Here is a 57,671-nt window from a genome sequence, read left to right as displayed (position 1 = left end):
GTGAGTGATTTTATAATAATGAAAAGTACTTATTCTTTTTACACACGCTTTGCAACACTAGCGTTGCTTTTTACAGCACTATTACAAACTTCTTCATCATATGCAAGTGATGGACATAGTGACTCTCACGGTGAGGCTCACATAAAGGAGTACAATCCAGTTGAAACAATTCTTCATCACGTTAAAGATGAACACTATTGGACTCTCTATTCTACTACAGATGAGAGCGGGCATGAGCACCACTATGGTATTAACTTACCTGTGATCTTATATGTACAGGGACAAGGTTTCGAATTTTTGTCTTCAAAAGATTTTCTTCACCATAATGAGGTGAAAGGAAAATTCAGTACTTATGTGAATCATCACGAGCATATTGCATCAGTAGATGAGTCCGTAAAAGTATTAGACTTTTCATTAACTAAAAATGCAGCGTCAACAGGTCTTTCAGTAATCTTGTTGTTAATCATTTTTAGTGCAATTTCAAAAGGTTATAAAAAGAATGAAGGTAAAGCTCCTTCAGGTATCCAATCAGTATTTGAACCTCTTATTCTTTACATGAGAGATGAGGTAATTAAACCAAACTTAGGTAAGAACACTGATAAATTCCTTCCGTACCTATTAACATTATTCTTCTTCATCTTAATAAATAACTTATTAGGATTAGTACCAGGTGGAGCCAATGCTTCAGGTAACATTTCTTTTACAATGTTAATGGCGGTATTCACTTTAATCGTAACAAATATCAATGGTAATAAGCATTATTGGGGACACATTTTTGCCACTCCAGGTGTACCAGGTTGGTTGTTGCCAATTATGATTCCAGTAGAACTTATTGGTATCTTTACTAAGCCAATCGCCTTAATGCTACGTTTGTTTGCCAATATCACAGGTGGTCACATCGTATTATTATCATTCATGTCATTGGTATTTATCCTAGAGGCAGCTTGGGTAGGTGGTGTAGCATCATTTATCATCGTTCCTCTGTTCTTTATGGAGATCTTTGTAGCTTTCTTACAAGCTTACATTTTCACAATGCTTTCAGCATTATTTATCGGGTCTGCAGTATCCGATCATCACTAGAATCTTGTCTTACATGCTGAATTTTAGTTCTTTAACGAGTTGAGCATGGATAAGTGAATATAATGAATGATCTTCGCGCAAGCGAAAGCTTCATATACGTTTCTTTTTTTAAAACTATTTAAACAAAATTCAAAATGTCATTACTTTCGATTTTACTAGAAGTAAGTGGTAGCGTAGGTCAATTAGGTGCAGCAATCGGTGCAGGTCTTGCAGTTTTCGGTGCAGGTCTTGGTATCGGTAAAATTGGTGGTAACGCTGTTGAGGCGATGGCACGTCAGCCAGAGATCGCAGGTAACCTTCAAACTGCAATGATTATCGCAGCAGCCTTGATTGAAGGTGTTGCTCTATTCGCAGTAGTAGTTTGTCTATTGATCGGTTTAGGTTAATCCTAATCCCGCACAAAAGAAACATTTTGTTTGGATATCCATCGCTTAAGGGGTTTGCCCGGCGATGGGTATCTTTCAACAAAGAAACGTCAAAGCTCACACGCAAAAAATAAACGAAAATGGATATCATAACTCCAGGTGTAGGCCTTCTTTTTTGGAATACTTTATTTTTCTTAGTAGTGTTTGTAATTATTGGAATGGGAATCGTTCCAACAATTTCAAAGGCACTAAAAAACAGAGAAGAGTCTATTGATAACGCTCTAAAAAGTGCAGAACAAGCAAAAGCTGATATTGCACAACTTAAGGCAGACAACGAGAAGATGAAAGAGGCTGCTCGTGCTGAGAGAGAAGAAATTATCAATGAAGCAAAAGCAAAAGCAGATGCAATGGTTGCTGAAGCAACAGAAGGTGCTAAAGCTGAAGCAAAAAGAATCATTGATGAAGCTAGAGCTTCTATTGAAGCAGAGAAGAGAGATGCTTTGTCTGAAATCAAAGGTGTTGTAGCAGAGCTTTCTTTAGACATTGCTGAAAAAGTTGTTCGTAAGCAACTTTCAGATGATGCAGCTCAACAACAACTTGTGAAAGAGTTAGTTGCTGAAGCTAAGATCTAAGTTAAACAGGAAATCAAACAAGGTATTCACCTTGTAGTATATAAATCATAACCATGAGTGCAGAATCTAGAGTAGCATCTCGATATGCAAAAGCTTTTGTATCGGTTGCATTAGACGGACAAGATCAAGCAAAATTATACGATGACGCAAATTTTGTTTTGAATACTATCGCTGATAGTAAGGATTTAGCTTTAGCGCTAAATAGTCCTATCATTAAAGCCGAGAAAAAAGCAGCAATTCTGAAAGAAATTTTTTCAGCGAAAGTAAGTGATCTAACCAACAAGTTATTTGACTTGGTGATAGACAAAAACAGAACAAACGCTTTAAAAGAGATTATGGAATCTATTTTAAGTGAGTTTGATGTTGTAAAAAATATTCAAAGAGCTACTGTAGTTACTTCTTCTCCATTAGCAGCTGAAACAAAGGCTGTTTTGGTCGAGAAAGTAGCTAAATCTACTGGTAAAACAGTTGAGTTGGAAGAGAAAGTTGACCCAACTCTCATTGGTGGTTACATCCTGACTGTGGGAGATAAGCAATTAGATTGCTCAGTAAAAACACAGTTACAACAATTAAAGGTTGCTTTTCAGTAAGCTTTAATGCGAAGTGTCCTTTTATGGATGCTTTTTTTTAGAAAAGAATAGTCAAATTCAAATCCAGATACAAAAATGGCTCAAGTTAGACCAGATGAAGTGTCTGCGATCCTGAAGGAACAGCTTACAGGGTTTAAAGCTTCTTCTGAGTTAGAAGAAGTGGGAACTGTTTTAGAAGTAGGTGATGGTGTAGCTCGTATTTATGGCTTGCTTAATGCTGAAGCTGGCGAGTTGATCGAGTTCGAGTCAGGTGTCGTAGGTATGGTATTGAACCTCGAAGAAGATAATGTAGGTGCCGTAATTATGGGTAAATACACAGATATCAAAGAGGGTGATACAGTAAAACGTACAAGACGTATTGCATCTATTAACGTAGGTGAAGGTATGTTTGGACGTGTTGTCGACGCATTAGGTAACCCTATCGATGGCAAGGGCGAGATCGAAGGTGAAACGTATGAAATGCCTATCGAGCGTAAAGCTCCAGGTGTATTGTACCGTCAACCAGTAGATGAGCCAATGCAAACGGGTATCAAGTCTATTGACTCGATGACTCCTATTGGACGTGGCCAACGTGAATTAATCATTGGTGACCGTCAAACAGGTAAAACAGCGGTTGCAATTGATTCAATCATCAACCAAAAAGAGTTCTACGATAAAGGAGAACCTGTATACTGTATTTATGTTGCTGTAGGTCAAAAGGCTTCTACAGTATCATCAATTGTACAAACGCTTGAGAAAGCTGGTGCAATGAAATATACAGTGGTTGTTGCAGCAAACGCTTCTGACCCTGCTCCAATGCAATACTTCGCTCCTTTTACAGGTGCGGCAATTGGTGAATTTATTCGTGATACTGGGCGTCCTGCATTAGCAGTATATGATGACCTTTCAAAACAAGCGGTAGCTTACCGTGAGGTATCACTTCTTCTTCGTCGTCCTCCAGGACGTGAAGCTTATCCAGGTGACGTATTCTACCTTCACTCGCGTTTATTAGAGCGTGCTGCGAAAGTAAACTCATCGGATGAGATCGCAAAGAATATGAACGACCTTCCTGAATCAATCAAGCACTTAGTGAAAGGTGGTGGATCTTTAACAGCTCTTCCATTGATTGAAACTCAGTCAGGTGACGTATCAGCATATATCCCTACAAACGTAATTTCGATTACTGACGGACAGGTATTCTTAGAGACTAACTTATTCAACGCAGGTGTACGTCCAGCGATGAACGTAGGTATCTCAGTATCTCGTGTAGGTGGTAACGCTCAGATCAAGCCAATGAAGAAAATCTCTGGTAAATTGAAGACTGACTTAGCGCAGTTCCGTGAACTAGAGGCTTTCGCGAAGTTTGGTTCTGATCTTGATCCAGTAACTCAGTTAACAATTAGCCGTGGTCGTAAGAATACTGAAATCTTGAAACAAGCTCAGTATACTCCTTACAGAGTAGAAAACCAAGTGGCAATTATCTGGGCAGGTACTAACGGTATCCTTGATCCAGTAGCTGAAGAAAAAGTAAAAGCATTCGAAGCTGAGTACTTAGAAGTACTTAACTCTAAGCATGCTGATACTATGTCTCAAATCGCTTCAGGTAAGTGGGGAGATGACCAAATCAACCTTCTTAAGAAAGTTGGTGAGGAAATCGCTCAAAACCACAAATAATTATATTAGAAATTAGCAACAAGGTATTCTCAATACTCTTGTTGCTAATTCACTTTTATTACTCAAACAGAAAATGGCTAGTCTTAAAGAAGTAAAAGAGAGAATTACCTCTGTAAACTCCACGCAGCAAATCACTAAAGCCATGAAAATGGTTTCAGCAGCAAAGATGCGTAGAGCTCAAGACCGTGTAACAGGTATGCGCCCGTACGCTGATAAGCTTGCGTCTATACTTGAAAACGTTACTGCGGCACTTGGAAACGACTTTTCTAGTCCATTCGTTGAGGCACATGACGAAGTGAATAGCGTTCTTGTTATTGTAGTAACTTCAGACCGTGGTTTAGCAGGTGCTTTTAATGCCAATATCATCAAAGAAGGTTCTAGATTGTTAAATGAAGAGTTCGCAGCTCAACATAAAGCAGGTAGAGTTGAAATCTTAGGTGTTGGTTCAAAAGGTACTGACTTTTTCAAAAAGAGAGGAGTTCAAACAAACTCTGATTATGTTAACTTCTTCCATGAAGTGACTTTTGAAGAAGCTAGAAAAGCTGCTGAATATGCTATGGATGGCTATGTTTCAGGAAAGTTTGACAAGGTAGTAGTTGTTTATAATGAGTTCAAAAATGTTGCAACTCAGATCGTGAGAACGAAACAATTCTTACCTTTTGCCTTAGAAACGGCAGAATCTACTGATGAGAATGACGGTAACGAAGCGGATTACATCTTCGAACCTGAAAAAGAAAAGATTCTTTCAGAATTGATTCCAAAAACGTTGAAGGTGAACTTCTATACGCATTTGCTTGATTCGAATGCGGCAGAACACGGCGCTCGTATGACTGCAATGGATAAAGCAACAGAGAATGCAGGTGAGTTATTAAAAGAGTTGAAATTAGATTACAATAGATCGCGTCAAGCAGCTATTACTAATGAAATTCTTGAAATCGTTGGTGGTGCAAATGCATTGGCTGAAGGTTAATAGCAATTCCTCATTTGAATATATAAAGTCTCAATCTTGTAAAAGGTTGAGACTTTTTTGTTCTATATAGTTTGTAAGTACTGTGACAAAAGTAATTGGTATTTTGAAGGTAAAAAAGTGGTCTGTGTTGTGGTTCAGTGGACGTTGTAGTACAACGTCTCAACAGCCTACTTTCAATTTTTGATAGAATATCATTTATGAAGGATAAGTTGTAGGGATGTTGCATTGCAACGTCCACTGAGCCACCATAAAAACCATTTTACGAACCATAATTCTACATTCTTAATTCTTCATTAAAAAAGTTCCATAACTTTTGTCCTATTACTTAGCGTAGTAGACTACGCCGCTACGAAAAAAATAGCCTTATTGAGTTACATTCAAGTAGATCTCAATAAGGCTGTTTTATTATTTATAACTTAAAACCTTTCTATGCTGCCACAGTTGGTTTTGGTTCTCTCTTCATGATAAAAATATAACCCAAAGCACAAATGCCTAATATAAATGGATAATAGAGGTATTGTATCACACTTAATGGAGATAATGCTTCTGCAGCACCTACGGCTACTAAAATTTGAGCTCCATATGGAATAATACCTTGTGTGAAGCAGGAGAAAGTATCAAGAATACTTGCGGCTCTCTTTGGTTCAATATTGTACTTTGTACTGATTTCTTTAGCAATTGGACCTCCAATGATAATAGCAATAGTGTTATTGGCAGTACACATATCAATAAATGTGATCAATAATGCTATACCTAGCTCGCCACCTTTAGTACTGTTGATTCTTGATGTAATTGCATAGATGATATATTCGATTCCTCCGTTTTTATGAGTAATGGCTACTACACCACCGATCATCAAGCAGAGGATGATAATTTCAGACATTCCCATAAAACCTGCTGAGGTTGCTGATATTAATCCCCAAATATCAAATGACCCAACCGATATACCGATTATACCTGAAAGTACTGTACCTAGCAAAAGAACGATTAAAACATTAATTCCTGATAAGGCACCAACTAATACCACTAAATAAGGAATAACTTTAATAAGAGAATATTCATAGCTGTCTTCTAAGCTAAGTGAGAATCCACTTGTAGTAATAAGGTAAATGATAATGGTAAGTATAGCAGCTGGAAGTGCAATTTTAATATTTGCTTTGAATTTGTCTCTCATTTCTACTCCTTGTGTTCTTGCTGCCGCAATAGTTGTATCAGAGATCATGGAAAGGTTATCTCCAAACATCGCACCGCCAATTACAGCTCCAAGACCAATTCCTATTGGCATCCCCGTTTTTTCAGCAATACCTACAGCAATTGGAGCAATGGCCACAATGGTACCTACAGATGTTCCAACTGAGATAGAGATAAAGCAGGAAATGATAAATAACCCTGTAATTAATAAATTGCTTGGAAGGTAAGTAAGTGCAAGGTTTACTGTGGAGTCAATGGCTCCCATACTTTTACTTACATTGCCGAATGCACCTGCTAACAGAAATATAATACACATCAACATAATGTCGCTGTGGCCCATTCCTTGAGTGTAAGTGCTGATTTTTTCTTTTAAAGTAGCTTTAGAATTCATAGATAATGCTACTACTGATGCCAATAAGAAGGATACAGTAGCGGGCATTTTATAGAAGTCTCCAGTTATAATCGATACCGCTAAATAGCTGACCAGGAATGTTAGTAAAGGTATTAAAGCATAAGGATTCCCTTTCTTTATATTGTTTTCCAAAATGAATAAAATTTGGTTGCCGATAATATCTAGTTTATTGATAAGTAGATTATTATCTCTACTTAACAAACTGCTAAACTACAAAAGATTTCAGATTAGATGAGATAGAGGCCGTTAATTAATACTAATCTGTTATAAATAAAAAAACTGAGGCAAAATGAATTACCTCAGTTTTGGATATATATATAATCTGATTTAAAACTATACTAATCCTGCTTCCACTAAATATTCAGCAATTTGAACAGTGTTTGTCGCCGCACCTTTACGAAGGTTGTCAGCAACGATCCACATGTTTACTGTTTTCTCTTGCGTTTCGTCACGACGGATACGACCTACAAATGTTTCATCTCTGTTATGAGAAGTCAATGGCATAGGATATACGTTGTTTGCAGGATCGTCTTGGATGATGATACCAGGAGCTTCTGCTAAGATCTGACGTAATTCAGCCTCATCAAATTCGTTTTCGAACTCAATGTTTACTGATTCAGAGTGACCACCTACAGTAGGGATACGAACTGTAGTAGCAGTAACTTTTACAGAATCATCTTCTAAGATTTTCTTTGTCTCGTTGATCATCTTCATTTCCTCTTTAGTATATCCATTGTCTTGGAATACATCAATGTGAGGAAGGACGTTCAAGTCGATTTGATGAGGATAAACCATGTTTGCCTCCTTACCAGCTCTTTCGTCGAATAATTGATCAACAGCTGCTTTACCAGAACCAGTTACTGACTGGTACGTAGATACAACAACTCTTTTGATTTTATATTTTTCATGCAAAGGACCAATCGCTACAATCATTTGAATTGTAGAACAGTTAGGGTTTGCGATGATCTTATCTTCTTTTGTTAAAGATTTAGCGTTTACCTCAGGAACAATCAACTTCTTTGATGGATCCATTCTCCATGCTGATGAGTTGTCAATTACAGTACTTCCTGCTTCAGCAAATTTTGGAGCGTACTCTAATGAAGATGCACCACCCGCTGAGAAGATAGCAATATCAGGCTGTTGAGCAATTGCTTCCTCTGCAGTGATAACTGTATACTCTTTACCTTGGTAAGTAACTACTTTACCAGCTGATCTAGCTGATGCAACGAGTAATAATTCATCGAATTTGAAACCTCTTTCTTCGATGACGTTTAGAATTTGCTCGCCAACCAATCCAGTGGCGCCTACAACTGCTAATTTCATAATATTTTGATAGTTGGTTTGTTTGAAAATAACCGCTAAGGCCGTTGAAAATTAATGTTTTGGCCTTCTAGATAGATTACGGTGTAAATGTAGAAAAACAATTTTTAAATTGTTATTTATAAAACTGTTTTATACAATAATAACACATAGTGTTATAAAAAAAACAGCATCAGTATTTTCAAGAGTACTGATGCTGCATTTACAAGAAGTTCTTTTCTTAAAGAATATTTTTACTATTCTTCGCCAAGTCATAAAGTAATTCTCTTGCCCTGTGCAGCTGTGCCTTGATAGTACCTAGAGGTGCTTCAAGTTCTTCAGCAATTTCATCGTAAGATTTCTCTTCAAAATATCTCAATTTTACGAGTCTTTGGTATTTTGGAGGAAGTAGACTTACAAACTCTCTTACAATCTGAATTTTCTGAGCTTTAATAGCCTCTTCCTGAGGGGTAAGGCCAGAATCTTGAATATTCATGCTCATAGTGTCACCGTCTTTATTGGTCACTTCAGCATCGATAGAGTAAGTTTCTAATTTCTTTTTACGAATAAAATCAATTGCATTATTGGACGCGATTCTAAATAACCACGTACTGAATGTGTAGTCTTTTTTAAACTTGGAGAGATTCTTAAATGCTTTAGCGAAAGCTTCAATGGTTAGATCTTCTGCATCATCTACATTTCTAACCATTTTTAATATCGTATGATATACCGATTTACGGTAACGGCCCATCAGCTGTGCGTAAGCCTGCTCATTACCTTCAATCGCTTCGTCTATTAATTCAAAATCTTCAAGCGCCTTTTGGGAAAACTGTCTGTCTAAATCCATGTTTTTCGCTTTGAGATCACAGAGGATACTCCTATTAATATTTGATATGCAATTAGCATTAGGTCCAAAATTGGTATATGCCACCACTTGATTTTCTCACCTACCATTGCTGTAAACCTTTTGAAACATACTATCATCAATAGTGTACGGATCAAGAGTAGTACTGAGAGTTGCAATAAATTTGCCATATCTAGTGGTATCATTAGTAAATATATAAAATATACTGATATGTGCGAAGTACTAAGTGCACCTAAAAGTAATTTATTTGAAAATTTATAATGATAACTGGCACTGACATGTCTTGTTTTTTGTCTAAACCATGCTTTCCAATCTTTTTCGGGAGAACTATAAGTAAGTGCATTACTATTGATGATGGTGATGGTGTTTTTTGTATTAGACATTTGATTCACAAATAAATCGTCATCACCACTGAGTACTTTTTTGTGTTTTTGAAAACCATTCGCCCTTTCATAAACATCTTTATTATATCCAAAGTTCCGTCCTACAGCCATATAGTTTATGCCCATATTACTAAACGAACTGTATTGAATTGCTGTATGAAATGTTTCATACTGTGTTATATTTGAAACCCAATTATTCTGTTTGTTTTCATAAAGCCCAATACCGATGAGGATCTCATAATGATGAAAAAAGGGAGCTATTGTGTTTATCCAGTTATTGTTTTCGACCCAGCAATCCCCATCTATAAAGAGAAAGTTTTTGTACTGTGCTTCTGCAATGCCTTTAGTTAATGCATACTTCTTGGGACTCCAATTGGGGTTGGTTTTCTCTAGTCTTACTTTTTTGATATTACCATATTTTGAGGTAAACTGATTAACAATGAAAGATGTATTGTCTGTAGATCGGTCATCAATAACAATAATTTCAAAGCAGTCATAATCTTGAATAATCAGAGAGTGTAGAAGTTTAGAGATATTCTTTTCCTCATTTCTAGCTGTAATGATTATACTTACAGGTAGTGGATTGGAATCAGAATTTGGATGTGTTCTCTTTTTCCATAAGCTGTAAGGAGCAACCCCTCCCCAAACGAAGTATTGAGGAAGTAAAAGGAGAAAGTAAAGAAGTGTGATTAATGAGCTAGGATCTTCAAGAGAAGAAAGTAGAGCCATATTCTAAGTTTTTTGCTTTTTCTTTTTTGCTGCAGGGAAAAGAATATTGTTTAGAATAAGTCTGTAGCCTGGAGAATTAGGGTGAAGGTTGAGGTCTGTTGGTTCTTCACCTACTAAATGTTGATAATCTTCTGGATCATGACCTCCATAGAATGTCCAAGTCCCTTTTCCGTAAGTGCCATGGATATATCTTACTTCATTTGCTTCGCTTGTTTCACCCAATACGATCACATCAGATTTTACTAGATGTTTTTTGAAAGCCGTAGTTTGTCCCATAAAACCTTTAATATTTTGCTCATGGTTTTGTGTCAACATAGTTGGAATAGGATCCCATTTAGCTGAAAAAGCAAACAATTTAAAGAAGTCATTGCTTTCTGTCAAACCTCTTTCATAGTATTGATTGTCTATGTCTGAGTATTCATATTTATAAGGATCCATATATAACTTGAAATCCTTAAATGCGAAGGTTTTGTCGTAATTTAATTTTGATTGTGCATTAGGATCTGCAGGGTCTCCATCATACATAAAATCACAAATATCGACTCCTTCTGCTGATAAAGCTATATCATAAGTGTCGGTAGCTGAACACATAGCGAAAAGGAATCCACCACCAGCACAGAAATCTCTGATTTTTTTAGCAACACCTAGCTTCAACTGAGAGACCTTACCAAAACCATGTTTATGAGCGGAAGCTTCAAATTTCTTTTGATTGTCAATATACCATTTCTGTCTTCCATATGCTCTGAAGAACTTACCATACTGTCCTGTGAAATCTTCATGGTGAAGGTGTAACCAATCATATTTTGGAAGAAGGTCTGCAATTACTTCATCATCGAAAATTACATCATAAGGTATTTCAGCGTAGGTTAAAACGAGCGTTACAGCATCATCCCAAGGCATTTTTGATGGAGGAGAATAAACGGCAATTTTTGGAGGGACATCCAAACGCATGATGTCCATATTGGATTCAGGATGTTCAATTTCTCTTTTAATACCGACTACTTGAGCATCAGAAATTACTTCATAACTAACGCCTCTTACAATCATTTCGTTTTCAAAATCTTGTGCATACTTGAACAGGAAACTACCACCTCTGAAATTCAATAGCCATTCTGCTTCAATGTCTTTTTGAAGTACCCAATAGGTGATACCGTATGCTTTTAGATGATTGGTTTGGGAGTGATCCATTGGCACCAATATATAATTGGCAAATGCAGGCGAACATATAAACCAAAGCAATCCCAGTAATATAAGTTTAAGTTGTTTTCTCTCTTTCATTAATCTCACTCTCTTCTATCACTTACTCGATTGATAATAATATAATATCATCATTGAACATTGAAAATACAATTCTTTCCTCTATTCTTCACAATTTTATCCAGATTATTATGAAAGTAGAAGTTGATCTATTAAATTTTGATTATTGAAACGATTCAGAAAAGCTTACGATTCTTTTTCTGTATTATGTATAAGAACTAACTATTCATCCAAATTAATGATTCATTTTTATCGAGTCTTCATACTCTATTGCCTTTCAATAGGGATGTTGCAAGGACAAACTATTTATTCTACCACTTCTTTACATAAAATTGGAGCTTCTTCATTAGGACGTACAGATGCAAACTTATTTGTAGCAGATGTTTGGTCATCAGTAAATGCCGTAGCTAATATTTCAAAGGTAAAGGAGACCTCAGCAGGACTTAGTCATCGAATGACGCATCAGGCTTTTGCTTTATCCACATTCAACTTCTCAGCAGTTCTTCCCACAAGAAAACTACACTTTGCAACTTCGTTTCAGAAGTTTGGAGACAGTGACTTCAATGAGCAATCTGTTGCATTTGGTTTGGGGAAGAAAATCGGAATAGTACGTTTAGGAGGAAGTTTGAATTTTTATCAAATAGGTGGCGCAACAATAAGAAGGTTACACGCCATGACTTTCAATTTGGGAGTGAATACCACTTTAAGTGAGCATGTGGAATTATCGTTTCATGGGCAGAATATTTTAAGTGAGGGGTATTCTGTAGATGAATTAGAATTGTCAATCCCATCCATTTTTCGTTTTGGTATTGCCTATAAAGTTGATCAATTTCTTCAACTGAATACAATGATTGAAAAGGAAAGTGATCAGTATCTGACTTCAAGGTCTTCTGTAGAATACCAATTAACAGATCATTTTAGAATTTATACAGGTATAACTTTTCCTTTTTTGAGAATAGGTTTAGGTTCTCAGTTGTATTATAAAAGATGGCTGATTGATTATGCTTTTCAGGTACATCAGGTTTTAGGTTGGACACATGCTTTTTCACTCTGTTATAGTCTTAGAAAATCATGATGAAGCTTTTAATTTTCATTGCATTAATGACCCACACTTTATGCATCAATGCACAATCTAATGATGAAGAATTACTATGGTTACAAAGTATTTTTTCAAAAGATAAAATGGAGCTTTTATCTCCTAAAGAGGTGGATTATTGGCTTGCTTTTCACAGAAATCCAAGAAACTTAAACAAACTGAAAACTTGGGAGTTACAAACTTTATTTGGGTTGACTTATGAAGAAATATCATCCTTCAAGGCATATAAAAAATCTTTTGGGGCATTTGTGAGCACCAATGAATTAAAAAGGGTAGAAGGATGGAATGATGATTTAGTACAGTTGGTAAAATCTTGTACCTATGTTTCAAATTTCAATGAAGAAGGATTAAGTAGAAAAGAGCAATTGAAAGTACCTGATCTTCATTATTCATTAACCAACTTTGGATTTTCTACTCCTGCATCTAAAGGATTTCTTCAGAATCATTATTTAGGTGCTCCTGCTTATTTTCAACAGAAATTACTTTGGTCTAAAAGAAATAATTACAGTTTTGGATTAACGATACAGCAAGATAAAGGAGAGGTTTGGGATTGGAATCCTTCCAAAAGTCATTTTGGATTTGATTTTACTTCTGCTCATATCAATGTTCAAAATGATGGTTTTATAAGGCAATTGCTGATAGGAGATTATCAAATGATTGGAGGACAAGGCTTAGTGTTTGGAGGTGGTTATTTTCTGGGAAAAGGAGGGGATCCAATTTTGAATATTACGCGTGCAGTTTCAGAAGCGAGACCCTATACTTCCGTTACGGAAAGTGGCTTTTTTAGAGGAGGTTTGGTTGCTCTACAACCTTTGAATAATGTGAAGTTAACTTTGGTGGGGAGTTATAAAAAACTGGATGCATATGCATCAGATACCACAAGAGTAGTTAGTAATGGTTTACACAGGACTGCCACAGAAATAGAAAAGCGCAGTCAAATAGCATTAATGAGTGTTGGCGGAAGGGTAGATAGTCATTTTAAAGCATTAAATATTGGATGTAATTTTCTAAGGAATCAGTATTCTAATTATATTGATTTGGGGAGTAGAAAAGATTCACTTTCTGTTTTTGAGGGGAAATATTCCTCGAACTTAAGTCTGGATTTTAATTATTATTGGAGGAATATTTCTTTCTTTTCTGAAGTTGCCCGCTCAAGTTTTGGAGGAACAGCTTTTATCTTTTCCACTTATGTTAGTTTAAAAAAAGGGCTTGATCTAGTCTTTTCTTATAGAGGTTATGATCACAATTACTTGTCACTCTTTGGAAATTCACTTTCTGAAAGTACAAATACAACCAATGAAGAGGGCTTTTATATAGGTCTTAAATGGAAAAAGGGGAAGAAGTTTTTAGTAGAAGGATATTTGGATTTATATTCCTTTCCTTTTCCTACGTATAGAAACGATGTAGGTGTAGAAGGCATTGAATTTAGAAGTCGAAGTAAATTAAAAGTGAATAGTAATACTTCCTTATTTCTAAATATTTCAATGTTTGACCGAGGGAAGTATATCACTCAAGAAGATTATTTTAAGTCTGTTTTAATTCAGGAAACAAGTCAGAAAGCTACTTTTGGAGCACTCATTGAGGAGCATCGTATTACTTTAAAACCTGTAGTTCAAGTTCATTTATATCAAGGGCTAGAAGAAAGTTTTGGTTATCTTCTAGCACAAGATGTAAGTGCTCAACTTTTTGATAACCTTAAAATAGACACCCGTGTTGCTTATTTTTCTACAGATGATTATAACTCTAGGCTATACAGTTATGAAAAGAACCTTCAGTATGTATTTTCATTTCCGCCTTATTATGGAAGAGGATGGAAGAATTATGTATTGTTGAAATATAAGTTATCAAAAAGGTTTCGATTGACAGGTAGATGGTCTTATACTTTTTATCAAGATAGAGAAGAAATTGGAAGTGGGTGGGATGAAATAGATGGAAACTCAAAGCATGATTTTACCTTTCAGCTAAAGGTGAGTTTATAATAGCATGTTTGAAACATCTCTTTTAGTAAAAATTCACCCTTTTAGAACGTGAGTTTATTAATTTCATCAACTATAGAACCACTATTTTCTTTGAAATTAATTTCTTTACAACCTAAAATGGAAAATTTTGACTTCTAAAATATATATTCTAAACATGTTACAAAAAAAGCGATTTTAGGATTGACCTAAAATCGCATTGATCTATTGAAATAATCGAATATTGATTATTCTTCGAAAACACCCATTTGTGAGAATTTCTCAATTCTGTTATTCTTAAGTGTTATTGTATCTAGTTTTTCTAACTCAGCAGTTTCAGAAAGGATTGTTTCTTTCATGATTTTGAACATTTCCTGAGGGTTTGTATGAGCACCCCCAAGTGGTTCAGGGATGATCTTGTCGATCAAACCGAAAGATTCCATATCTTTTGCTGTAAGTTTTAATGCTTCAGCCGCTTGTTCTTTGTAATCCCAGCTTCTCCAAAGGATTGAAGAACAAGATTCAGGAGAAATTACAGAGTACCAAGTGTTTTCAAGCATCATTACTGAATCACCAATAGCAATACCTAAAGCACCGCCAGAAGCACCTTCACCAATTACAATACAGATTACAGGAACTGTTAATTTGAACATTTCCTTCAAGTTCTTTGCAATTGCTTCCGCTTGACCTCTTTCTTCTGCTTCAAGACCAGGGAATGCACCTGGAGTATCAATAAACGTCACAACAGGCTTTTTGAATTTCTCTGCAAGTTTCATCAAGCGAAGCGCTTTTCTGTAACCTTCAGGATTAGCCATACCAAAGTTTCTCATTTGGCGTTGTTTCGTATTTCTACCTTTCTGCTGACCGATCAACATAAAAGTCTTTCCGTCGATAGTACCAAAACCACCTACCATTGCTTTATCATCTCCAAAGGCTCTATCACCATGAAGTTCCACAAAGTCGTCTGTGATTTGATAGATATAGTCTAGAGTGTAGGGTCTGTCAGCATGACGAGAAAGTTGTACTCTTTGCCAACGAGTAAGGTTTTCAAAAGTACTTTTTTTAAGCTCTACAATTTTGTGTTCAAGCTCTTCTATAGCTGTACTTACATCTACGTTGTTTTTAGATGCAAGATCTCTCATGTCTTCAAGTTTCGCCTCAAGCTCAGCGATAGGCTTTTCGAAATCTAGCAGTGTATTCTGATCCATTGCTGCGAAAAATATGATGTTTAATATTCTTTAAAAATCACTCAAGGAATGATTTATTAAAAGATTGAATTCTAAAATTATACTATTCAGAAAGCAAACATACGCAATAAAAAGTTTATAGGAACAAGAAAACCGTTAAATGATATAAAAAAAGCCTCTTCCAGAAAAGGAAGAGGCTTATTTACAGATGGTTATAATTGTATCTTATTCCGCTTCTTCAGAAAATGCCTCTGAAATATTTAGGATATGATCCCCAATTCTTTCCATTGAAGCAAGAAGATCATTGTAAGCTAAAATCTCACCTGTAGAAACACCTTCAGCGTTGATTTCAGAACGGTTTAGATGCTTTTTACGTAATTCTTTTCTCTTTTGGTTGACTGCTTTTTCAGCTTTCTGAGCTGCTTCTAAGTCTACTTTGTCAGCATCAATATTAGATAGCATTACACCAAATGCTGTATCAACAACATCCAGAAACTCATGTAGATCAGCTTGTTGATCGGCAGTTAACCAGATTTTTTCTTCGTACCTTTTCTCGATCGTAAAGGTCATTCCTTTGAAGATATCTCCAATTCTTTCAATCTCATGTGAAGCACGCATTAAGCTTTTTACCTCATCAATTTGAGAAGATGAAAGCAATTGATCTCTTGAGATTTTTGATAGGAAATCTGAAACTTCTTGTTCCATTCTATCTGAATTCTCTTCTACCTTACGGAGTTTTGAGATATAACCTTTTCTCTCTTTTTTATTTTCTTTACCAGAACTGAATAAGTTTCTAGCAGTCGTTGTCTGTTTTGAGATGATTTGAGCAAAACGTTTGATTTCATTTCTTGCTTGCTCTACACCCGCTTCATTGGCAATTGGCCTGCCGTCTGAGATAAACTCAAGGCTGTATTCATCTTGGTCCTCTGTTTCAGGTACCATTTTCACTACAATATTCTTGATCGCATTAACGAAGAAGATCATAATTGAAGTGTTGATGATGTTAAATGATGTATGGAAGATCGATAATGCAATTGGAACTGATTGTGGATCTGTTGTTGGATCACCAAATTCCGTGTAGCCATTCATGAAGAATATAACTCCTTTTAGGAATAATGGGTAAACTAAAAGCATCCAAATCACACCTGTTACGTTGAAAATAAGGTGTGCACGTGCAGATCTTTTAGCATTTGTGTTACCTACTACCGCTGCAAGGTTGGCAGTAATTGTAGTACCGATGTTTTCACCAAGTACCATTGCTGCTGCAATTTCAAATGGAATCACACCTTGGTTACACAACACGAGTGTTAAAGCCATTGCCGCACTTGAAGATTGAACTACGATAGTAATTAAAGTACCAATAACTACAAATGCTGCTGGTGCAAATATTCCTAGGTTTTTGAAAGTTTCTAAGAAAGTTAATTGTTCTGCACTGAATGTTGGTACAGCTTCTTTTAACATCTGTAAACCAATAAACAACACCGCAAAACCAATTAAAGTGTTTCCCCAATCTTTTGTTCTTTTAGAACCTGAAAACATCATCGGGAACGCAATAGCAATAATAGGTAGTGCTAGTTTTGACATTTTCACTTTGAAGCCCAATATTGAGATAATCCAAGCGGTAACAGTAGTACCCACGTTGGCTCCCATAATTACGCCGATAGATTGAGTAAGGGAGAGTAATCCTGCATTCACGAAACTAACAACCATTACTGTTGTAGCTGAAGAGGATTGAATTATAGTAGTAATTAAGAATCCTGTAAAAACACCCGCAAATTTATTGGAGGTCATTGCCGAAAGAATATTTCTCATCTTATCTCCCGCAACGTTCTGGATACCTTCACTCATGACCTTCATCCCATAGATGAATAAACCGAGTGCCCCTACAAGTTTTAGAAACTCAAAAATTCCAAATTCCATATCTAATGTAAATACAACAAAATCAAAACCCTTAAAATATATAGGGATTAGAGATCGCAAAGTAACTCAATTCCTCATTATTCTTTGATGAAATCTGTCTAAATTAATAATTTGTTAATCTAGCTAGACAATAATAAAGATTGAGTATTCTTATTTTAGAAGTTTATTAAAAATACTTGAAAGCAAGATCGTTCTTTTGTAGTAATCAAAATATGTATCTCTTTTTCGGTGCAATATTCTTACATTACTTTTAATAATCATAATATTCCTACTAAATGTTAGGTTAGAAATAAATATTATTTGCAACTCGGAAGGTATTTGCGTGTGCTTCGATGATTGTGCTCAACTTTTTTGAATACCCGCCCCCCATACTTGTTACAACAGGAATTCCATTTTCATGACACTTATGATAGACCATTTCATCTCTGGTTTTACAACCTTGGATGGTGAGTCCCAATTTTCCCAGCTTATCTGTTTCCAGAATATCCACTCCTGATAAGAAAAAAATAAACTGAGGATTTAGTTTTTCAAAAAGGTATTCCAATTGCTCTTTTAATATGGAAAGGTAAGTGGCATCATTGACTTTGTCTTCCAAAGGAATATCCAAATCTGAAATTTCTTTTTTCATAGGATAGTTATTGGCTCCGTGCATGCTGAAAGTAAAAACTTCAGGAGTATTCTGAAATATTTCAGCGGTACCATTTCCTTGGTGTACATCCAAATCTAGAATCAATATGCTTTCATATCCTTTTTTATGAATAAGGTAATTGGCCGCTACTCCAAAATCGTTCAGTATACAAAAACCTTCACCATGTTCCGAATAAGCGTGATGTGTACCTCCGGCAATATTCATAGCAACACCATATTCCAAGGCAAATTCCACACAGTCAATAGTTCCTTGAGTGATGATGAGCTCTCTTAAAATTAAATCATCAGACATGGGAAGTCCTATTTTGCGGGATTCATGATAGGTAAGGTTCTGATTTTTTAATTTCTCCCAATATTCTAAAGTATGAGTAGTAAGAATATCCTCTTCCTTGACAGGACGAGGAGCAAATAGGTTTTCTTCAGTAATTGTACCTTCAAATAAAAGCTGTTCTTTCAGCAAGGGATATTTGTCCATCGGAAAACGATGTCCTTCTTCTACAGGATGACCGTACCGAGGGTGATAAGCTACTTTTAACATTAGTAAGTTTGTGAAGATAACATAACTAGCGTACAAGCCTCTTCTGTAAAAATGCCTGCTTCAGCCGCTTTTTTATAAAACAATGGATTTTCTGTACCAGGATTAAAAATAATTCTTTTAGGCTTTAACGAAATAATATAATCTATCCACTCCTCTTGTCTCTGAGGGCCTACATACATTGTAACAGTATCAACATCTTCAATAACAGGTTTATCATTAATGATCTCAATACCATTTCCGACTTTTCCTTTCTTTATACCTAGTGGTACAATTGGATGTCCTTTTTGAGTTAGACGTTCAGCAGCAAAAAAAGCATATCTAGAAGGATTGGGTGTTGCACCTATAATGACTGTTTTTTTCATAATGTATTAAAGTATCATTCTAATAGAAGCACAAAAATATAAATTTCTTCCTTAGAAAATCTTAGAATATAACAACAAGAAGGTCTGAACTGTTTGATTATTCCTTGGTTTTATGGAACTTTGAGTATTAAAAAATTAAGCAAACTGTGTCTTTAATAAATACTAGAAGCAATAACCTAACTTCAAATTAATGTCATTTTAATGCTTATAAATATTTTATTAAGCGGTGGTTTTTGGTGTGAATTCGAACTATTTTAGGCACTTTTTTAATACTATTACTTATGAACAAAAAACTTAAAGCATTTTTCGTTATTCCTTTTATTGTATTCGGCCTTATTGCACACGCACAGACACCTCCTCAAAAAATGAAAATGGGAAAGGTATCTTCTGAAATGGTGGCATTGACAACTTATGAAAAAGATACATCAGCAGTAGCTTTTGTAATTGGAGATTTTGGGAACCTAGCTTTTGAAGCGGGACAGTCGTTTTTCAGAACAGCTTTAACACGACATGTAAGAATTAAGATCCTTAAACAAGAAGGTTTGGAATATGCAGATGTTCTTCTTAAATATTATGAAGAAAATGGATCTAAAGAATCAATTTCTTCCATTAAAGGCTATGTCTATAATATGGTAGATGGACAAGTGGTCAAAGAGAAGTTGGACAACGACAACATTTTCAAAGAAGAAATTTCAGAGAACATGAAAGCCAAGAAAATTTCTTTCGCCAATGTAAAGGTAGGATCAGTGATTGAATATTCTTATGTTAAAAGATCTGATTTCCTTTATTCACCAGATGATTGGGTGGCACAGAGAAAAATTCCAACGTTGGTTAGTAGCTTCAGTTTTGCAGTTCCTGAATATTTAGAATACAATGTTAAGAATTCAAGATATTATGTTTTAACTGAGACAAAAGGTTCCTCTACCACTCAAACTTTTAAGTTTGTTGATTACAATGACCCATTTTCTCAAACAGTGAGAATTAGAAATTGGAGACAGGAAAATATTCCAGCTTTTAAAGAAGAGCCTTTTATGACATCTCCTCATGATTATTTAGCTCGACTAGAAATGGAGTTGTCATCGGTAAATAATGGGATGAAGCAATATACTTCAAGTTGGGAATCCGTTTTGACAAACCTTAGAAGAAGCGGAAGTTGTGGTGAACTCACAAAGAAAACGAGTTTCATGAAGGACGAATTGAATGCTATTGCGTCGAAGACTGAAGACAAATTGGAAAGAGCTAAGTTAGTGTATGATTTTATTCAAAAAAGAATGACATGGAATGAAGGCTTGGGATGTTATGCAGGTGAAGGAGGTACAAGACGTGCTTATATGCAAAGAAAAGGTAATGTAGCAGAAATCAATTTAATGCTAGTTGCAGCCTTAAAAGAAGTTGGAGTTTCTGCTTTTCCTTTGATGGGTAATGTCAGATCAGGTGGAAAAGTGGTACAATACAACCCTGCTCTGACACAATTAGGATACATTATAGCATACGTAGTGGACGGTGAAAAGAAATATTTTCTTGACGCTACTTCTAAAAAACATCCTTTTGATGTTTTACCTAAAAGAGCATTGAATTATCAAGGTGTAATTATGTCTGATAATGAAAGAGTGAATGGTACTTTTGTTTCTATTGATCCAAAAGTAAAAGATGAAGTTTCAGAAATTCTTGAATTGAATATTGAATCCGATTTATCAATAAAAGGTAGCTACAGAGCAACACACGTTGGTTATGATGCTATAAAATGGAGAAGCAAGTATCACTCTTTTGATGAAGAAGATGAATATTTGGCAGAAATTGAAGATGCTAAAACAGGTTTATTAATCAATGAATATTCGGTAGAAGGAGAAAAGGATGTAGATGTAAAACCTGTTGAAAAATTTGATTTTGAATGGGAAAATGGAATTGAAAAGGCAGGTGATGCTCTTGTGATCAATCCGCTACAGCTGTTGAATATTGAAGAGAACCCTTTCAAACTTGAAAAAAGAAATTATCCTGTAGAGTTCCCATATCCTTTGAAAACTAGATTTATGGTTCAAATCAACCTTCCTGAAGGGTTTAGTGTGAAAGAGTTGCCAAAATCAACAGCGATGAGTTTAGTGGACAAGAAGAGTGGTAATTTAAGATATTTGGTGTCCCAAAGTGGCAATATGATTACAATACTTATTGATTTTAAAGTAAATCGATTAGTGTTTGGTCCTGATGAGTATTCTTCTCTTAAAAGATTTTTTGATGAAGCTTACTCCTTGCAGAATTCTCCAATTGTATTAGTTCAAAATCAATAAAGATGAGAAAACTATTCTTTATTTCACTGCTAACTATGGCAGTGAATTTTTCTTTTGGTCAAGTCGGTTTATTGGATGAGAAAATTCAAAAAAATGCAGATGTAATCATTCTGGAGGCTAGTGAAGAGTTGATAGTGGAGAGTGAAAATAAAATCAAGAAGCATTTTAGTCAGAAGATTTGGGTCCGTAATAAATCAGGGATGGAAAAGGCTACAATGGTTGCCTACTACGATAAAGGATCTACGATCACTAATATGCGTGGTACATTACTTGAAAAAGGCTACAAAAAGCCCAAAAAGTTTAAAGAGGAAGAGATTCATGATTTATCAACGTCACCTAATGCTGGTTATGTTGGAGATGGAAGGGTGAAAGTCATCCAACCAACTATATCAACTTATCCTGCAGTCATCGAATATTCTTACACTACAAATTATAATGGGTTGTTCGTGTATCCAAAATGGTACCCTGTTAGCCATTATAATGAAGCGGTATTATATTCTACTTTTACTCTAAAAGTGCCTGAGGGGACGAAATTAAGAATTAAAGAAAATATAATTGATAACGCTAAAACTAGTAAGGTAGATGGAAAGGACGTTTATCATTGGTCATTAAGGGATTTTTATGCTAAAAAAGAAGAAAGTAAAAGTTTACCAGAGACCATGATTTTTCCTCATGTTTCCGCACAGCCCTATCATTTTACCTATGAAAAAACACAGGGTAGTTTAGAGACTTGGAAAGACTTTGGTGAATATATAGTGGGGTTGAATAAAGGAACGAGAGATCTTTCTCCAGAGGTGATTGCAGAGGTGAAAAAACTAACCAAGGATATAGAATCACCTATTGAAAAAGCTCGAATTGTTTATGAATATGTTCAAAGCAAGACAAGGTATGTGAGTATTCAGTTGGGGATTGGTGGTTTAAAACCTTTTAATTCTAGTATTGTCAATGACAAAGGCTATGGTGATTGTAAAGGGTTGTCCAATTATACATACAACTTGATGCAAGCGGTAGGAATTGATGCAAGATATGTGATTATCAGAGGAGGAAGAGGCTATTCGGTCGTGGATGAAGAGATGGTAAGTTCTCAGTTTAATCATGCTATTTTGTGTTTGCCTAATATAGTGGATCAAGATACCGTTTGGCTGGAATGTACTTCACAGACAACTCCTTTTGGATACATGGGGAGATTTACTGGCAATCGTAAAGCACTCATTGTTGAAGAGGGTAATAGTAAATTGGTAAACACGAAACGTTACACGGCCGAAGATAATCTTCAAGAAAGAAGAACAATAGTGAAATTGAAGCAGGATAAAGGAATCTGGTTACAATCTCATATTGAAGCAAGAGGTTTTCAGTACGGTAATTATGAGCGTTTAGAAAGGGAGTCAGAAGAAGAGCTTAAAAAAGAATTCTTAAAACGTTATGCGTTGAAATCTTCAGAGCTGAAATCTATAGAGGTGAAAAATATAAAATCCTACCCAGACCCTGTTTCCAAAATGAACTTTACTGTAGATGTTCACAACTATGGAAAAGTGATCAATGGCGGTTTGATGTTTCCTCTTTTTCCATTTAAAGATGATTATTCCACGCCTACAAGGTATAGATCTAGAAAAACTGATTTTGTAATTGATTACCCTTATACAGATATTGATACTGTGGATATTTATTTACTAGAGGGGATGAAAGTGGAAACTTTACCAGAGGCAATTGACTTAGAAACAGAATTTGGTTCGTATAAAACGTCTTATCAAAAAAATGAAGATCAATCTATTCGGTTAGTGAGAACATTGATTGTAAAAGGCGGAGTTTATAGTAAAGAACAGTATTCTGATTATTATTCATTTTTAAAAGGTGTGGATAAATATGATGAGTCAAAGTTATGGATTGAATATTCTCCTGATTATAAGAAAGAGGAGGATTTGGAGTAATTTTAATCTTCGTGTAATGAAAACGAGGTCATTTTGAATTCAATCAAAATGACCTCGTTTTTTTATTATGGTTTAATTCTTAAATGTCATCCAAAAGTGCAATAGTAGTACGACGGTTAAGTTGATGCTCTTCTTCTGTCTGAGCATTAAATTCAACAGGAAGAAGCTCTCCGTAACCTTTAGCTTCCAATCGGTTAGCATCAATTCCTCTGCTGACGATATATTCTACAGCAGCTTCAGCTCTTTTTTGTGAGAGTTTCAAGTTGTATTTTTCAGAACCCCTGTCATCGGTATGAGAACCTAATTCAATGCTGATATTTGGATGTTGCTTCAGAAGTGTAACCAATTTATTTAATTCTCTTGCCGCATCCGGTCTGATTCTATAATCGTCAAAGTCATAGAAGATATTGTTCAATGTAATTTCACCTTCCTCTATCAATTCGTCATAGAAATCTTTGGTGAGCTCCACTTCAGATTCTAATGTCCAGCTTACAATTTTCTCTGGAAGATCTTTTACATCTTCTTGATCTACTTCTTTATCAGCAGTAGTACAATAAACGGAATCTTTAAAGTACTTTTCTTTATCACCGATCAAGATGTATTCATCGCCCATTGTAAGCTGTGTTTTGAATTCATAGCGTCCGTCTTTATTGGAAACTACTTTTTCAATCAATTCCATTTCTGGAGTATACAATACAACGTCAACACCTGCTAATAATACTCGAGTGGTATCTTTAGTAGAGAAAGCTGTTCCTGCTAAGAAATAATTGACAGGTTTTAGAATTGGAGTTTTATCAGAGAAGAAGTAAATATGATCTGTTGCAGCTTCTCCACCACCTTCAATTCTGTTGGAAGTGAAGGCTCCAAATCTTTTTTCCATGAATACTAAACCAAAATCATCCGCAGAAGAGTTGAAGGGCTTACCCATGTTCCTGATGTTGATTTTCTTGTTTTTACGTGTTGCCTCAAAAAGATCTAAACCGCCTAAACCAGGGTGTCCGTCTGAAGCGAAATACATTTTACCGGTAGGAGCTACAAATGGGAACATATCATTACCTCTTGAGTTGATTTTTGGTCCCATGTTTCTTGGTTTACCCCATGAACCATTTGTATTTAATTGCGATCTGTAAATGTCTATACCACCATAACCGCCTTTTCTGTTAGAAGCAAAATAGAGCGTTTTTCCGTTGGTTGATAGGGCAGGGCAGGCGTCCCATGATTGAGGACTGCTGATGTTTAATATCTTAGGTTCTGTCCATTTTCCACCTTCCAGTCTAGATTCATAAAGGTCAACTTCTTTGTAGTTTTCTTTGTGATGCCCGCTGTTACTTTTGGCGAAAATCATATACGTACCTTCACGGTTGAAAGTTGCCGAAGCTTCATGGAAGTTAGGATTATTGATTAAGCTGTCGAAGAAAGTAACGGTACCATTACAGCTGTCTGCTTTATCAAAAGTATAGCGATATAAACTTGAATAACCTTCGCCAGTACCATGATAAACGGCATCTTTTGTATCTCTAGTAGAAGCAAAAATCAAATCTCCTTTTAAGAACATTGGAGAATATTCAGAAGCTTCCGTATTGATTGCATCACATTTTGTTACCTCAATAAACGGGTCAACTACCTTTGAAAGGCTGTCTACCATATCAATCTGCTTGATTTCGTCTTTTGCTCTACGGATCAGCTGACGGTCATCTCCTTCTTTAGCATATCTTGAAAATAATTTTCTAGCCTTCTCATAATCTCCTTGCAGCTCCAAGCCATAAGCATAATAATAGTACATATCCATATTTTCATATCCGCTGTCTTTGGCCTTTTTATAATATGGCAAGGCTTCAATAAGACGGTTCGATAAACGGTATGCTTCTGCTATTCTGAAGTAAGCTTCAGGTTTCTCCTTTTTGTATTTATCTGAGGATACAATGTTTTCATATTTATGTATAGCAGGTTGATATTCACCATTGTCAAAGTGCTTTTCTGCTACTGAAAGTGGAGAGGAACAGCTTCCGAAGAGGCTTGCGATTGATATTGCTATAAGGAGACGCTTCATATTTATTTATGCGTGCAATGGTTTGCTGAGGTTAGTAAAAAAAGACTACTGTATAGAAGTTAGGAGTTTGTTTACTTTTGTCCAAATATTGAGGAATAAAAATAGCCTTTATCTAGATAAAATTCTTGGATAAAGGCTATTTTTTCAAAAGAGAGATTTCACTTAATCACTCATTTATGCATCAATCTTTCCTTCAAATACAGGAGTAGCTGGCCCTGAAAGAATGATGTTGTTGTATTTTTTATCTTCTACTTTGTTAAATCCAACGGCAAGATTACCACCTTTCACTTTTACGGCAATTGGTGAAGACATTCCTTTTTCAATATTGGCAGCAATTGCACAAGCTGTTACACCTGTACCACATGCTAAGGTTTCATCTTCTACACCTCTTTCGAAAGTGTAAACTGTCAATGCTTGGTCACCTGTCACCTCTGCAAAGTTGACATTAGTACCTTCCTCATTGAAACGCTCATTATGACGGATTGCTTTTCCTTCTACCACCGTATCGAAGTTTTCCAAAGTTTCTTCAAAACGTACATAATGAGGTGAACCTGTATCCATAAAATAGTGATCAGGGTTGATTTCAATCTCACCAGGAGGGTTCATTTTCAAATGTACTGTATTGGATTCGTCCAACTCTGCTTCATGTTCACCATCCGCAGCCCAGAACTTTGTCTTTGTTTCAAACAAGCCTAAAGTATGTGCAAAACGTACCGCACAGCGACCGCCGTTGCCACACATAGAGCCAAGGTGTCCATCTGCATTAAAATAAACCATATCAAAATCATATCCTTCCTTCAAGCGGATAAGGATAAGGCCGTCGCCACCAATACCGAATCTTCTATCGCATAAGAAAGCCACCTTTTTATAATCATTAATGTCAAATTTATTGTCTCTGTCATCAATCATTACAAAGTCATTTCCTGCGCCTTGGTATTTCCAGAAGTTTATCATTTTGTTATCAGATTCTATGATTTATTATAAATTATCGAAAGGATGGGTGTGATTTTAAATTTATTCACAAGTATAGTTCCTTTACACTACAAAAATATTGAGATAATTATTGAAAAAAAAGCAAATAATTGTAGATGTGTGCGTTTACTGACAAGAATTCAAACCGTAAGGGTGTTACTTTGATGTTTAATCCGTAACTTTCGTGACAAAACAAACAGATAGAACTATGCATAGAATTGATGAATTATTTCAGAGAAAGAAAGAAGACGTCTTAAACATTTATTTTACAGCAGGTTTTCCAAAATTAGAAGATACAAGAGTAATTCTTAAAGCACTTCAAGACTCAGGTGTAGACTTGATTGAGATTGGAATTCCCTTTTCAGATCCTGTAGCGGATGGCCCTACAATCCAAGACAGTAATCAAGTGGCTTTGGATGGCGGTATGACTATGCATAAGTTATTTGAACAGTTAGAGGGTTTTAGAGAAGAAGTTCAAGTGCCAGTGGTTGTAATGGGCTACTTTAACCCAATTATGCAATACGGTTTAGAGAACTTCTGTAGAGATGCTCAAAGAGTAGGTATTGACGGTATTATTGTACCTGATTTGCCAATGATCGAATATCAAATGAACTTGAAAAAGATGTTTGATGAGCACGGTATCAGAAACACATTCTTGATCTCACCTCAAACTTCTGAAGAGCGTATCCGCGAGATTGACGAAAATACTGAAGGATTTATCTACATGGTATCTTCTGCAAGTGTTACAGGTGCAAAAACAGGTATTTCTGATGCACAGATTGATTACTTCAAAAGAATTGAAGACATGAACTTGAAAAACCCAAGATTGATCGGTTTTGGTATTTCAGACAATCAGTCATTCAAGCAAGCATCATCTTACGCAAACGGAGCTATCATCGGTTCAGCTTTCGTAAAATTGATCAAGGAGTCAAACGACTTGCCTGCTGATATTAATACTTTTGTAAAAGGAATTAGAGGAGAATAGTTTTCTCTTTTTATGATATAAAAATGCTATTGGGTTTTAGGCTTGATAGCATTTTTTGTTTTGAAAAATCTTAATCTCATTCAATGAAAATCTTACCTTTATTTTTTAGCATACTATTGCTCTCTTGTTCATTTGAAAAGAAAGAAGTTCAGCATGAAGAGGCTACTTCTTTTCCACAATATGCCTTTAAGGATTCTACTTTTGCCCCCTTTTATAATCAATTTATTTCAGATTCAGCTTTTCAAATCACTCATACTAAATTTCCAATATCAGGAAGTTATAATAGTTATGAAGAGGAACGAAAGTGGTCAAAAGAACAATGGCCAATGATGCGTTGGGATTTAAGAAATGAATTGGAAAATATGAAGGAGTCATATACTATTGCCGATCAAGATAGTATTGTTCTAAATGAGGAGAATGGAAAATTATTTTTTGGTATTTACTGCCTAAACTGTGGGTTCTCATTTGAGATGGAATTTGAAAAAATAGCAGAAGAGTGGTATTTGATTTATCGCCAAGAGAATAATTTTTAATGCAAAATAGGTGGTTTGTCCATTTATCAAATTTGATATTTAGTTCTATTTCTCAAAGTCCTGAAAATGCTTTTTGAGATAATAATGTAATTCGCTTACCCCATGACTATCCGAGTGGTCAAAAATATCTAACTTCTCCTCTTTGAAATATAATACCACTCGATTGTAATTTACTCTATATGTATTTGATAGATCCTCCCATCTGATCAACTCATCAATTTTATAAATCTTTGAGCTAAAGAACTTCTTTACGTGTAGCGTTTTATCTTTTCTATTTAAATCCACTTTTACATAAATTTTAATTACTCTTATCAATAGATATAGAAAAAATAAAGTGAAAAAAATAGTAAGATATTGAGTGGTTTCATCTGTATCAGAGATCCAAATATTTGCGGAAAGAAGTAAACTAAAAACAAACAGTAAACTGCTTATCAAAAATAAAAAAGAATAATTCATTAGTTTAAACTCTAGTTCAATTAACCCTTTCCTACAAAGATCCCCTCCTCTTCATCAAAAATGGAACCTTCACACTCTCCAGCTTCTTATTGATAATCTGAAGTGCGGCAATTTTTCCCATATCTCTAAAAGATGCTGTAATCACAGTGATACCATCACCGCCAACCACTTCTTTCAATGGAGAATCATTATAAGAGATGATCCCTACATCTTTGCTCAATACAAAATTATTGGCCTTACAATCTTTGACAATGTTGGTAAGGTCTTGATCATCTGTGCTTATGTATAAGGTGTCTTTTACTATTTCCCCCACATTAAATTGAGAAGTGACTGTGTAGGGAATATTAAAGTGGATGCAAAAACGGACAAAGCCAGACCAAATATCTCTTAAAGCACGAGTGCTGTCTTTTGCGATAACCAAGTGCAGTTTCTCGAAATTTAAAATAGGTTTGATGTTTTGCTGAAGTGTATTGAAAATGTCTTCTGAAAAATCTTCATAAACACTAGGTATAACTTTACTGAGGTTGTTTTCTGCTCTTCCTAAAAGTAAAAGTTGGTGGGAGGGTAAAAGTTGGAGAACCTTTTCTACATCAATATCATCCACTTGATTGAAAATGGGGATGATACCAAAGTAATGGTAATTGTTTTTCTGATCTGAGATAATTTTTTTCAGATGTGATAAACTGCCGTTGTGTAAAAGGAGGTCTGTTTCCAGATGGTTTTCAGAAGTTTTGACAAAAGACTCATAAAGCTTTTTTTTGGAACTACTCATTTTATTGAAGATGAGCAATACTTTCGCTTTTCCCAGAGAAGAATTACTCATGACAAAAGTACCCTTGCCTCTAACACTGATAATGTAATGTTCTTCCTTCAGAATTTTATAAGCTTTCTCTATCGTATCTTTTGATACATCTAAATTAAAGATCAACTCATTGAAAGAAGGCATGCGGTCCTCTGATTGCAGGACGCCAAGCTTGATTAGGTTTTTGAACGTATTACTTAATTGAACATACTTGGGTACATTCTGTTTACTTTCTTCTTGAAAAACGGTATATAACTGTTCAATGTAATCAGCCATTATTTATTCGGTAGGTGTTTATTGATAGTTGAGTGTTCCAACTCCATTTCGTTATGCTATGAAGTTAAGTAGAAATTTTCAAAAAGAAATAGAAAATAATATTCGGAGTATAAAATGTACGATTTTTTATACTTCGAATATTATTTTATCAAAATTATGCTAGAATCGTATCATCTTGAGGTACAAAATTGGTAAAACTATATTGATAATTGGATCTAATAGTCTCAGCAGTTTCGTCAAATAAGAAGAAAGAAGCACCTAATACGGTTGTTTCTTTTTCTTGAATGGTTTGGATCTTCAAATTAGTCTGATTGGACTTCAATTGATTCCAATAATCGTTTTTGGCACCACCACCTACAACGGTGATTTGCTCTACTTTGAAGTTGCCCACTTCTTCCAATATGCTTACTGCTTTTTTCAATTGCTTACTTAAGCTTTGCATACATGACTTAAAGATGTCTCCACGATTAGAAGAAAGCTCCAATGAAGAAATATTGATCGTTTGATCCGGCTGTAACTTTGGTTGATAAACGTCAGTTTCCAAATCAGATTTCATGGCTTCTGAGATCATCGTTTGGTATACCACATCATCAGCAAGGTCTGCAAAGAAAGTATTTTTTACCCATTCGATATTGGCAGATGCCATCCACTGAAGACCGATGTTGTATTGTCCTTTGGCAGGGTCAAACTCAACTGTGATTCCGTGTTTTGCTAATTCTGGTTTTAGGTTCACTTCTTTGGCTTGTACCATTAAGATTTCCCATGTACCCGAACTTAATACAGCGTTTGTAAGATCAACACCTGCACCGAATAAAGCAAACTGTGTATCGTGACCAATACTCTTTACAGGAATTCCTTCAGGAAGACCCAATAACTGAGCACCACTTTGATTTAATTCACCCACTTTTTCTCCTGCATATTTCATTTCAGGGAAAAGGTCGCGGTCTAAACCAATTTTATCTAAAATCTCTTGATCGAAATCTTGAGACACTAAATTACATAACTGAGCAGTACCGGCCATGGTGTGATCTGTATAGAACTGATCTGTCAATTTATATCCAATCAAAGAAGAAATAAACAACCAGTGCTTCGCTTCCAAAATCGTTTCCGCTTGGTTTTCCTTGTACCAGATCATTTTATTGATGGTATTAAAACTGAATGCTCCCACACCTGTTTTCATCAATAAATCTTCTTTAGAAAAATACTTATCTATAGTATCAAGTACTGGAATGGTACGCTGACATTTCCATGAAATTACTGGGCTTAATAACTGTCCATCTTCTCCCACAAAAGCACCATCTACACCGAATGTACTGATACCTATGCTTGCAATTCTTTTATGGTCTACTAATTCAATGACTTTTTGAGAACAGTAGCTTAGCTTGTCCATAATTTCCTCAATGTCCCAGATCGTATAATTTTCGTTCGAAGGATCAGGTCTAGAGTTATTATTCACAGCATATTTTGCAACTACGTGTCCTTCTTTATCAAGGATAATGGCTCTGATATTTGTTGCTCCACAATCCAGAACAACGGCTAAATCTTTAGTCATAATAGAATAAAATTTTGAATGAAAAAAGGCTACCAAAATTGATAGCCTTTAGTGATGATAGTCTTCCTATTTATATAAAGGCCCGTAATTAGAGCAAGCTCTGTAATCGGCCCCTTCAGCATCCATTCCATGACCAGCCCATGAGCTAGGTCTGAAAACGTTGTTCGTATCCACGTTGTGCATACAAACTGGAATTCTAAGCATTGACGCTAAAGTGATTAATTCTTCGCCATAGTGACCGTAAGAGAATGCACCGTGATTTGCACCCCAGTTCGCCATTACTGAATAAACGTCTTTGAACGCACCTTCACCTGTTAATCTTGGAACGAACCAAGTAGTAGGCCAAGTTTCGTTAGTTCTTTGGTCTAATGCTTTGTGTACATGGTCAGGAAGATCAACACTCCATCCTTCAGCCAACTGAAGTACAGGACCGATACCTTTGATGATGTTGATTCTCGCCATTGTTACAGGCATTCCACCTTTCGTTAAGAACTGAGAAGAATAGCCACCGCCACGGAAGTATTCGTGAATGGCGGCAGGCCATTTCGTATTCAGCAAGCATTTTTCTTTTTCCTCTTCTGTAATATCCCAGAACGGTTTCATTACTGGGTTGCCTTCTGCATCTGATTGCTGACCAGTACCGTCTAAAGTAGCAGAACCTGAGTTGATCAAGTGGATCACACCATTACCTGCCAAACCTTCTAAACGCTCGCCAGTTACTCTTTCGATAGAGTCCGCAGACCAGAACGTTCTAACGTCACAGAATACTTGTGCTTGGTTGGTTAATAGGTATCCGAATAGCATAGAAACACCGTTTAATGCGTCATTTTCCGTAGCCATCATGTATGGATTTCTAATACCATTCCAGTCGAACGAAGAGTTTAAGATCGCTTCCATAAAGTCACCGTTTGGTTGGAAGTCAGTCCATTGTCTTTGTCCTTGGAAACCAGCCGCAATGGCATTGTGACCTAAAGCCTCTTCACCAAATCCTGCCTCTTTTAATTTATCGTTGCCTTGCATTAAATCTTTACAGATCAAAGTCATTTTCACAACTTTCTCCCAGATTTTCGCTTTTTCAGCATCTGTTCTCTTAACACCGTCTTCGTTTAAGTCAACACCTTCCTCACAGTATTCTTTTGTCCAAGCCAATGCTTTTTCATATTCTGCTTGATCGAAAATGTTTTCTTCGATACGTCTTGAGATCTCAGACATATCTACATATTCGTTTCTCATGCCAAGGTATTCTTGGAAGAAAGTCTCATCCACGATTGATCCAGCGATACCCATTGATACCGAACCAATAGAAAGATACGACTTACCTTTCATGATAGAAACTGCTAAACCTGACTTCGCAAACTTTAATAATTTCGCTTGAACGTCAGAAGGAATATTTGTATCACCAGCTTCTTGTACTTCATGAGAGTAAATACTGAATGCTGGAACACCTTTTTGTGAGTGACCCGCTAATGCCGCCGCTAAGTACACAGCACCTGGTCTTTCTGTACCATTGAATCCCCAAATTGCTTTAGGAATGTGTGGTGTCATATCAATTGTTTCACTACCATAGCACCAGCATGGCGTTACAGTGATAGACACACCCACGTTTTCTTTTGCGAATTTTTCAGCACATTCTGCTGCTTCTCTTACTCTACCAATTGTCGAATCTGCAATTACACATTGTACAGCTTCACCTGTTGGGTATTTTAGGTTTTCTTCTAAGAACTTCTGAACGGTTTTCGCCATTGCCATTGTTTGTTCTTCAAGGCTTTCACGAACGCCTCCTAGTCTGCCGTCAATTGTAGGACGGATACCAATCTTTGGTAAGTTAGATGCTGTTAAGATCATAATTGTATTTATATATGCAGTACCAAGGCAAAATCATGAAATCCTTTTGACTTAGTACTAAGTTCCGATGTCCTCCTCAAAAACTTAGTATATGTTTTATACATATGCATTTGATCAACATTTCATTTCAGATTTTTGAAGAGTTACCTATTGTTGTTTGTTTCGTGTTGATGATACAATTATAGAGGGCTGAAAATGAAAAGACAATGCAAACGTTTGCATTTTTACGCTCCAAAACGTATCATTGAGTATCAAAATCTATTCATAACAGATGAAAAAATCTAGAAAATCTACACTGACAGACTTAGCCAAAGCGATAGGAATGAACGTGTCTACTGTCTCAAGGGCACTAAATGACCATCCTAAAATCAGCAGTAAGACCAAAGCAAAAGTGAAAGCGTTGGCGGAAGAGATGGGCTATAAACCTAATCCATTGGCGCAAGGGCTCAAGAAACAGGATACTAAGACCATCGGTGTGATTTTCCCAACTTTCGATACCAACTTCTTTTTTAGAGTATTAAAAGGGATAGAAAAAGTGATGCATGACAAAGGGTATCAGATTATTATCTCTACAGCGGGTAACTCTGCTACACAAGAAAAAGAAGCCTGTCAAGCTTTATCTTCTTATCATGTAGGTGGTATTATTATCTTTCTTTCGTATGATCATGATGATCCATCTTTTTTGATTGATATTCAAGATGAAGGTATTCCACTGCTGTTTATGGATCGTATTTATGAGGAGATTGATGCTAACTATGTTGTAAGTGATGACTTTAAAGGAATGTATGAAACGGTATCCGACTTTATTGATAAAGGGTGTAAGAATATTGTACATATCAAAGGAAGTGAAGAAGTGTCGACATCATTTAGTCGACTGCAAGGATATCAGGAAGCATTAAAAGAAAAAGGAATAGAAGTCAACCAAGATTTTATCATTAAGTGTGAGCACGAATCTGAAGTGAAATCCGGTCTAAGAAAATTACTTTCAAAATACAGCATTGAAGATATTGATCTTATCACTTGCTTCAATGATTATTATGCATTCCAAGCCTTAGAACTTTTAAAAGAAAAAAATATTAGTGTTCCTGATGATGTATCTTTATTAGGGTTTGCCAATGATCCTTTATCAACTTATACTTCACCAAAACTCTCGACCATCAATCAACCAGCGGAACATATGGGTGTTCAAGCTTCTTATTTATTATTGGATGAAATTGACAAAAATAGAAAAGGAGAAAATTATCAATATCAAACAAGCATGGTCAATACTTTTTATTTGAAGAGGGAGAGTACACTTTAAAAATGAAAGAAGAAAGATTGGGCTTTCTACAGAAAAATACTTTAAGTATAAAAAGGCAAAATATTGAAAGATTTGAGATGATGAAAGTAGCTGTATAGCAGGAAACCCAAGGAAACTTTCCTGTGAAACAAGTTCTAGCTTTGTCCTATTGAATTATTTTAAAATCTATTCTGGAAACTTACGCACTTTAGAAATGAATGAATTATTGACCGATCACGTAGAAACTCAAGAGAGTTTTGAACAGAAGATTACACCCGAGAAAGAGCAGGTGGTAGAGAAAAAATACCTTGTGCCTTTCATTCTGATATCAAGTTTATTTGCCCTTTGGGGATTTGCGAATGATATCACAAACCCTATGGTTTCGGCTTTCCAGACAGTAATGGAAATCACAACCTTTAAAGCATCATTAGTACAGTTTGCTTTTTATGGCGGATATTTCACAATGGCATTGCCGGCGGCGATTCTGATCAAAAAATATTCATATAAATCTGTAATTCTAATAGGCTTAGGATTGTATGCTACAGGATGTTTATTATTTATTCCGGCGGCACAATTTCAGCTATTTGGCTTCTTTTTAATTTCCCTTTACATCCTGACTTTTGGTTTGGCATTTTTAGAGACCACTGCCAATCCACTGATCTTATCACTGGGAACGAAATCGACATCAACTAGAAGATTAAACCTTGCACAGTCTTTCAACCCTATCGGGTCAATCACGGGTATGTTTGTGGCACAGCAGTTTATCTTATCACAATTACAGTCAGCCGAAAAAGCAGCAGACGGGTCGTTGATTTATACGACGTTAGGTGTAGCTGAGAAACAAGCTATTAAGATGCACGATTTAATGGTCATCAGAGACCCTTACGCATTATTGGGTATCGTAGTAATTGTGATGACGATTGTAATTGCGATCACAAAAATTCCAAATAATAAGGAAGATGAGCAATTTAACTTAAAGGCAACTTTAAAGCGATTAGCTAGCAATAGTATTTATAGAGAAGGAGTTTTAGCACAGGTGTTTTATGTAGGTGCGCAGATTATGTGCTGGACATTTATCATTCAATATGCTGAAAACATCGGATACACAAAAGCAGATGCGCAAAGCTTGAATATCGTAGCAATGGTAACATTCTTACTTTGTAGATTTGTAGCCACTGCCATGATGAAATATGTAAATTCAGCTTTACTGCTTGCCGTTTTTGCACTAGGTGGTATGACAACCATAGGTATTACAGTATTTGTAGGAGGACAAACAGGACTTTACGCTTTAGTAGCTACTTCAGCATTTATGTCATTGATGTTCCCTACCATTTACGGAATTACTTTAGAAAATTTAGAACACGATAAAGAGTTTGGTGCGGCAGGTTTAGTAATGGCCATTGTAGGCGGTGCATTAATGCCTCCTATGCAGGGAGCGTTGATTGATCAGGACAAAATTATGGGGTTAGACGGTGTGAACTTCTCCTTCCTAATTCCATTTGTATGTTTCTGTATGATCGCTTTATTTGGTTATAGAAGATTTGCCAATAAATAAAATTTAGGGAAGAGGTAAGAATGAAGAGGGATGATTTACGTGCTTCAATACGAACTGCCTTACCTCTTACCTCTTACTTCATCCCTCTTAACTCATTCAAACCCATTAGTAATTTTTTAATTTTTATGAAAACAAAATATACTATCCTTCTTGCCTTGACTTATTTCATGGTTTTGACATCATGTCAAAAAGTGAGTCAGCAGGAAGAGACAACAAACAAACCGAACGTGATTATTGTAATCACAGATGATCAAGGATATGGTGATATGGGAAATACTGGAAATAAAATCATCCAGACTCCTGCAATTGATAACTTTTCAACGCAGGCCATCAACCTTACCAATTACCATGTATCGACTACTTGTGCACCCACAAGAGGTGCAATGATGACCGGGAGAAATCCTAACAGAAATGGTGTGTGGCATACAATCAAGGGTGCTTCTATGCTCAACGGTGATGAGCTGGCAATGCCAGAGGTTTTCAAACAGAATGGTTATAGTACCGCAATGTTTGGTAAATGGCATTTGGGAGACAACCACCCTTTCAGACCGCATGATAAAGGTTTTGATGTGGCCTTCTATCATGGTGGTGGAGGTGTAGGGCAAACGCCTGACTACTGGAATAATGACTACTTTGATGACACTTATTTTAGAAACGGAGTACCAGAAAAGCAAGAAGGCTATTGTACAGACGTATGGTTTAGCGAAGCCATCAAATTTATTGAAGACAATAAAGACAAGCCGTTTTTCACTTACTTAAGTTTAAACGCCCCTCATGGCCCTTACAATGTGCCTGATGAGTACTATCAAAAGTATGCAGACGAGAAAAAATTACTAGAACCTCAAAAAAGGTTTTATGGTATGATCTCTAATATTGATGACAACTTCAAAGTACTATTAGCAAAGTTAGATGAATTGAAAATTGCTGATAATACAATCGTCATCTTCACTTCAGACAATGGTACTGCGGCAGGGTATAAGCAAAACAGAAAGACAAAAGAATATTACGGTTATAATGCCGGTATGAGAGGTACAAAGGCAAGTCACTATGATGGTGGACACAGAGTTCCATTTATCATCCGATGGCCAAACGGTAAACTTACAGGAGGTAAACAATTGAATGAGTTGATTGCTCACGTGGATTTATTACCTACGCTGACAACTTTTGCAGGTATTGATTTCAAACCTGTAAAAGAAATGGACGGTTTAGATGTGAGTACTTACCTTCAAAAAGAAGAAAAGCCAGAAGATCGTATGTTGGTGGTAGATACACAGCGTATCCCATGGCCAAGAAAAGGAAAGCAAAGCTGTGTGATGCAAGGTGACTGGAGATTGATCGATGGAAAAGCATTGTACAATATTTTAGAAGATCCAGGACAGACTAATAATATCGCCGCACAATATCCTGATAGAGTAGCAGCAATGGATGAATTTTATAACACTTGGTGGGATAACATGATTAAGGAAACAAAATACTCTATCATCAATTTAGGTGTAGACTCTGTAGATGTTTTGACTTGTCATGATGCTCATACAGAATTAGGAGTTAATCCAGCATGGAATCAAAGTTTGATCCGTAAAGGAGATACAATGAAGCCTGCAAAACTTTTAGTCAACTTTACAAAAGACGGAGCTTATAAATTTGATTTAAGCAGATGGCCTGAGGAAAGTGGATTGGCGTTAGGTGCTTCAATCGAAGATGCTTATCCGGCTACAAAATCAAAAGATAAACGAATAAATGGAAAAGCAATCCAATTTAAAAAAGCACACCTTAAAGTAGGTGAAAAGATATATTCAGTTGATGTTGATAATACATTGCCATCTGCAACAATAGAAGCTAAAATGACAAAGGGTAATGCTGAGTTGACCACATGGTTTACAACCGAAGACGGAACAGAAACGAACGCATTCTATATTTATGTGGAAGGGAAAACGGAAACTATATAATCGCAGTAAATTTCTATTAATTAGTATAACACACCTTATTTAGTTTTGCCAACATTAAATGAAGGTGTTTTGAAAAAGTGTTTTAGACTACCACATTTTTGTGTGGTAGTCTTTTTTGCTTAGGTGTGATTGCTTAATGGGAAAATAGATTATTTAGTCTAGGTTTAATTCTCTTTTTCTATTTCTTAGAAGGTCAGCCACATCAATCTCATCCCCATTATTGATATTGTTATCTACGGTGAGAAGATTGTAATTTCGACCTTTAACTCTAAAAAGAATTTCTTGCCCCATCTTCAAATCCACACCACTTTTAGAAAAGGGGGAAAGGTTGGGGTTCATTACTGTGGGGATAATCAAAGGAATGGATTGTGCACTTTTATTTTTCAAAGTAAAGCTCACATATTCTCCTTCTTTTTGGAAAACGGCTCTACTTTCTTTAGTGATTTGTAATTTGACACTCACAGGATGATCGAGTTCATTTTTGATGGTCAATTTGTTTTCTCTTTCTACCATCACATCAGCATTGGCTCTCGGTGCCAGGCCAAAACCTCTAATTTGCTGTTCTGTAGATTTGGATAATACGGCAATCCCTACATCATCGCCACCATTTTTGATGCTGGCTCTAAAGACATCCATAGAAGGGTAATCAATTTCAATACTGTTGTTAGGAGGTACTACAAGTGCCGTTTTTGTAGTTGTGCATGAGGAGATAAGGAATAAGGCAATGAGTTGTAAAACGATAGTTTTCATCAGATTAGACTTTTAGTTAGAAAAGAGTAGTTGCGATGTGAGCATTCCACAAGAGAACTGAAATGGATTGTGATTGTTTATGAAATAATGGATTATTTATAAATGATATGTCTATTATGCTATTTTATAAGGGTTTTGTTTAAAAGTGTAATCTGCTACGCAAAAAACACCAAGAGCAGAAGATTTAAAAGAATAAAAGGAGAGTGTTTGTAAAGAAAAAACAAACTACCTCTCCTCATTATTCTATCCTTAAAATTTATGATACCCCGTAGTCACGTAGCCTGCTACGTGCCGTATTAAACCTCGATTCAGTTCATGATAAAGGTTACTGCTATTTCTTCATCGATATCTAAGTTTTGAAGGTTTGCGTAACAGGCTACGCTTCTACATTCCTCAAGAGTATCCATCATTTTCCAAAATGACTACTTACATCAAGGTGTTAAGTTATCGTTTAAATTTACGGTCCCCGTAGCCACGTAGCCTGCTACGTGCCGTATTAAACCTCGATTCAGTCATGATAAAGGTTACTGCTATTTCTTCACCAATATCTGATTTTTAAAGTTTGCGTAGCAGGCTACGCTTCTACATTCCTCAAGAGTATCCATCATTTTCCTAAAAGACTACTTACATCAAGGTGTTAAGCTATCGTTTAAATTTACGGTCTCTGTAGCTACGTAGCCTGCTACGTGCCGTATTAAACCTCGATTTAGTCATGATAAAGGTTACTGCTATTTCTTCATCAATATCTAAGTTTTGAAGGTTTGCGTAGCAGGCTACGCTTCTACAGAAAATTACAATTTCGCTTTAAACCAATCACTTCCTTTAGCAACAGCTAATTCTACTTCTTCTTCTTGATCATAGAAATTAAATTGCTGAATAGGTGATTCCAATTCAGTATTTACCCAGATCAATTCTTTATCATCAGTGCCAATTTTCTCAAAGAAATTTTTGGTGTATTGTGGAAGAACACAACCATCAGAGTGAATCATAAGTGTAGATGCATTAAGTTTTGGAGCATAAGGCATTGGGTCCAAAGTCAACCAATCTTCCCAGCTCATCACGGCAAATTTGTCATTGCTCCATTCTTTTACACCACCTCTTTCTGGATTCAAATAGTAGTCATAATTACCATACATTGCGGCGCCTGTATTGGTTGTTGAAATAGTTTCGATGTACTCAACAACACCTTCTTTTGCAAACGTTTCTTTTGCTTTTCTAGCAAGTTCAATTTTAGAGTTTACTCCTTCTTCACCACCATAAAATAACTTCACAGCTTCAGCGTCTTGCAACCATGATGCTGCAGTGACAACAGCTTTAATTCTACTGTCTTCTGAAGCGGCCATTAAAGTATACATGGAACCTGCACAAACGGCAAAAGCACCAATTCTATTGCTGTCCACTTCAGAAAGTCCCTGAAGGTAAGAAACAGCATTTTTGATGTCAGTCACTTTCATATCAGGGTTTTCCCAGAATCTAGGTTCTCCTTCGCTTTCCCCATAGTTTCTAAAATCAAATGCTAAAGTAATAAAACCTGCTTGAGCAAATTTTTCAGCATACAAACCAGCCATTTGTTCTTTGACAGTAGTCCAGCTTCCTGATACTACAATGGCAGGGTATTGTGTTCCTTCTTTGAAATCTGCAGGGAAAAATAAATGACCTGCTAAATTGAATCCTTCGCTTTTAAAATTAATCTTTTTCATATTTATATCTGTTGTTGTTTTTTGTAATTATTTAATTTGATCAAGTAGGCCAAAACCTTTAGCAGCTACTATGGGATTGAAAATTTCTACATATTCAGTAATGAGACCTTCTTCATTGAATTTGAAAGTGGAGTAGTAGTCATTTTCATACCACCCAGCATTATCTTTCAACTCAATTCTCCCTTTGAATTTCACGAAAGTCATTCTTGATGCTTCCATCACATGAAGTTCTTCAATAGGAAAAAGCATCTGTTCAAAGTTTGGAAAAACAGGTTCCCAATATGCTTTGATTGCTTCACGCCCTTTTGCTCCTTCAGGAAATAAACCGGAGTGATAAGGATTAGAATGTACACCATCTTCCGCAAATAGAGCTACTACTTTTGAGACATCTTTTTCTTCGAGTGCTTTTAAAAAAGCAATTGTATTTTCTTTCATTTCTTGATAGATAATTTATTGAGTTACTTTTTCTATGGCTTTTTGTGGAAGAGAAGTATTCCCATCCTGATATTTAAAATTGAATTTCATTTTCGTCACTTTCCATGCTTCCTCTTTCAATTCTAACTCAAAATCATACGTACCGACAACAGTCCATACATTCCCGCCTTCATCTTCTAAGTAATGCGTGGCAGTACCGTAACAGAAAACTTCAGCAGTTCCACCTTCAATAGTAGAAATCATATTTCCTAATTGATGATGTGTATGTGAGAAACCAGGAAGAATTCCTTTCCATGCATCTGTAATAGCCTGAGGAGTTAAAGTTGTGGCAGGATTTCCGTTCATACTCGAATAATCAAGAACTACTTGATCATCAAATATCTTTTCGATTTTATCCCAATCCTGTTGATCTGTAGCGATAAAGAGTTGTGTAACAGCTTTTTCAGCGAAATTCATAAGTGACGACATTTAAGGTTGTTGTTTTATCTTTTGAACAATGCAAATGTCGTAATCAATGTTAGGAATGAGTTTTTCGTTTCAAAGCAAGAAGTATAAATTTCAAAGATTACTTACTTTTTCTATAAGCACCAGGTGTCATTTGGGTATTTTTCTTGAAGAAAGCACTGAAATTATTCGGAGATTCAAAGTGAAGACCGTAAGCAATTTCCTTCACATTTTTCTCTGTTTGAAGTAATTCTGCCTTGGCGAGTTTCAAAATATGATTGTGGATATGGTTCAATGCCGTTTTCCCTGTGATGGATTTCACCACGGCATTCAAGTGATTAGGGTGAATATTGAGTAATCCCGCATAATAGGAAGGTGAATGCAAGTTGGCAAAGGTTTCCAGTTTTGCATCAGGGTAGAAGCTTGTTTTGATTAATTTCTGAAAGCGTGAAAGCAATTTCAAGTCAGCAGAGCGGATTTGCTCATCAGCATCTTTAGTATTGACATTTTTTTGAAACAGTCTTTTGATCTGATTCAAAAGTTGCAATACATACACCTGTATAAATTGAAATTTATCTTCATGATCACTATAATATTCCTTATGAATTCGTTCATAGATGCCTAATATTTCAGGTAGATCTGTTTCATCAATCTCAAAGGGAATAGACTCATCAATTTTCAAAAATGGGAAATCATCCAATAAGCGATCAAAATAGTGAGAGGAAGCTAAAAAATCTTGAGAAAGAATAATATAATACCCCGTCCAATCCGGCACTATTTCCCATGAAAGAATCTGAAAGGGAGAATTAAAAAAGACCGTTACTCCATTTGGAAAATCAGCGTGATGCCCTGAAATAGCTTTACCACCACCATCCGCCTTTATGGCAATAGAATAAAATTCATGGCGGAAAGGAGGCATACTTTCGATGACTTTTCCCATGTTATCCTCAAAATTACGGATGTCGAAATGAGGGTGTTTTGGAGTAGCTACTTGTATAGCTTGGCAATATTCTGAGATGGTTTTGAAGTGGTTCAAGGAATTTATATATGATGTTTATATCAAGAACAGATTTTTTGAAAGCAATACCTCCTGTAGTAGCGTAGCCTGCTACGCTTTCCACGAAATAGAGAATACTCTTTCTAATAAAGTATTAGCATAGCAGGCTACGCTACTACATAAACGATCTATAATTTTACAAAAACTAATTTATAAAAACCAAAAAAGCCCAACTCCAAAAATTAGAGTTGAGCTAAAAATCCGACGTGAAATTCTTTATATTTTCTACTGCTTAAGAGCATGTTTGGAATATATATTTTAGGAGTAAAAATTTTCCATTTTAGGTTGTGAGGAAATTAATTTCAGAGAAAATAGTGGTTCTATAGTTGATGAAATTAATAAACTCACGTTCTGAAAGGGTGAATTTTTACTAAAAAAGATGTTTCAAACATGCTCTAAATTTTCAGACCCTCAAGATCTGATTTAAACAGTTTCAAACTGATCTTATTTAAATCTTCTTTATTTCCTTCGAAATGATAAGTTACATGATGATGAATTACAGACTCATTTACTTCCAATGCTTTTGCCGGAGAAGAAGATTCTAACTCATAGAAAGGACCCATTTGATCGCCATTTTCCAGCGGACCATCATTGTAAGTATTGACAGCATCCCCAGCGTAAGGTTCGTCTTGAAGTTCCCACAATGAGTTCACATAATCTTTATCATTATTGAAGCTGAATTGTACCACAGTCAATACTTCTTTTTCAGCATCATAACTACCCAAAAGGGGAACAGTATTTTCAGGTCTCAAACCGATTTTTCCTCTGTGTGTACCATCTCCTTTGAATAAGATCAGCTCATCATTTACCTTCAATTTATCTGAAGGAATAGCACCAAAATAGCTTTGGTAAGCAGGTGCGGATTTGAAAGGTACCATAATCACTGTTTCATCAGAAGGCATAAACATCCCTAAAATCCAAACAGATAGCAGGCCTGTTTCCTTATTCCATGCTTGCTTACCTATATTTTTGATTTTATTGACCGATTCAAAACCTACAAAATCAACATCCATATCTGAGAAATCGAGGGCTAATTTTTGCTCAATTTCTGCTTTCTCAAAGATGCTTACTTCACGGTTGACCAAGATGTGGAATGGAAAACCCGAGTAATTCGTAAGGTTCATTTCCTTTTCAAATACTGCTTTTGATGAAGTTTGAGAGATCACTTCAAAACCCTCTGTGTCAATTTCTTTTGGCGTACGCCAGTTGTCAAATGTAAATTCCGTTTTTGGGTCGAAGAAAATAGAATACTGACCACCTTCAGGACCTAACCAAAAACGGTCTTCACCTCCATAGATATTAATTTTATCTTGAAGCTGATCTGAAGCAATTGCCTCATAATTCAACCAACCATAACTGTTACCTTGACTTCCTTGAGCAGAACTCGACATAATGCGTCCTTGGTAAGCCGGAACAATAGCCACCTGACTTTTCCCAGTGCTATTTTCTAATACAATGGTAGATTGATGTTGCTCTAAAAATGCGACATCATACCCAAAAGATCCTTCTTGCAATTTCTCCTCTTTGTCGCAACCTAATGAAGCTGTTAAACTCATAATAAATATAATTTTCTTAAAATAATTCATTTGTTTTCAGTGTTTAATGTGAGCTATTTCCATATCTTTTTTAAAAAGAGAAAAAACTCTATCATAAGAGATGAAGAGTTTTAATGTTATATATTCGTGTGTAAATTTGATACTTGTTTGTTAGTGTTAGTGTGAAAAGCACAAGCTTGTGTGAAACTTAGTACTTCCCGTTTCCTTCATAAGAAAGAAGATTATTTTTCGGTGAAGACCAATGAAGAAAATTCAGCATTATTGTTTTCAATTTCCCATTTGATCATTTGTGTTTTTAGCCATTTTGATGCCTTGAGCCACTTTTTCTTTTTTAAATCATTTTGAAGTATTGATTTAATGATCTCTTGCTCGTCGATGTTTTTTTGGATTGAAAGTGTCATAATAGTATTATTTATCAGTTAAAAAAATAGGGTAAAGAGTTTGAAGTAAGTACAAATTCAAAAATAAATCATAGTTAATTCTAATTTATTTTTTGTGAGTACAACGCTAAAAAACGTATTAATAGAGGTTCTATTAAAAGTTTTTTGAAGGAAGTAATCGCAAAACAATAAATAGAATTAGTATTAGATAATTTTGAATTTGTACTTATGCCCTAAGGCATACCCCAAACGCTTTATCAAAACTAATTTTGTTGGATATACATTACTTTAGTTTGTAAGTACTCCTCTAAACCATGCTTACCGTCAGCTCCACCAATACCAGATTTTCTAAATCCAGCGTGGAATCCTTGGATTGCCTCAAAGTTTTCACGGTTTACATACGTTTCACCGAACAACAATTCTTTTGTTGCGCGAAGAATTTTATTAATGTCGTTTGTATAAATTGAAGAAGTCAATCCATACTCACTGTCGTTTGCAAAGTCGATTGCTTGGTCGAATGAAGAAACTTTCATTACTGGAAGTACCGGACCAAATGTTTCATTTTGCATCACGTCATGGTCTTGCTCTACATTTGTAATCACCGTTGGCTCGTAGTAGTAACCTTTATCGAATCTAGATGAAATTCTACCACCTAATAATACTTCACCACCTTGTTCTTTTGCTCTCTTCACCATCTCGTCAATTTTCAACAATTGTGTTTTGTTGATTTGAGCACTCATATCCGCCTTATCATCAGTGCGGGCATCACCTACACGTACAGCTTTCATGGCAGGAAGTAATTTTGTCATGAATTCCTCATATACTTCTTCCTCCACATATACTCGTTCAGCACAGTTACAAACTTGGCCACTGAAGATCACCCTAGAAGCAACAATTGCTTTCACAGCAAGATCCAAGTCAGCATCTTTACATACAATAGCAGGCGCTTTACCACCTAATTCTAATGATACTTTTGTAATATTTTTAGCAGCTGCTTCCATCACTTTCTGACCTGCTCCTACAGAACCTGTCAAACTGATAATACCAACATCAGGGTTTTCAGAAAGCGCTTGTCCTACTTCATGACCGTATCCTGTGATAATACTTAAAATACCGTTTGGTAAACCGATGTTCTCGATTAAACGGGCAAATTCTAAACAAACCATTGGAGTTTCCTCACTGATCTTCACCACACACGCATTACCTGTCAATAAAGAAGGAGCAATTTTACGTGCCATTACGAAGAATGGGAAGTTCCAAGGACAAATACCTACAGCAACACCGATAGGTAATTTATGTAACATCATTTGCTCGTTTGGACGGTCACTTTGGATAATTTCACCCTCATAAGATCTCGATAAACCAGCATAGTAATCAAAATAAATGGCCGTTACGTCAATCTCAACCTGTGCTAACCCCATTACCTTCGCTTGCTCAGTCGCTAAAGTTTCCGCTAAAAATACACGGTTATCTCTGATCACCTGTGCCATTTTCTTTAAATACTCAGCTCTTGTTGGTGCTGGCAATAATCCCCATTTTGGTTGAGCGGCCTTTGCTGCAGCTACAGCTTTATCTGCATCTTCTCTAGTGCCTCTTGGAGCAAGTGCAATTACTTCCTCATTACAAGGGTTTAAAACTTCGATATGGTCTGCTGTAGAGAAAAATGATCCCGCGATATATTGTTGGTAAGTTTTTACGTCTGTCCCAACGTCATAAGAGTAGTTTGACATAGTGTTTATTGTCTAAAAATATGTGTAATAATTCAATGTTTGGATGTCCAGTGTTCCTGAACTTACTGCTAGTTACGACTATATTTTATGATAAATGTCCTGCACTTTCCTGCTTTTTGTGCAGGAAACCCAAGGATAGTTTCCTGTTTTAATCCCGTTAAGTTTGGGTATAATTTAAAAACAGACAACGAAACAATTGAAGAAATGAATGCAGTTGCACCAATAAAGAAAGTAAAGAAGTCAAAGAAAGATATACAAGAAGGAAGTAACTGGAAAATCACTCCAGAACTACCTCAATTAGAATATAACTGGGAGAAAGGAAATGACCCTATCACTAGAGAAGAGGTAGAGTTATTCTTTAACTCAAAGCCGATCAAGAAACTGAAGAAGGAAATCTGTTTCGCAGGTAAGCGTTTATGGCAAAAAGGTTATGTAGATGGTAACGGTGGTAATATCACTGTTAGAGTTGGAGATAACTTAGTGTTGTGTACGCCAACTTTAATCTCTAAAGGAGTAATGAAGCCAAAAGATATCTGCCTAGTAGATATGGACGGTAACCAAAAAGCAGGTCTTCGTCCAAGAACAAGTGAAGTAATGACGCACTTAGCAATCATGAGAAGAATGCCTACAGCTAAAGCGTGTGTGCATGCTCATCCTCCTCACGGTACTTCCTTTGCTATTGCTTCTATTGTACCTCCTACAGGTGTGATTCCAGAGGCTGATATTTTCTTAGGTCAAATGGGATTAGCGAAATATGAAACGCCAGGTTCACCAGAAAACGCTGAAGTAATCGGTGAAACAGCGATCGATCACCAAGCAGTATTGATGGAGAATCACGGTGTGATTGTATGGGGTAGTCATATTGAAGATGCTTACTGGAAAATGGAAAACGTAGAAGCAATCTGTCAAACAGTGGCAGTAGCGACTACAGTTTCTCCTGAAATTTCTTGTGTAGGTATTGAAAAAGCACGTGATATGATCGCCATCAGAGAGAAATTAGGAATGTACGATAAGCGTTCTAATTGGTCTGATGATGAGTTGCTTCAAAATGATTTCTATAAGAAAGCAAAAGTGATTAACAGAAGATAATTTTAGTGTGTGCTAGTTAATAGTGTGACTCATTTTTTTAATTACATTATTCAACTTTTTAGGCTACAAAAACAGGTACATGTTAAGTAGGAATTGAGGAAGTAGTATCAATTTTTTCAAATTATTACTCAAGGAAAATTAGCTTAACAGAATGACTAAAAGTATTGCTTGTTTAAACGCAGGCAATACTTTTTCAAAACACTTTTAGGCAGGCTTATTCTGCTTATAAAATTATGAAATGGAATGTCTCAGGACATTTTTAGAATAGAAATTCAGAATTGAAATTTTTCTATTTTAGGGTTGTGAGGTTGTTGATTTTTAATAAAAATACAGTGATTGAAAATTAAAACCCCACCTTCTGGAATTATAGATTTTTTTCAGACAAGCTCTTGACTATCAAAAGATAGAAACAACAATTCGACACTTGATTAAACTTACACCCTAACCTTTAGTTCAACAGTTATGGAAATTGGATTATTCATACCTTGTTATATAAATCAGTTCTATCCTGAAGTTGCAAAAGCGACACTCAAGCTATTGCAGAAATACGGAAACGTAACCTACCCATTGAGTCAAACATGCTGTGGTCAGCCAATGGCCAATTCAGGATGTGAAAAAGACGGAGTGGAAGCACTCAAAGTCTTCTATGACAATTTTAAAGATTTTGATTACGTTGTTGGGCCTTCAGCAAGTTGTGTCTTACACGTAAGAGAGCATGGAGCACATTTATATCCTATAATGGAACCGATGATTGATAAAGTTTTCGATCTGACAGAGTTCATTTATGATGTAATGAAAGAAAAAGAGCTTCAAGCTGAGTTTCCTCATAAAGTGGCCATTCATAAAAGTTGCCATGGTTTGAGAGGAATGCGTTTAGGTCAGTGTTCAGAGCGAGTGACTTGTGATGTTTCTAAGCAAGATGTGCTTGTGAAACAAGTGAGTGGAGTGACATTGATTCAACCGAAAAGAGCGGATGAATGCTGTGGTTTTGGTGGTACTTTTAGTGTATCAGAGCCAGACATTTCAGTACGTATGGGTACAGATAGATTAAAAGATTATATCGAATCAGGAGCGGAATATATCACTTCTGGAGATATGTCATGTTTGATGCATCTTGATGGAATTATTCAGCGTGAAAAGTTACCTATCAAAGTGATTCATTTGGCTGAAATATTAGCCGCAGAAGTAAAATCAACCACTACTGATAAAGAAAAAGCTTATGTCAACGCAGTATAAAAATCATCCATCAGGGGCGAAAGCATTCAACAAAAACCCTGAAAGAGTTTCTTGGCACGACAAAGCACTATGGTTTGTTCGTGAAAAAAGAGACAAAGCCACACACGGTATTCCAGAATGGGAAGAGCTGAGAGAAATTGCTTCTCAAATCAAAGCACATACCTTATCCCATTTAGATAAATATTTATTACAATTTGAAGAGCAAGCTAAAGCCAACGGCATTCATGTTCACTGGGCCAAAGATGCCAAGGAACACAATGAAATTGTATTGTCTATTCTTCAAAAACACAATGTGAAAAACGTTGTGAAAAGTAAGTCCATGCTAACGGAGGAATGTGGTTTGAATCCTCACCTCAACAAGTATGATATTGATGTAGTAGATACTGATTTGGGAGAGCGAATTGTGCAATTAGCCAAAGAGCATCCAAGTCATATTGTACTGCCTGCCATCCATAAGAAAAAAGAGGAAGTAGGAGAGCTGTTTCATGAGCATTTGAATACTGAAAAGGGAGCTACAGATCCTACTTACTTGACAAGGGCAGCAAGAGAACACTTGAGAGATAAGTTTTTGAAAGCAGATGCCGCTATTACTGGTGTCAACTTTGCAGTCGCTGAATCAGGTGGTTTTGTGGTTTGTACCAATGAAGGAAATGTGGATATGGGAGCCAACTTGGCACCAGTTCATATTGCTTGTATGGGTATTGAAAAAGTAATTCCTAAAGTAGAGCATCTTGGTATTTTCTTAAGATTGTTAGCAAGAAGTGCTACGGGTCAGGCCATCACGACGTACAGCTCACATTTCCATAAGCCAAAAGATGGCAAGGAAATGCACATTGTATTAGTAGATAATGGAAGATCAGAACAGTTGGGAAGAGATGACTTTAGGAAGTCGCTGAATTGTATCCGTTGTGGTGCTTGTATGAACACTTGCCCAATCTACAGAAGAAGTGGCGGTCATAGTTATACTTACACTATTCCTGGACCAATCGGTTCTATTTTATCTCCAGGAAAAGATTTAAAGAAGCACAGTTCATTACCGTTTGCCTCCACTCTTTGTGGGTCTTGCAGTGATGTTTGTCCTGTGAAAATCGATATACATACACAGCTTTATAAGTGGCGACAGATCATTATGGAAGAAACCAATTATGATCCAGCCAAAAAGATGAGTATGAAAATGGCCGGGAAAGCCATGGGTAATCCTAAGTTGTTTAAGATGATCACTAAAGTAGGCAATACCTTCTTGAAAGGGCCACGAGTACTGATTTATAATCCATTGAACACTTGGGGATTGAAAAGGGAACTACCTGTTCCTACACAGACATTTGATGATTGGTACAAGAAAAACAATTCATAAAATGACAGCAAAAGAAAAAATCTTAGGTAATATAAAAGAACTTCAGCTTCCTTCTAAAGCCATGCCTATGGTCCCTATTTTTGAAGGATTGTCTGATGATAAACATAGCTTCTTCTTTGAAACATTAGAGACATTAGGGGTTGAAGTGATTATCAGTGAGGATAAAACGGAGTTATCAAAATTAGTAGCATCCAGAGAAGAGGAAGGACCGGTTTATTCCTCCATCCAAGAACTGGGTTATACAGATACGTTGGAAAACACTGAAATGGCCGACCTCAACCTTTCTGTCATTGAAGGGGAATTGGGTGTGGCAGAAAATGGAGCTATCTGGGTGGAAGGTGATGCTTTAACACAAAGAGCACTGACAGCAATTGCTTCCCATTTGATCATTGTTTTGCCTTATCAAAAAGTCGTTTGGAACATGCATGAGGCCTACACTTATGTGGAACCAAGACAAAGCGGATATGGGGTATTTATCTCAGGTCCATCAAAAACAGCAGATATTGAGCAGTCATTGGTAAAAGGTGCCCACGGTGCCAAGTCATTGACAGTATTCATACAAAAATAATAAGGGTAGGCGGATTGTCTCATGATATTTTATAGAAACTTATAAAAGAATTAAAGGACGAAATACTGAGTACATGTCTTTAGTCATAGTGCGGGATTTTTTGCTCAAATATAAAAAAGCCTTCAGGTGTAAACCTGAAGGCTTTGTAGTAATTCGCAGTTACTTCGTATTCAATAAATGTCTGTGTGATTAACGACGAGACATTTTCAAGACTTTCTTCTGAACTTTAGCAACATCGTCTCCAGCAAGCATTCCTGCTAAGATCGCTTTGTTGTAAGCTTCGATTGCCATATCTTTTGCACCGTTCAATGCTAAGTAATCCCCTTTGATCTCTAAGTTCTCAGCATTTTCGTTGATAGCGATAGATTTCTCTATCCAAACATAAGCCTCGCTTAAGTTCGCTTTCAATTCGATACATCTTTCAGCAGCGTCTGAATAAACAGCCCAGTCAGTAGCTGTAGCGTTTTCAACCGCAGCACGTAATTTTGTAATCTCATTGTCTTCATTGTCAGTAGGATTAGCGAATGAAGCAGAAACAGAGATGATTGAAACTAACGCGATAACTAAAAGTTGTTTTAAAGATTTCATGGCTATATATATTTTTTGTTTTTTGATTCGTTTAAATACACTTTACCTTATACTAAAGGCTTGCCAAAAATTAATAAAAATCTGTAAATCAATTAGTTGTGTGTCAATTTTAGGTTTTTAAGTGTAAATCATACATAGTTTTTATTACATATTTGAACAACTTGTCCATAAACGGTCACTTTTTATGGAATTTTTCAAAATATAATTCTGAAATAGAATATTTATTTACATTTATTTAGAATTATATTTTTTAATTCATATTAAACACGTTGATTTTATTCTGTAAAGGGTGTCTTATTAGCCATCCTGTTTAAAGTCTTTTAAAGGAGAATAGATGTTATTTATTATTTTCGTAAAAAATCACTGCGTAAATTTATAATACTGTAAAAATTCATCGTTTTTTAAGTTTATATTTTAGATATTATTAAATGCATGCCAGCTTCATATAAAATTAACGTAAGGTGTACGTTTTTGAGAAATGATGGAAATAGGGTGTTCATTATACTGACTTATTAAGTATTTATGTTAGTCAGAAACCGGGAGATTTCTGTTGATCTTTTAAGTACGAATGATGTTATCACTTAACATTCCATCAAGTGAGGAAAAATGTTTCGTTTTTTGGTTCGTGAGACGCAAGGCATTGCGTCTCTACAGGGGTAATCTTTCAATTTAATGAATTACTTAATTGAAAGGTTATCGTTTTTTGTAGAGCCACAATGCCTTGTGGCTTCAGAACCACTAAAAAAAATTAGGAGATAAAAAATGCCCAATCCCAAACCTAAATAAAGTTTGAAATTGAGCATAGAATCGTTGAGCAGACAAACCCATGATTGTTAAAATCTATTGCTTAATAAACACCTTGTGGTCTTCTCTTTCATCCGTTACAATTTTGAAAACATAAACACCTTTCGGCAAGCTTTCAATATTGATACTTTCACTTTTAGAAAGAGGAGACTGTTGCATTAATTTGCCATTCATATCATAAATGAAAAATTGAGCATTAGCAGGATTGAACATGTCCTCAATGGCGTAGTTCAACTTTGATTGAGCAGGGTTAGGGTATAGTTTCCAGTTGATATTTTTAAATTGATCATCAATACTAGTCACATCACCTCTTTTATTTTCAAAATAGAGTACTATATCTTCATTTGAGTTTATTTCATTGATTTCGATGTAAAACTTGCCAGAGTTACTCGCCGTAACATCCACTCTGTCTTTTTCTTCATAAGTGTAGGCATTGTAGACATAGAAAGTGTATTCATCACGAGGAAGGCCATCAATTTGGAAAGTGATGTTTCTGAGTCTTTGTCCCTTTCCATGAATAAAGGCATAGCCATGTCTGTTTCTGAGCACCATTCCTTGTCCTTCAAGGTCTTCACTGTTGACTAATGATAGCTCTGCAATTTCGCTGTCACTCTTTGTCGTCATTTTCTCCGTAAATTCAGCTAAGAATTCAAACTTGTCGTAAGCATTCCAAACCTCATAGTTTTCCCACCACCATGTCATAGGAATGATTGATGTTTTTTCAAACATGCCCAACCACATTGTTTTCTGTAAATCTTTAATCCACTTGGCTTCATCATTATTATTAGGAGGCATAAAGTCCAAGCCCATTTCACCGACTACATAAGGTTTTTGATGCTTATTGGTTAGCTCTTGAATTTTTTGAGCCATACCGCCTACAGAACCATAAAGGTGAGACTGAATTAGGTCTAATTCCTGAACATCAAAAAGACCATTCACGGTATTATGACTGATACTTGTCGTAACAATATGCTCATGATAATCGATCGATTTCAAATACTTACTCATGATATCATGCCATTCTACTACATCAGCAGGATTTACATTTTGACCATCATAGATAATTGTGTTATCGACTTCATTGAAAAATTCAATAGCACCTACCGAAGTAGAGTACCCCCAACGTGCTACGATGTATCTTAATCTGTTTTTATAAAGTCTTCTTGCTTCTTCAAAAGTGAAAAAGTCGTTAGGATTTACACATCCAGCTAATTGTTGGTAAGGGTGATCTTTCCATACATTATTTCCCCATCCGTCATTATTATTGACCCAAAGTGCACCATGGAAATCCATCGCCAGCATTAAATACAGATCATTTTTTTCGGCTTCATCGATCATGTATTCAATACGTGCCAAACCTTCAGGGTGGTAGCCCACGCCATTATAATCATTGTATCGGTCTGAACCGACTTTGTTCCATTCAATCGGTAAGTTCCAAGGTACATTCAACCAAGTTCTTACAAAGTTGATTTGATGTGATGCTAATAAATCAAACCAGAAGTCATAAGTATACTTTGGGTTTTCGCTGTTTCTAGCTTCCCAACCCATATTCAAACCAAAACCTCTGAAACCATCACCATTATCAAAAACCAAGTTGTTGTAGTTTTTGTCAACAGTATGAAGGAAACCTGGATTCTCACTTTCTGTGGCATTAAAAGTGAAAGAAGTGGATGTTGTACTTTGCTCATCGGTTACAACAGTAATAGTATAAGTATATTCTCCTGAAGTTCTAGGAGCGATTCTTAATCCCCAAGTAGAGTTATCACTATCACCTTCTAAAAAGAAAAGAGGATAATTAATAGTGCTCGCATCAGGTAATGTGATCGATGCACTTACATCTATATGTTGAGGATCGTAAGGATTTTCAAAGTCTGCCTTTACTTTTACAAGTGCTTCAAACTTATCAAAAGTATTAATAGTAGTGTTTTCAGTGTTGACCTCTAAAATTTCAGGCTGAACAGTAGAAGCAAATATGTGAAGCTGAAGTGCTAAGAATAAAAAAATGAATAGCTGTAAAAATTTCATATATCATACTCATTAAATGAAAGATTAAGTACCCGTACAAAAAGTAATGTTTGTTTTGCATTAGTACGGTTGTAAAGGTAGATAGGAGATAGGGTCTGCACTACTACTTTTGTGTTACAACATGATACTTTTTTGAATATTGCACGAATTTATATCATCAATAGATACTTTTTAGAGCATATTGCAATGTATTTATATTAACAATTTCAAAAAAGTATCATTATTGCGTTTTATCCTATAAGATTGCATCATCTCCCCCCTCTACATTTGTATTCATGTCGTCGTCAATCTTTTTTATATCTGAACAGATGATGAAATGAAATGAATAAGATTTACTTGAAGTTTTATTTCTTCAACTGTATAAGCTCTTAAACCTAAAGAAACATGAAGCTTACAAAATTTGAAGGAAATCCAATTTTATCTCCACATGCATCTAACGAGTGGGAAAACTTAGTGGTTTGTAACCCAGGTGCATGGTATGAAGAGGGGAAATTTTACATGATGTATCGTGCTGCAGGAGATGATTTTGACCATAAGATCTATTTTGGTCTTGCTGAAAGTGAAGATGGTTTCAACTTCAAAAGAGTGCAAGATCAACCGGTTTTTTCTCCTTCAGAAGATGGACCTGACTCAGGATGTGTGGAAGATCCAAGGATTGTGAAATTTGGTGATACTTTCTATATCACTTATGCGTACAGAGCATTTCCTCCAGGACAATATTGGAAATACAGTTATGATGCTGTTGTGGCTCCTGAAATGGATGAATTCCATCCGGAACTATTAAAGAAAAACATTGCCAATACGGGCTTAGCAATTTCTAAAGACTTAAAGAATTTCCGTAGGGTAGGAAGAATCACAAAACCTGAATTGGATGACCGTGATGTGATTATTTTCCCTGAAAAAATCAATGACAAATACTATATGCTACACCGCCCGAAAGAGTGGATCGGTGAGGAGTATGGTACGGAATACCCTGCAATCTGGATTCAATCTTCTGATGATATGGTCAATTGGAAGCATGAATCTGACTTACTATTAAAAGGTGAAGAATGGTGGGAAGTGAAAGTAGGTGGCAACACTCCTCCTGTGAAAACGGACGAAGGATGGGTGATGCTTTATCATGGTGTGGACAAGGATAACTGCTATAGAGTTGGAGCTTGCCTGTTGGACTTAGAAGATCCTACAAAGATCTTGTACAGAACCAAAGATTTCATCATGGAACCTGAAGAAGACTGGGAAAAAAGCGGTCTTTATAAGTGGGGCGTGGTCTTCCCAACTGGAAATGTTTTAGTTGATGACACACTGTACATTTATTATGGCGGTAGTGATCAATATTGTGGTGTAGCGACTTGCGATATCCATGAGCTAGTAGCTTTCATTAAGGATAATACGAAAGAAACTACTTTGGTAATGGATTAATGTGTTAATTAGGGTCCCGTTTCAACTGGGGCCTTAATTTTTTTAAGAAATGATTTTTTTATGATTTCTATATCGTAAGTGTTAAGTCGGAAGACATCACTAAAGTTCAGTTTCAGGTGATACTATTCCTTAATTAGATTGTGAACCAAGAATGGTATTTAGAAATCGGGAGATTTCTGATGATCTATAGGTCACGAATGACGCTTACGCTTAACATTCGCGCCATTGGAAGACTACCCTAATCGTTTGGTAGTGCTCTCCCGGCCTTGAAGGGAAAAGCGTTAAGAATTTTATGGATTGAGCCGTTAAAAATGATTTTACTGTTTGAGCTTTAGCGAGTTTAAAATCATTTAGGCGAAAGGAATGAAATTTAGCTTTTGACTTCTAAGCCTTGAATTTTTTGCTTCGTTTTTGTTTCAAGACAAAAATGAAGAAGAAGGAAGCTTGGAAGTGAATCAAAGAAAGCTTGTAGAAATGTCCACTGAACGATCCTAAAACCACAACTACTTTTGCCAAGGTAAAAATGACCGTGCCTTGCTAATTATATGAAATGAAATATACAGATTTAAATTAAAACTTATGGACTTCCAAATGAGCAACATAGACTTATGCTTTGTTGTTGTTTATATCGTAATCATACTTTTCTGGGCTTTCAAAAATGCAAATAATTCGGATTCAGAATCTTATTTTCTTGCAGGAAGAAATATGTCATGGAAAGCAGTGGGCTTATCTTTGTTTGCCGCTTCGGTTTCGTCCACTACATTAATCGGCCAATCCGCCGAAGGCTTTAAAACAGGGTTAGCCGTTTTCAATTACCAATGGGTTTCCATTTTGGTAATGATCTTTTTTGCCATGTTCTTTCTTCCTTTTTATATCAAGTCAGGAGTGTATACCATGCCTGAATTTTTGGAAAAAAGATACGACAAAAGACCGAAGACCTTCTTCTCTATCATCACCATTATTGGTAATGTATTTTTAGATGCCGCCGCCGCATTATATTCGGGAGCATTGATTATCCGATTGATTTTCCCAGAAGCAGATCTTTCTACAGTCATTTATATCATGGCCATTATTGCAGGCTCGTATACCATTTTTGGAGGATTATCTTCAGCCATCAATGCCGAATTAGTACAAGCCGTTATTTTGATCATCGGTTCTGTTATCCTTTCATATTTAGCCTTTGCAGAAATTGGCGGTTGGGATGTACTGATGGACCGCTTCAGTGATGGAATGTGGTTACATTTAGTTCGACCAATGGACGATGCCACCACCCCTTGGTTAGGTATTATTTTAGGTATTCCAATACTCGGTTTTTATTTCTGGGGAAACAATCAAGTGATGGTACAAAGAGTGCTATCTGCAAAATCAATTGAAGACGGACGTAAAGGCGTTTTATTTGTAGGTTTCCTCTATATCTTTACATTATTCATCTTCATTTTCCCAGGCTTGTGCGCTCGTTTGATGAATCTTTTTGAAGTAGAAGTTCCCCTATCCATGTTTGGTAATGAAGTCACAAACCTAGTAGACGTCAATGAGATTTATCCAAGACTGATCATGAGTTTAATGCCCGTAGGCTTGATGGGAATTATCATGGCCGCTATGATTTCAGCATTGACTTCTACCTTATCTGCTTCCATCAATTCGGCCTCTACCTTATTGACAATGGACTTTTACTCCAATGCATTCCCTAACACCTCAAAAGAAAAGCTAGTAAAAGTAGGACAAGTAATTTCGGTAACCATCTTGATCATTGCCGCAGTATGGGCACCAAATATCCAGAAGTTCGGCTCACTAGTAGATTACTATCAAGAAATGGCCTCTTACTTGGCACCTCCAATTGTGACCATTTTCTTCTTGGGCTTATTCTGGAAGCGTGCCAATGCCAACGGAGCCTTTGCTACATTATTAGTAGGAGCCATTACAGCTGTAGGTTTATTACTTTTCAAAGACAAAACATTCTTAGCAGACGTCCACTTCTTATTGATGGTACCGATTCTAGTATCTATCAGTGTGGCAGTTTGTGTGATCGCTTCCGTAAGTACCAAAGCCCCTTCTACATTACAATTAAAAGGCAACCTATGGACAACAGAAATATGGCATGAAGAGACCAAAGAATTGAAAAATAGCAAATGGTATCATAACTTTAGAGTGCAAGCCATAATTTTAGCAATCTTAGCTATTCTTTCTTTTGTCATATTTATTTAGATTAGAATAAAGTAAACAACAATATAGCTCATGAAGGTTTTTCCAGAAATAACACCGGTAAGTGACGAAAATCTATTTGTCTTACAACATCATTTGAATGCAGACTTTGATTACCCTATTCACCTGCATGATGATTTTGAACTGACCCTAGTGGAAGGTTGTAACGGACGAAGGATTGTAGGCAATTCCGTGGAAAATTATGAGCAGGAAGATTTAGTGTTTTTAGGCCCCAACATTCAGCATAAATGGATGAAAGAAGAGGGATCTACAGACAAACCATGTGTGACTACTTTACAGTTTAAAAGAAGTATTATTTCAGATTCTTTATTAAAGAAAAATGAATTTGAAAGTATCAGAACCCTCTTTTCCAACTCAGGTAAAGGCGTCGTTTTTGAAGGAACAGACCGCTATAGAATCAAGCTGATATTAAAAGACCTCGTGATCAGTTCGGGCTTCGAAAGAGTAATATTATTCTTCAACCTTTTACATCAACTCGGTATTAGTCAAGAAACAAGATCACTAGCTTCTGATGGTTTCATCGGCGTGCATCCACAAGAGACAAGCCGAAGAATCAACAAGGTTTTGGAGTTTATATTTGAAAACTACCACCGCCCAATTGACGTCAAAGAGGCAGCGCTTTTGATCAATATGAGTGATTCCGCTTTCAGTCATTTCTTCAAAAAAAGAACAGGCAAAAGCTTTATCAAATTCCTTAACGATATCCGATTAGGCAAA

The 57,671-nt window shown here is 36.1% G+C and carries 47 protein-coding genes (1 of these 47 cut by a window edge); 22 read left to right on the top strand and 25 right to left on the bottom strand.

Annotated elements, in window-relative coordinates; genetic code table 11:
- The first annotated feature begins 18 nt into the window (after positions 1-18).
- The 6 genes from atpB to atpG all read left to right on the top strand — a co-directional run bounded on the left by atpB (position 19) and on the right by atpG (position 5,290).
- Complete coding sequence (gene atpB / locus AVL50_RS21440) at positions 19-1,080, top strand: F0F1 ATP synthase subunit A (RefSeq protein ID WP_062618529.1); 1,062 nt, start codon at positions 19-21, stop codon at positions 1,078-1,080.
- A gap of 134 nt (positions 1,081-1,214) precedes the next feature.
- Complete coding sequence (gene atpE, locus AVL50_RS21435; protein ID WP_044203144.1) at positions 1,215-1,466, top strand: ATP synthase F0 subunit C; 252 nt, start codon at positions 1,215-1,217, stop codon at positions 1,464-1,466.
- A 119-nt stretch (positions 1,467-1,585) separates the two neighbouring features.
- Entirely contained in the window at positions 1,586-2,077 is a 492-nt protein-coding gene (gene atpF / locus AVL50_RS21430; RefSeq protein WP_062618528.1) for a F0F1 ATP synthase subunit B, read from the top strand.
- Positions 2,078-2,130: 53 nt separating this feature from the next.
- A complete protein-coding gene (atpH, locus tag AVL50_RS21425) occupies positions 2,131-2,667 on the top strand; it encodes an ATP synthase F1 subunit delta (RefSeq protein ID WP_062618527.1) in 537 nt (178 codons plus the stop codon).
- A 75-nt stretch (positions 2,668-2,742) separates the two neighbouring features.
- A complete protein-coding gene (gene atpA / locus AVL50_RS21420) occupies positions 2,743-4,320 on the top strand; it encodes a F0F1 ATP synthase subunit alpha (RefSeq protein ID WP_062618526.1) in 1,578 nt (525 codons plus the stop codon).
- 73 nt (positions 4,321-4,393) lie between these two features.
- Positions 4,394-5,290: an ATP synthase F1 subunit gamma gene (gene atpG / locus AVL50_RS21415; RefSeq protein WP_062618525.1), complete on the top strand. Its 897-nt coding sequence runs from the start codon at positions 4,394-4,396 to the stop codon at positions 5,288-5,290.
- A gap of 427 nt (positions 5,291-5,717) precedes the next feature.
- Here the strand turns inward: atpG and AVL50_RS21410 are convergent, their stop codons facing one another.
- From AVL50_RS21410 to AVL50_RS21390, 5 genes are all read right to left on the bottom strand, one after another.
- Entirely contained in the window at positions 5,718-7,025 is a 1,308-nt protein-coding gene (locus tag AVL50_RS21410) for a Na+/H+ antiporter NhaC family protein (RefSeq protein ID WP_062619149.1), read from the bottom strand.
- Between the two features lie 201 nt (positions 7,026-7,226).
- Positions 7,227-8,216, bottom strand: a complete 990-nt coding sequence (locus tag AVL50_RS21405; RefSeq protein WP_044203155.1) for an aspartate-semialdehyde dehydrogenase — start codon at positions 8,214-8,216, stop codon at positions 7,227-7,229.
- A 217-nt stretch (positions 8,217-8,433) separates the two neighbouring features.
- Positions 8,434-9,039: an RNA polymerase sigma factor gene (locus AVL50_RS21400; protein WP_062618524.1), complete on the bottom strand. Its 606-nt coding sequence runs from the start codon at positions 9,037-9,039 to the stop codon at positions 8,434-8,436.
- Complete coding sequence (locus AVL50_RS21395; protein WP_062618523.1) at positions 9,030-10,169, bottom strand: glycosyltransferase; 1,140 nt, start codon at positions 10,167-10,169, stop codon at positions 9,030-9,032. The genes AVL50_RS21400 and AVL50_RS21395 overlap by 10 nt, the downstream gene beginning before the upstream one ends.
- 3 nt (positions 10,170-10,172) lie before the next feature.
- Positions 10,173-11,447 carry a hypothetical protein gene (locus AVL50_RS21390; RefSeq protein ID WP_062618522.1) on the bottom strand — a complete coding sequence of 425 codons (1,275 nt, stop codon included), beginning with the start codon at positions 11,445-11,447 and terminating at the stop codon, positions 10,173-10,175.
- Positions 11,448-11,712: 265 nt separating this feature from the next.
- On the opposite strand from AVL50_RS21390, the gene AVL50_RS21385 reads away from it, so the two are divergent.
- Together AVL50_RS21385 and AVL50_RS21380 are read left to right on the top strand one after the other, a co-directional pair.
- On the top strand, positions 11,713-12,501 hold the full coding sequence (locus tag AVL50_RS21385; protein WP_062618521.1) for a hypothetical protein: 789 nt from the start codon (positions 11,713-11,715) through the stop codon (positions 12,499-12,501).
- A complete protein-coding gene (locus AVL50_RS21380) occupies positions 12,498-14,501 on the top strand; it encodes a hypothetical protein (protein WP_062618520.1) in 2,004 nt (667 codons plus the stop codon). Before AVL50_RS21385 ends, AVL50_RS21380 begins: the two co-directional genes overlap by 4 nt.
- A gap of 224 nt (positions 14,502-14,725) precedes the next feature.
- On the opposite strand, the gene AVL50_RS21375 is transcribed toward AVL50_RS21380, so the two are convergent.
- The 4 genes from AVL50_RS21375 to AVL50_RS21360 all read right to left on the bottom strand — a co-directional run bounded on the left by AVL50_RS21375 (position 14,726) and on the right by AVL50_RS21360 (position 19,132).
- Positions 14,726-15,685 carry an acetyl-CoA carboxylase carboxyltransferase subunit alpha gene (locus AVL50_RS21375; protein ID WP_062618519.1) on the bottom strand — a complete coding sequence of 320 codons (960 nt, stop codon included), beginning with the start codon at positions 15,683-15,685 and terminating at the stop codon, positions 14,726-14,728.
- A gap of 204 nt (positions 15,686-15,889) precedes the next feature.
- Positions 15,890-17,584, bottom strand: coding sequence for a Na/Pi cotransporter family protein (locus AVL50_RS21370; RefSeq protein ID WP_062618518.1), 1,695 nt, complete (start codon positions 17,582-17,584; stop codon positions 15,890-15,892).
- A gap of 283 nt (positions 17,585-17,867) precedes the next feature.
- The gene (locus AVL50_RS21365) at positions 17,868-18,770 is read right to left on the bottom strand and encodes a histone deacetylase (RefSeq protein WP_062618517.1); all 903 of its coding nucleotides are present in this window, start codon (positions 18,768-18,770) and stop codon (positions 17,868-17,870) included.
- Entirely contained in the window at positions 18,770-19,132 is a 363-nt protein-coding gene (locus AVL50_RS21360) for a CoA-binding protein (RefSeq protein ID WP_062618516.1), read from the bottom strand. Before AVL50_RS21360 ends, AVL50_RS21365 begins: the two co-directional genes overlap by 1 nt.
- 281 nt (positions 19,133-19,413) lie before the next feature.
- On the opposite strand from AVL50_RS21360, the gene AVL50_RS21355 reads away from it, so the two are divergent.
- Both AVL50_RS21355 and AVL50_RS21350 read left to right on the top strand, forming a co-directional pair.
- Complete coding sequence (locus tag AVL50_RS21355; protein WP_062618515.1) at positions 19,414-21,417, top strand: DUF3857 domain-containing protein; 2,004 nt, start codon at positions 19,414-19,416, stop codon at positions 21,415-21,417.
- Positions 21,418-21,419: 2 nt separating this feature from the next.
- Complete coding sequence (locus tag AVL50_RS21350; protein ID WP_062618514.1) at positions 21,420-23,345, top strand: DUF3857 domain-containing protein; 1,926 nt, start codon at positions 21,420-21,422, stop codon at positions 23,343-23,345.
- A 79-nt stretch (positions 23,346-23,424) separates the two neighbouring features.
- Here AVL50_RS21350 and AVL50_RS21345 read toward each other — a convergent pair whose 3' ends face one another.
- Both AVL50_RS21345 and dapF read right to left on the bottom strand, forming a co-directional pair.
- Positions 23,425-25,395, bottom strand: a complete 1,971-nt coding sequence (locus AVL50_RS21345; protein ID WP_062618513.1) for an OmpA family protein — start codon at positions 25,393-25,395, stop codon at positions 23,425-23,427.
- Positions 25,396-25,569: 174 nt separating this feature from the next.
- Positions 25,570-26,349, bottom strand: a complete 780-nt coding sequence (gene dapF / locus AVL50_RS21340; protein WP_062618512.1) for a diaminopimelate epimerase — start codon at positions 26,347-26,349, stop codon at positions 25,570-25,572.
- 226 nt (positions 26,350-26,575) lie between these two features.
- Between dapF and trpA the strand changes: the two genes are divergently transcribed.
- Both trpA and AVL50_RS21330 read left to right on the top strand, forming a co-directional pair.
- Complete coding sequence (gene trpA, locus AVL50_RS21335) at positions 26,576-27,352, top strand: tryptophan synthase subunit alpha (RefSeq protein ID WP_062618511.1); 777 nt, start codon at positions 26,576-26,578, stop codon at positions 27,350-27,352.
- 83 nt (positions 27,353-27,435) lie between these two features.
- On the top strand, positions 27,436-27,885 hold the full coding sequence (locus AVL50_RS21330) for a hypothetical protein (RefSeq protein WP_062618510.1): 450 nt from the start codon (positions 27,436-27,438) through the stop codon (positions 27,883-27,885).
- 45 nt (positions 27,886-27,930) lie between these two features.
- Here the strand turns inward: AVL50_RS21330 and AVL50_RS33100 are convergent, their stop codons facing one another.
- From AVL50_RS33100 to AVL50_RS21310, 4 genes are all read right to left on the bottom strand, one after another.
- Complete coding sequence (locus tag AVL50_RS33100) at positions 27,931-28,170, bottom strand: hypothetical protein (RefSeq protein WP_157491480.1); 240 nt, start codon at positions 28,168-28,170, stop codon at positions 27,931-27,933.
- Positions 28,171-28,372: 202 nt separating this feature from the next.
- Positions 28,373-29,419: a GntR family transcriptional regulator gene (locus AVL50_RS21320; RefSeq protein WP_062618508.1), complete on the bottom strand. Its 1,047-nt coding sequence runs from the start codon at positions 29,417-29,419 to the stop codon at positions 28,373-28,375.
- A 154-nt stretch (positions 29,420-29,573) separates the two neighbouring features.
- Positions 29,574-30,971 carry an L-fuculokinase gene (fucK, locus tag AVL50_RS21315; RefSeq protein WP_062618507.1) on the bottom strand — a complete coding sequence of 466 codons (1,398 nt, stop codon included), beginning with the start codon at positions 30,969-30,971 and terminating at the stop codon, positions 29,574-29,576.
- Between the two features lie 66 nt (positions 30,972-31,037).
- Positions 31,038-32,816, bottom strand: a complete 1,779-nt coding sequence (locus AVL50_RS21310; protein ID WP_062618506.1) for an L-fucose isomerase — start codon at positions 32,814-32,816, stop codon at positions 31,038-31,040.
- Between the two features lie 271 nt (positions 32,817-33,087).
- Between AVL50_RS21310 and AVL50_RS21305 the strand changes: the two genes are divergently transcribed.
- The 3 genes from AVL50_RS21305 to AVL50_RS21295 all read left to right on the top strand — a co-directional run bounded on the left by AVL50_RS21305 (position 33,088) and on the right by AVL50_RS21295 (position 37,596).
- Entirely contained in the window at positions 33,088-34,116 is a 1,029-nt protein-coding gene (locus tag AVL50_RS21305) for a LacI family DNA-binding transcriptional regulator (RefSeq protein WP_062618505.1), read from the top strand.
- A 193-nt stretch (positions 34,117-34,309) separates the two neighbouring features.
- Positions 34,310-35,650, top strand: coding sequence for an L-fucose:H+ symporter permease (gene fucP / locus AVL50_RS21300; RefSeq protein ID WP_082795952.1), 1,341 nt, complete (start codon positions 34,310-34,312; stop codon positions 35,648-35,650).
- A gap of 125 nt (positions 35,651-35,775) precedes the next feature.
- Positions 35,776-37,596: an arylsulfatase gene (locus AVL50_RS21295; RefSeq protein WP_063850864.1), complete on the top strand. Its 1,821-nt coding sequence runs from the start codon at positions 35,776-35,778 to the stop codon at positions 37,594-37,596.
- Positions 37,597-37,749: 153 nt separating this feature from the next.
- On the opposite strand, the gene AVL50_RS21290 is transcribed toward AVL50_RS21295, so the two are convergent.
- The 8 genes from AVL50_RS21290 to aldA all read right to left on the bottom strand — a co-directional run bounded on the left by AVL50_RS21290 (position 37,750) and on the right by aldA (position 45,648).
- Entirely contained in the window at positions 37,750-38,346 is a 597-nt protein-coding gene (locus tag AVL50_RS21290) for a hypothetical protein (protein ID WP_062618503.1), read from the bottom strand.
- A 791-nt stretch (positions 38,347-39,137) separates the two neighbouring features.
- Positions 39,138-40,046 carry an alpha/beta hydrolase gene (locus AVL50_RS21285; RefSeq protein ID WP_062618502.1) on the bottom strand — a complete coding sequence of 303 codons (909 nt, stop codon included), beginning with the start codon at positions 40,044-40,046 and terminating at the stop codon, positions 39,138-39,140.
- 27 nt (positions 40,047-40,073) lie between these two features.
- The gene (locus tag AVL50_RS33095; protein ID WP_062618501.1) at positions 40,074-40,481 is read right to left on the bottom strand and encodes a nuclear transport factor 2 family protein; all 408 of its coding nucleotides are present in this window, start codon (positions 40,479-40,481) and stop codon (positions 40,074-40,076) included.
- A gap of 15 nt (positions 40,482-40,496) precedes the next feature.
- Positions 40,497-40,937 (bottom strand): nuclear transport factor 2 family protein, encoded by a 441-nt coding sequence (locus tag AVL50_RS21275; RefSeq protein WP_172826896.1) that lies wholly within the window; start codon positions 40,935-40,937, stop codon positions 40,497-40,499.
- Between the two features lie 109 nt (positions 40,938-41,046).
- Positions 41,047-41,961, bottom strand: a complete 915-nt coding sequence (locus AVL50_RS21270) for an AraC family transcriptional regulator (protein ID WP_062618499.1) — start codon at positions 41,959-41,961, stop codon at positions 41,047-41,049.
- Between the two features lie 416 nt (positions 41,962-42,377).
- On the bottom strand, positions 42,378-43,538 hold the full coding sequence (locus AVL50_RS21265) for a DUF6786 family protein (protein ID WP_157491479.1): 1,161 nt from the start codon (positions 43,536-43,538) through the stop codon (positions 42,378-42,380).
- Positions 43,539-43,759: 221 nt separating this feature from the next.
- Positions 43,760-43,939 carry a hypothetical protein gene (locus AVL50_RS21260; protein WP_062618497.1) on the bottom strand — a complete coding sequence of 60 codons (180 nt, stop codon included), beginning with the start codon at positions 43,937-43,939 and terminating at the stop codon, positions 43,760-43,762.
- Positions 43,940-44,181: 242 nt separating this feature from the next.
- The gene (gene aldA, locus AVL50_RS21255; protein ID WP_062618496.1) at positions 44,182-45,648 is read right to left on the bottom strand and encodes an aldehyde dehydrogenase; all 1,467 of its coding nucleotides are present in this window, start codon (positions 45,646-45,648) and stop codon (positions 44,182-44,184) included.
- A gap of 87 nt (positions 45,649-45,735) precedes the next feature.
- Between aldA and AVL50_RS21250 the strand changes: the two genes are divergently transcribed.
- The 4 genes from AVL50_RS21250 to AVL50_RS21235 all read left to right on the top strand — a co-directional run bounded on the left by AVL50_RS21250 (position 45,736) and on the right by AVL50_RS21235 (position 49,895).
- Positions 45,736-46,737 carry a class II aldolase/adducin family protein gene (locus AVL50_RS21250; protein ID WP_216639076.1) on the top strand — a complete coding sequence of 334 codons (1,002 nt, stop codon included), beginning with the start codon at positions 45,736-45,738 and terminating at the stop codon, positions 46,735-46,737.
- A gap of 462 nt (positions 46,738-47,199) precedes the next feature.
- Positions 47,200-47,973 carry a (Fe-S)-binding protein gene (locus AVL50_RS21245; RefSeq protein ID WP_062618495.1) on the top strand — a complete coding sequence of 258 codons (774 nt, stop codon included), beginning with the start codon at positions 47,200-47,202 and terminating at the stop codon, positions 47,971-47,973.
- Complete coding sequence (locus AVL50_RS21240) at positions 47,957-49,327, top strand: LutB/LldF family L-lactate oxidation iron-sulfur protein (RefSeq protein WP_062618494.1); 1,371 nt, start codon at positions 47,957-47,959, stop codon at positions 49,325-49,327. The genes AVL50_RS21245 and AVL50_RS21240 overlap by 17 nt, the downstream gene beginning before the upstream one ends.
- A gap of 1 nt (position 49,328) precedes the next feature.
- The gene (locus tag AVL50_RS21235) at positions 49,329-49,895 is read left to right on the top strand and encodes an LUD domain-containing protein (RefSeq protein ID WP_063850858.1); all 567 of its coding nucleotides are present in this window, start codon (positions 49,329-49,331) and stop codon (positions 49,893-49,895) included.
- A gap of 189 nt (positions 49,896-50,084) precedes the next feature.
- Here the strand turns inward: AVL50_RS21235 and AVL50_RS21230 are convergent, their stop codons facing one another.
- Positions 50,085-50,483: a hypothetical protein gene (locus AVL50_RS21230; protein ID WP_062618492.1), complete on the bottom strand. Its 399-nt coding sequence runs from the start codon at positions 50,481-50,483 to the stop codon at positions 50,085-50,087.
- A gap of 840 nt (positions 50,484-51,323) precedes the next feature.
- Positions 51,324-53,312 (bottom strand): T9SS type A sorting domain-containing protein, encoded by a 1,989-nt coding sequence (locus tag AVL50_RS21225; protein ID WP_062618491.1) that lies wholly within the window; start codon positions 53,310-53,312, stop codon positions 51,324-51,326.
- A gap of 384 nt (positions 53,313-53,696) precedes the next feature.
- Here AVL50_RS21225 and AVL50_RS21220 point away from each other — a divergent pair, with 384 nt between their 5' ends.
- From AVL50_RS21220 to AVL50_RS21210, 3 genes are all read left to right on the top strand, one after another.
- Positions 53,697-54,731, top strand: coding sequence for a glycosidase (locus AVL50_RS21220; RefSeq protein WP_062618490.1), 1,035 nt, complete (start codon positions 53,697-53,699; stop codon positions 54,729-54,731).
- A gap of 591 nt (positions 54,732-55,322) precedes the next feature.
- Positions 55,323-56,936: a sodium:solute symporter gene (locus tag AVL50_RS21215; protein ID WP_062619144.1), complete on the top strand. Its 1,614-nt coding sequence runs from the start codon at positions 55,323-55,325 to the stop codon at positions 56,934-56,936.
- Positions 56,937-56,966: 30 nt separating this feature from the next.
- A protein-coding gene (locus tag AVL50_RS21210; protein WP_062618489.1) for an AraC family transcriptional regulator crosses the window boundary here: on the top strand, positions 56,967-57,671 show its 5' portion. The gene runs 159 nt beyond the window's last position; 705 of the gene's 864 nt are visible here — the first part of the coding sequence; the start codon lies at positions 56,967-56,969; the stop codon falls past the right edge of the window.

Origin of the sequence: Flammeovirga sp. SJP92, assembly GCF_001583495.1 — a bacterium.
Classification (GTDB): Bacteria; Bacteroidota; Bacteroidia; order Cytophagales; family Flammeovirgaceae; genus Flammeovirga.
The sequence above is the reverse complement of the archived record's forward strand: the minus strand, read 5'-3'. Positions and strand labels throughout refer to the sequence as shown.

What these genes read in the sequence shown, in the direction of transcription:
- atpB (WP_062618529.1), top strand. Translation starts at nt 19, where the DNA reads ATGAAAAGTACTTATTCTTTTTACACACGCTTTGCAACACTAGCGTTG.
- atpE (WP_044203144.1), top strand. Translation starts at nt 1,215, where the DNA reads ATGTCATTACTTTCGATTTTACTAGAAGTAAGTGGTAGCGTAGGTCAA.
- atpF (WP_062618528.1), top strand. Translation starts at nt 1,586, where the DNA reads ATGGATATCATAACTCCAGGTGTAGGCCTTCTTTTTTGGAATACTTTA.
- atpH (WP_062618527.1), top strand. Translation starts at nt 2,131, where the DNA reads ATGAGTGCAGAATCTAGAGTAGCATCTCGATATGCAAAAGCTTTTGTA.
- atpA (WP_062618526.1), top strand. Translation starts at nt 2,743, where the DNA reads ATGGCTCAAGTTAGACCAGATGAAGTGTCTGCGATCCTGAAGGAACAG.
- atpG (WP_062618525.1), top strand. Translation starts at nt 4,394, where the DNA reads ATGGCTAGTCTTAAAGAAGTAAAAGAGAGAATTACCTCTGTAAACTCC.
- AVL50_RS21405 (WP_044203155.1), bottom strand. Translation starts at nt 8,216, where the DNA reads ATGAAATTAGCAGTTGTAGGCGCCACTGGATTGGTTGGCGAGCAAATT.
- AVL50_RS21400 (WP_062618524.1), bottom strand. Translation starts at nt 9,039, where the DNA reads ATGGATTTAGACAGACAGTTTTCCCAAAAGGCGCTTGAAGATTTTGAA.
- AVL50_RS21395 (WP_062618523.1), bottom strand. Translation starts at nt 10,169, where the DNA reads ATGGCTCTACTTTCTTCTCTTGAAGATCCTAGCTCATTAATCACACTT.
- AVL50_RS21390 (WP_062618522.1), bottom strand. Translation starts at nt 11,447, where the DNA reads ATGAAAGAGAGAAAACAACTTAAACTTATATTACTGGGATTGCTTTGG.
- AVL50_RS21385 (WP_062618521.1), top strand. Translation starts at nt 11,713, where the DNA reads ATGTTGCAAGGACAAACTATTTATTCTACCACTTCTTTACATAAAATT.
- AVL50_RS21380 (WP_062618520.1), top strand. Translation starts at nt 12,498, where the DNA reads ATGATGAAGCTTTTAATTTTCATTGCATTAATGACCCACACTTTATGC.
- AVL50_RS21375 (WP_062618519.1), bottom strand. Translation starts at nt 15,685, where the DNA reads ATGGATCAGAATACACTGCTAGATTTCGAAAAGCCTATCGCTGAGCTT.
- AVL50_RS21370 (WP_062618518.1), bottom strand. Translation starts at nt 17,584, where the DNA reads ATGGAATTTGGAATTTTTGAGTTTCTAAAACTTGTAGGGGCACTCGGT.
- AVL50_RS21365 (WP_062618517.1), bottom strand. Translation starts at nt 18,770, where the DNA reads ATGTTAAAAGTAGCTTATCACCCTCGGTACGGTCATCCTGTAGAAGAA.
- AVL50_RS21360 (WP_062618516.1), bottom strand. Translation starts at nt 19,132, where the DNA reads ATGAAAAAAACAGTCATTATAGGTGCAACACCCAATCCTTCTAGATAT.
- AVL50_RS21355 (WP_062618515.1), top strand. Translation starts at nt 19,414, where the DNA reads ATGAACAAAAAACTTAAAGCATTTTTCGTTATTCCTTTTATTGTATTC.
- AVL50_RS21350 (WP_062618514.1), top strand. Translation starts at nt 21,420, where the DNA reads ATGAGAAAACTATTCTTTATTTCACTGCTAACTATGGCAGTGAATTTT.
- AVL50_RS21345 (WP_062618513.1), bottom strand. Translation starts at nt 25,395, where the DNA reads ATGAAGCGTCTCCTTATAGCAATATCAATCGCAAGCCTCTTCGGAAGC.
- dapF (WP_062618512.1), bottom strand. Translation starts at nt 26,349, where the DNA reads ATGATAAACTTCTGGAAATACCAAGGCGCAGGAAATGACTTTGTAATG.
- trpA (WP_062618511.1), top strand. Translation starts at nt 26,576, where the DNA reads ATGCATAGAATTGATGAATTATTTCAGAGAAAGAAAGAAGACGTCTTA.
- AVL50_RS21330 (WP_062618510.1), top strand. Translation starts at nt 27,436, where the DNA reads ATGAAAATCTTACCTTTATTTTTTAGCATACTATTGCTCTCTTGTTCA.
- AVL50_RS21320 (WP_062618508.1), bottom strand. Translation starts at nt 29,419, where the DNA reads ATGGCTGATTACATTGAACAGTTATATACCGTTTTTCAAGAAGAAAGT.
- fucK (WP_062618507.1), bottom strand. Translation starts at nt 30,971, where the DNA reads ATGACTAAAGATTTAGCCGTTGTTCTGGATTGTGGAGCAACAAATATC.
- AVL50_RS21310 (WP_062618506.1), bottom strand. Translation starts at nt 32,816, where the DNA reads ATGATCTTAACAGCATCTAACTTACCAAAGATTGGTATCCGTCCTACA.
- AVL50_RS21305 (WP_062618505.1), top strand. Translation starts at nt 33,088, where the DNA reads ATGAAAAAATCTAGAAAATCTACACTGACAGACTTAGCCAAAGCGATA.
- fucP (WP_082795952.1), top strand. Translation starts at nt 34,310, where the DNA reads ATGAATGAATTATTGACCGATCACGTAGAAACTCAAGAGAGTTTTGAA.
- AVL50_RS21295 (WP_063850864.1), top strand. Translation starts at nt 35,776, where the DNA reads ATGAAAACAAAATATACTATCCTTCTTGCCTTGACTTATTTCATGGTT.
- AVL50_RS21290 (WP_062618503.1), bottom strand. Translation starts at nt 38,346, where the DNA reads ATGAAAACTATCGTTTTACAACTCATTGCCTTATTCCTTATCTCCTCA.
- AVL50_RS21285 (WP_062618502.1), bottom strand. Translation starts at nt 40,046, where the DNA reads ATGAAAAAGATTAATTTTAAAAGCGAAGGATTCAATTTAGCAGGTCAT.
- AVL50_RS33095 (WP_062618501.1), bottom strand. Translation starts at nt 40,481, where the DNA reads ATGAAAGAAAATACAATTGCTTTTTTAAAAGCACTCGAAGAAAAAGAT.
- AVL50_RS21275 (WP_172826896.1), bottom strand. Translation starts at nt 40,937, where the DNA reads ATGAATTTCGCTGAAAAAGCTGTTACACAACTCTTTATCGCTACAGAT.
- AVL50_RS21265 (WP_157491479.1), bottom strand. Translation starts at nt 43,538, where the DNA reads ATGAGTTTAACAGCTTCATTAGGTTGCGACAAAGAGGAGAAATTGCAA.
- AVL50_RS21260 (WP_062618497.1), bottom strand. Translation starts at nt 43,939, where the DNA reads ATGACACTTTCAATCCAAAAAAACATCGACGAGCAAGAGATCATTAAA.
- aldA (WP_062618496.1), bottom strand. Translation starts at nt 45,648, where the DNA reads ATGTCAAACTACTCTTATGACGTTGGGACAGACGTAAAAACTTACCAA.
- AVL50_RS21250 (WP_216639076.1), top strand. Translation starts at nt 45,736, where the DNA reads ATGATAAATGTCCTGCACTTTCCTGCTTTTTGTGCAGGAAACCCAAGG.
- AVL50_RS21245 (WP_062618495.1), top strand. Translation starts at nt 47,200, where the DNA reads ATGGAAATTGGATTATTCATACCTTGTTATATAAATCAGTTCTATCCT.
- AVL50_RS21240 (WP_062618494.1), top strand. Translation starts at nt 47,957, where the DNA reads ATGTCAACGCAGTATAAAAATCATCCATCAGGGGCGAAAGCATTCAAC.
- AVL50_RS21235 (WP_063850858.1), top strand. Translation starts at nt 49,329, where the DNA reads ATGACAGCAAAAGAAAAAATCTTAGGTAATATAAAAGAACTTCAGCTT.
- AVL50_RS21230 (WP_062618492.1), bottom strand. Translation starts at nt 50,483, where the DNA reads ATGAAATCTTTAAAACAACTTTTAGTTATCGCGTTAGTTTCAATCATC.
- AVL50_RS21225 (WP_062618491.1), bottom strand. Translation starts at nt 53,312, where the DNA reads ATGAAATTTTTACAGCTATTCATTTTTTTATTCTTAGCACTTCAGCTT.
- AVL50_RS21220 (WP_062618490.1), top strand. Translation starts at nt 53,697, where the DNA reads ATGAAGCTTACAAAATTTGAAGGAAATCCAATTTTATCTCCACATGCA.
- AVL50_RS21215 (WP_062619144.1), top strand. Translation starts at nt 55,323, where the DNA reads ATGAGCAACATAGACTTATGCTTTGTTGTTGTTTATATCGTAATCATA.